The organism is Mycobacterium sp. NGS67, from assembly GCF_059812185.1.
Genome location: NZ_JCALCF010000007.1, coordinates 1 through 55,468, shown reverse-complemented (window position 1 = coordinate 55,468; position 55,468 = coordinate 1). Strand labels below are relative to the sequence as shown.

60 protein-coding genes (1 of these 60 cut by a window edge) are annotated in these 55,468 nt (G+C 67.8%); 20 read left to right on the top strand and 40 right to left on the bottom strand.

Going from position 1 to position 55,468, the window contains the following annotated elements; all coding sequences use genetic code 11:
- Nucleotides 1-348 carry the start of a hypothetical protein gene (locus AC5Y4D_RS08245; RefSeq protein ID WP_499991977.1) on the bottom strand. Its footprint begins 450 nt before the window's first position, so 348 of the gene's 798 nt are visible here — the first part of the coding sequence; the start codon lies at nt 346-348; its stop codon lies off the left edge, out of view.
- A gap of 877 nt (nt 349-1,225) precedes the next feature.
- Here AC5Y4D_RS08245 and AC5Y4D_RS08240 point away from each other — a divergent pair.
- A complete protein-coding gene (locus AC5Y4D_RS08240; RefSeq protein ID WP_036352919.1) occupies nt 1,226-1,534 on the top strand; it encodes a WhiB family transcriptional regulator in 309 nt (102 codons plus the stop codon).
- Between the two features lie 129 nt (nt 1,535-1,663).
- On the opposite strand, the gene AC5Y4D_RS08235 is transcribed toward AC5Y4D_RS08240, so the two are convergent.
- Genes AC5Y4D_RS08235 through AC5Y4D_RS08225 form a run of 3 tightly spaced genes read right to left on the bottom strand, consistent with a single transcriptional unit; the run spans nt 1,664 to nt 4,597 of the window.
- Nucleotides 1,664-2,470: a lysophospholipid acyltransferase family protein gene (locus tag AC5Y4D_RS08235; protein ID WP_499991935.1), complete on the bottom strand. Its 807-nt coding sequence runs from the start codon at nt 2,468-2,470 to the stop codon at nt 1,664-1,666.
- Entirely contained in the window at nt 2,467-3,297 is an 831-nt protein-coding gene (locus AC5Y4D_RS08230) for an SDR family NAD(P)-dependent oxidoreductase (RefSeq protein ID WP_499991933.1), read from the bottom strand. The genes AC5Y4D_RS08235 and AC5Y4D_RS08230 overlap by 4 nt, the downstream gene beginning before the upstream one ends.
- A gap of 25 nt (nt 3,298-3,322) precedes the next feature.
- Complete coding sequence (locus AC5Y4D_RS08225) at nt 3,323-4,597, bottom strand: cytochrome P450 (protein ID WP_500036932.1); 1,275 nt, start codon at nt 4,595-4,597, stop codon at nt 3,323-3,325.
- Between the two features lie 124 nt (nt 4,598-4,721).
- On the opposite strand from AC5Y4D_RS08225, the gene AC5Y4D_RS08220 reads away from it, so the two are divergent.
- Nucleotides 4,722-5,300 carry a TetR/AcrR family transcriptional regulator gene (locus AC5Y4D_RS08220; protein ID WP_499991930.1) on the top strand — a complete coding sequence of 193 codons (579 nt, stop codon included), beginning with the start codon at nt 4,722-4,724 and terminating at the stop codon, nt 5,298-5,300.
- Between the two features lie 7 nt (nt 5,301-5,307).
- Here AC5Y4D_RS08220 and AC5Y4D_RS08215 read toward each other — a convergent pair whose 3' ends face one another.
- The gene (locus tag AC5Y4D_RS08215; protein ID WP_499991928.1) at nt 5,308-6,366 is read right to left on the bottom strand and encodes an alpha/beta hydrolase; all 1,059 of its coding nucleotides are present in this window, start codon (nt 6,364-6,366) and stop codon (nt 5,308-5,310) included.
- Nucleotides 6,367-6,449: 83 nt separating this feature from the next.
- On the opposite strand from AC5Y4D_RS08215, the gene AC5Y4D_RS08210 reads away from it, so the two are divergent.
- Nucleotides 6,450-6,992, top strand: a complete 543-nt coding sequence (locus AC5Y4D_RS08210) for a hypothetical protein (RefSeq protein ID WP_499991926.1) — start codon at nt 6,450-6,452, stop codon at nt 6,990-6,992.
- A 60-nt stretch (nt 6,993-7,052) separates the two neighbouring features.
- Nucleotides 7,053-7,793, top strand: coding sequence for a superoxide dismutase family protein (locus tag AC5Y4D_RS08205; RefSeq protein ID WP_499991924.1), 741 nt, complete (start codon nt 7,053-7,055; stop codon nt 7,791-7,793).
- Here the strand turns inward: AC5Y4D_RS08205 and AC5Y4D_RS08200 are convergent.
- Complete coding sequence (locus tag AC5Y4D_RS08200; protein ID WP_499991923.1) at nt 7,790-8,731, bottom strand: oxygenase MpaB family protein; 942 nt, start codon at nt 8,729-8,731, stop codon at nt 7,790-7,792. The genes AC5Y4D_RS08205 and AC5Y4D_RS08200 overlap by 4 nt on opposite strands.
- A gap of 143 nt (nt 8,732-8,874) precedes the next feature.
- On the opposite strand from AC5Y4D_RS08200, the gene AC5Y4D_RS08195 reads away from it, so the two are divergent.
- A complete protein-coding gene (locus AC5Y4D_RS08195) occupies nt 8,875-9,465 on the top strand; it encodes a TetR/AcrR family transcriptional regulator (protein ID WP_499991975.1) in 591 nt (196 codons plus the stop codon).
- Nucleotides 9,466-9,552: 87 nt separating this feature from the next.
- On the opposite strand, the gene AC5Y4D_RS08190 is transcribed toward AC5Y4D_RS08195, so the two are convergent.
- The 14 genes from AC5Y4D_RS08190 to glmS form a co-directional block, all read right to left on the bottom strand.
- Nucleotides 9,553-10,173 (bottom strand): methyltransferase domain-containing protein, encoded by a 621-nt coding sequence (locus tag AC5Y4D_RS08190; RefSeq protein ID WP_499991974.1) that lies wholly within the window; start codon nt 10,171-10,173, stop codon nt 9,553-9,555.
- A gap of 214 nt (nt 10,174-10,387) precedes the next feature.
- Nucleotides 10,388-12,007 carry a chaperonin GroEL gene (gene groL / locus AC5Y4D_RS08185; protein ID WP_499991921.1) on the bottom strand — a complete coding sequence of 540 codons (1,620 nt, stop codon included), beginning with the start codon at nt 12,005-12,007 and terminating at the stop codon, nt 10,388-10,390.
- An 89-nt stretch (nt 12,008-12,096) separates the two neighbouring features.
- Nucleotides 12,097-12,399: a co-chaperone GroES gene (gene groES / locus AC5Y4D_RS08180; protein ID WP_011739140.1), complete on the bottom strand. Its 303-nt coding sequence runs from the start codon at nt 12,397-12,399 to the stop codon at nt 12,097-12,099.
- Nucleotides 12,400-12,620: 221 nt separating this feature from the next.
- Nucleotides 12,621-13,646 carry a tRNA (adenosine(37)-N6)-threonylcarbamoyltransferase complex transferase subunit TsaD gene (gene tsaD / locus AC5Y4D_RS08175; protein ID WP_500036931.1) on the bottom strand — a complete coding sequence of 342 codons (1,026 nt, stop codon included), beginning with the start codon at nt 13,644-13,646 and terminating at the stop codon, nt 12,621-12,623.
- Nucleotides 13,643-14,101: a ribosomal protein S18-alanine N-acetyltransferase gene (gene rimI, locus AC5Y4D_RS08170; protein ID WP_500036930.1), complete on the bottom strand. Its 459-nt coding sequence runs from the start codon at nt 14,099-14,101 to the stop codon at nt 13,643-13,645. The genes tsaD and rimI overlap by 4 nt, the downstream gene beginning before the upstream one ends.
- On the bottom strand, nt 14,098-14,739 hold the full coding sequence (tsaB, locus tag AC5Y4D_RS08165) for a tRNA (adenosine(37)-N6)-threonylcarbamoyltransferase complex dimerization subunit type 1 TsaB (RefSeq protein WP_500036929.1): 642 nt from the start codon (nt 14,737-14,739) through the stop codon (nt 14,098-14,100). The genes rimI and tsaB overlap by 4 nt, the downstream gene beginning before the upstream one ends.
- Nucleotides 14,724-15,185, bottom strand: a complete 462-nt coding sequence (gene tsaE, locus AC5Y4D_RS08160) for a tRNA (adenosine(37)-N6)-threonylcarbamoyltransferase complex ATPase subunit type 1 TsaE (RefSeq protein WP_500036928.1) — start codon at nt 15,183-15,185, stop codon at nt 14,724-14,726. Before tsaE ends, tsaB begins: the two co-directional genes overlap by 16 nt.
- Nucleotides 15,178-16,239, bottom strand: a complete 1,062-nt coding sequence (locus AC5Y4D_RS08155) for an alpha/beta fold hydrolase (protein WP_500036982.1) — start codon at nt 16,237-16,239, stop codon at nt 15,178-15,180. Before AC5Y4D_RS08155 ends, tsaE begins: the two co-directional genes overlap by 8 nt.
- 50 nt (nt 16,240-16,289) lie before the next feature.
- Nucleotides 16,290-17,447: an alanine racemase gene (gene alr, locus AC5Y4D_RS08150; protein ID WP_500036927.1), complete on the bottom strand. Its 1,158-nt coding sequence runs from the start codon at nt 17,445-17,447 to the stop codon at nt 16,290-16,292.
- Nucleotides 17,448-17,499: 52 nt separating this feature from the next.
- The gene (gene gad, locus AC5Y4D_RS08145; RefSeq protein ID WP_499941526.1) at nt 17,500-18,885 is read right to left on the bottom strand and encodes a glutamate decarboxylase; all 1,386 of its coding nucleotides are present in this window, start codon (nt 18,883-18,885) and stop codon (nt 17,500-17,502) included.
- A 16-nt stretch (nt 18,886-18,901) separates the two neighbouring features.
- On the bottom strand, nt 18,902-20,317 hold the full coding sequence (locus AC5Y4D_RS08140) for an NAD(P)H-hydrate dehydratase (protein WP_500036926.1): 1,416 nt from the start codon (nt 20,315-20,317) through the stop codon (nt 18,902-18,904).
- A gap of 29 nt (nt 20,318-20,346) precedes the next feature.
- Nucleotides 20,347-21,060 carry a rhomboid-like protein gene (locus AC5Y4D_RS08135; protein ID WP_499941522.1) on the bottom strand — a complete coding sequence of 238 codons (714 nt, stop codon included), beginning with the start codon at nt 21,058-21,060 and terminating at the stop codon, nt 20,347-20,349.
- A gap of 19 nt (nt 21,061-21,079) precedes the next feature.
- Entirely contained in the window at nt 21,080-21,940 is an 861-nt protein-coding gene (locus tag AC5Y4D_RS08130; protein ID WP_499941520.1) for a DUF4436 domain-containing protein, read from the bottom strand.
- Nucleotides 21,941-21,956: 16 nt separating this feature from the next.
- Entirely contained in the window at nt 21,957-23,822 is a 1,866-nt protein-coding gene (glmS, locus tag AC5Y4D_RS08125; RefSeq protein WP_499941518.1) for a glutamine--fructose-6-phosphate transaminase (isomerizing), read from the bottom strand.
- A 72-nt stretch (nt 23,823-23,894) separates the two neighbouring features.
- Between glmS and AC5Y4D_RS08120 the strand changes: the two genes are divergently transcribed.
- The 4 genes from AC5Y4D_RS08120 to AC5Y4D_RS08105 are packed head-to-tail and all read left to right on the top strand — an operon-like array spanning nt 23,895 to nt 26,638.
- Nucleotides 23,895-24,371 (top strand): DUF2510 domain-containing protein, encoded by a 477-nt coding sequence (locus tag AC5Y4D_RS08120; protein WP_499941878.1) that lies wholly within the window; start codon nt 23,895-23,897, stop codon nt 24,369-24,371.
- 9 nt (nt 24,372-24,380) lie between these two features.
- Nucleotides 24,381-25,220, top strand: coding sequence for a dienelactone hydrolase family protein (locus AC5Y4D_RS08115; RefSeq protein WP_499941516.1), 840 nt, complete (start codon nt 24,381-24,383; stop codon nt 25,218-25,220).
- Nucleotides 25,217-25,570: a nuclear transport factor 2 family protein gene (locus AC5Y4D_RS08110; protein WP_499941514.1), complete on the top strand. Its 354-nt coding sequence runs from the start codon at nt 25,217-25,219 to the stop codon at nt 25,568-25,570. Before AC5Y4D_RS08115 ends, AC5Y4D_RS08110 begins: the two co-directional genes overlap by 4 nt.
- A gap of 24 nt (nt 25,571-25,594) precedes the next feature.
- A complete protein-coding gene (locus tag AC5Y4D_RS08105; RefSeq protein WP_499941512.1) occupies nt 25,595-26,638 on the top strand; it encodes an LLM class F420-dependent oxidoreductase in 1,044 nt (347 codons plus the stop codon).
- A gap of 3 nt (nt 26,639-26,641) precedes the next feature.
- Here AC5Y4D_RS08105 and AC5Y4D_RS08100 read toward each other — a convergent pair whose 3' ends face one another.
- The 9 genes from AC5Y4D_RS08100 to eccCb all read right to left on the bottom strand — a co-directional run bounded on the left by AC5Y4D_RS08100 (nt 26,642) and on the right by eccCb (nt 36,344).
- Nucleotides 26,642-28,066: a hypothetical protein gene (locus tag AC5Y4D_RS08100; protein ID WP_499991913.1), complete on the bottom strand. Its 1,425-nt coding sequence runs from the start codon at nt 28,064-28,066 to the stop codon at nt 26,642-26,644.
- Nucleotides 28,067-28,068: 2 nt separating this feature from the next.
- Entirely contained in the window at nt 28,069-28,356 is a 288-nt protein-coding gene (locus AC5Y4D_RS08095; protein WP_499991908.1) for a type VII secretion target, read from the bottom strand.
- Nucleotides 28,357-28,400: 44 nt separating this feature from the next.
- Nucleotides 28,401-29,738 (bottom strand): phosphoglucosamine mutase, encoded by a 1,338-nt coding sequence (glmM, locus tag AC5Y4D_RS08090; protein ID WP_499991905.1) that lies wholly within the window; start codon nt 29,736-29,738, stop codon nt 28,401-28,403.
- Nucleotides 29,739-29,868: 130 nt separating this feature from the next.
- Nucleotides 29,869-30,333, bottom strand: a complete 465-nt coding sequence (gene rpsI / locus AC5Y4D_RS08085) for a 30S ribosomal protein S9 (protein WP_499991901.1) — start codon at nt 30,331-30,333, stop codon at nt 29,869-29,871.
- A complete protein-coding gene (rplM, locus tag AC5Y4D_RS08080; protein WP_499991899.1) occupies nt 30,330-30,773 on the bottom strand; it encodes a 50S ribosomal protein L13 in 444 nt (147 codons plus the stop codon). The genes rpsI and rplM overlap by 4 nt, the downstream gene beginning before the upstream one ends.
- 170 nt (nt 30,774-30,943) lie before the next feature.
- The gene (locus tag AC5Y4D_RS08075) at nt 30,944-31,249 is read right to left on the bottom strand and encodes a WXG100 family type VII secretion target (RefSeq protein ID WP_499991896.1); all 306 of its coding nucleotides are present in this window, start codon (nt 31,247-31,249) and stop codon (nt 30,944-30,946) included.
- A complete protein-coding gene (locus tag AC5Y4D_RS08070; protein WP_499991894.1) occupies nt 31,249-31,566 on the bottom strand; it encodes a WXG100 family type VII secretion target in 318 nt (105 codons plus the stop codon). Before AC5Y4D_RS08070 ends, AC5Y4D_RS08075 begins: the two co-directional genes overlap by 1 nt.
- Before the next feature lie 54 nt (nt 31,567-31,620).
- Nucleotides 31,621-32,829, bottom strand: a complete 1,209-nt coding sequence (locus AC5Y4D_RS08065; RefSeq protein ID WP_499991891.1) for a type VII secretion-associated protein — start codon at nt 32,827-32,829, stop codon at nt 31,621-31,623.
- Nucleotides 32,826-36,344, bottom strand: coding sequence for a type VII secretion protein EccCb (gene eccCb, locus AC5Y4D_RS08060; protein ID WP_499991889.1), 3,519 nt, complete (start codon nt 36,342-36,344; stop codon nt 32,826-32,828). The genes AC5Y4D_RS08065 and eccCb overlap by 4 nt, the downstream gene beginning before the upstream one ends.
- Nucleotides 36,345-36,393: 49 nt before the next feature.
- On the opposite strand from eccCb, the gene eccD reads away from it, so the two are divergent.
- Both eccD and mycP read left to right on the top strand, forming a co-directional pair.
- Nucleotides 36,394-37,701, top strand: coding sequence for a type VII secretion integral membrane protein EccD (gene eccD, locus AC5Y4D_RS08055; RefSeq protein WP_499991886.1), 1,308 nt, complete (start codon nt 36,394-36,396; stop codon nt 37,699-37,701).
- Nucleotides 37,698-39,023: a type VII secretion-associated serine protease mycosin gene (gene mycP / locus AC5Y4D_RS08050; protein ID WP_499991884.1), complete on the top strand. Its 1,326-nt coding sequence runs from the start codon at nt 37,698-37,700 to the stop codon at nt 39,021-39,023. The genes eccD and mycP overlap by 4 nt, the downstream gene beginning before the upstream one ends.
- On the opposite strand, the gene eccB is transcribed toward mycP, so the two are convergent.
- A complete protein-coding gene (gene eccB / locus AC5Y4D_RS08045) occupies nt 38,985-40,379 on the bottom strand; it encodes a type VII secretion protein EccB (RefSeq protein ID WP_499991882.1) in 1,395 nt (464 codons plus the stop codon). The two genes, mycP and eccB, sit on opposite strands and share 39 nt — an antisense overlap.
- A 135-nt stretch (nt 40,380-40,514) precedes the next feature.
- On the opposite strand from eccB, the gene AC5Y4D_RS08040 reads away from it, so the two are divergent.
- Nucleotides 40,515-41,309, top strand: coding sequence for a cutinase family protein (locus AC5Y4D_RS08040; RefSeq protein WP_499991973.1), 795 nt, complete (start codon nt 40,515-40,517; stop codon nt 41,307-41,309).
- Between the two features lie 8 nt (nt 41,310-41,317).
- Here AC5Y4D_RS08040 and AC5Y4D_RS08035 read toward each other — a convergent pair whose 3' ends face one another.
- Together AC5Y4D_RS08035 and AC5Y4D_RS08030 are read right to left on the bottom strand one after the other, a co-directional pair.
- Nucleotides 41,318-41,521 carry a hypothetical protein gene (locus tag AC5Y4D_RS08035; protein ID WP_500036925.1) on the bottom strand — a complete coding sequence of 68 codons (204 nt, stop codon included), beginning with the start codon at nt 41,519-41,521 and terminating at the stop codon, nt 41,318-41,320.
- A 162-nt stretch (nt 41,522-41,683) separates the two neighbouring features.
- Nucleotides 41,684-42,256, bottom strand: a complete 573-nt coding sequence (locus AC5Y4D_RS08030; RefSeq protein WP_500036924.1) for a hypothetical protein — start codon at nt 42,254-42,256, stop codon at nt 41,684-41,686.
- Nucleotides 42,257-42,912: 656 nt separating this feature from the next.
- Between AC5Y4D_RS08030 and AC5Y4D_RS08025 the strand changes: the two genes are divergently transcribed.
- The gene (locus tag AC5Y4D_RS08025) at nt 42,913-43,506 is read left to right on the top strand and encodes a cutinase family protein (protein ID WP_500036923.1); all 594 of its coding nucleotides are present in this window, start codon (nt 42,913-42,915) and stop codon (nt 43,504-43,506) included.
- Here the strand turns inward: AC5Y4D_RS08025 and truA are convergent.
- The 8 genes from truA to infA all read right to left on the bottom strand — a co-directional run bounded on the left by truA (nt 43,503) and on the right by infA (nt 48,084).
- Nucleotides 43,503-44,372: a tRNA pseudouridine(38-40) synthase TruA gene (gene truA / locus AC5Y4D_RS08020; RefSeq protein WP_500036981.1), complete on the bottom strand. Its 870-nt coding sequence runs from the start codon at nt 44,370-44,372 to the stop codon at nt 43,503-43,505. The two genes, AC5Y4D_RS08025 and truA, sit on opposite strands and share 4 nt — an antisense overlap.
- Complete coding sequence (gene rplQ / locus AC5Y4D_RS08015) at nt 44,350-44,952, bottom strand: 50S ribosomal protein L17 (RefSeq protein ID WP_500036922.1); 603 nt, start codon at nt 44,950-44,952, stop codon at nt 44,350-44,352. The genes truA and rplQ overlap by 23 nt, the downstream gene beginning before the upstream one ends.
- A 65-nt stretch (nt 44,953-45,017) precedes the next feature.
- Nucleotides 45,018-46,061 (bottom strand): DNA-directed RNA polymerase subunit alpha, encoded by a 1,044-nt coding sequence (locus AC5Y4D_RS08010; protein ID WP_065143522.1) that lies wholly within the window; start codon nt 46,059-46,061, stop codon nt 45,018-45,020.
- A 79-nt stretch (nt 46,062-46,140) separates the two neighbouring features.
- Complete coding sequence (gene rpsD, locus AC5Y4D_RS08005; protein WP_500036921.1) at nt 46,141-46,746, bottom strand: 30S ribosomal protein S4; 606 nt, start codon at nt 46,744-46,746, stop codon at nt 46,141-46,143.
- Nucleotides 46,747-46,764: 18 nt separating this feature from the next.
- Complete coding sequence (gene rpsK, locus AC5Y4D_RS08000) at nt 46,765-47,181, bottom strand: 30S ribosomal protein S11 (RefSeq protein WP_499941484.1); 417 nt, start codon at nt 47,179-47,181, stop codon at nt 46,765-46,767.
- 6 nt (nt 47,182-47,187) lie between these two features.
- Complete coding sequence (gene rpsM / locus AC5Y4D_RS07995) at nt 47,188-47,562, bottom strand: 30S ribosomal protein S13 (RefSeq protein ID WP_499941483.1); 375 nt, start codon at nt 47,560-47,562, stop codon at nt 47,188-47,190.
- A 149-nt stretch (nt 47,563-47,711) separates the two neighbouring features.
- Complete coding sequence (gene rpmJ / locus AC5Y4D_RS07990) at nt 47,712-47,825, bottom strand: 50S ribosomal protein L36 (RefSeq protein WP_003879483.1); 114 nt, start codon at nt 47,823-47,825, stop codon at nt 47,712-47,714.
- A 37-nt stretch (nt 47,826-47,862) separates the two neighbouring features.
- Entirely contained in the window at nt 47,863-48,084 is a 222-nt protein-coding gene (gene infA, locus AC5Y4D_RS07985) for a translation initiation factor IF-1 (protein WP_003418601.1), read from the bottom strand.
- A 253-nt stretch (nt 48,085-48,337) separates the two neighbouring features.
- On the opposite strand from infA, the gene AC5Y4D_RS07980 reads away from it, so the two are divergent.
- The 7 genes from AC5Y4D_RS07980 to mmsB form a co-directional block, all read left to right on the top strand.
- Nucleotides 48,338-49,189, top strand: coding sequence for an LLM class F420-dependent oxidoreductase (locus AC5Y4D_RS07980; RefSeq protein ID WP_500036920.1), 852 nt, complete (start codon nt 48,338-48,340; stop codon nt 49,187-49,189).
- 8 nt (nt 49,190-49,197) lie between these two features.
- On the top strand, nt 49,198-50,058 hold the full coding sequence (locus tag AC5Y4D_RS07975) for an LLM class F420-dependent oxidoreductase (RefSeq protein ID WP_499941480.1): 861 nt from the start codon (nt 49,198-49,200) through the stop codon (nt 50,056-50,058).
- A 10-nt stretch (nt 50,059-50,068) separates the two neighbouring features.
- Entirely contained in the window at nt 50,069-51,064 is a 996-nt protein-coding gene (rfbB, locus tag AC5Y4D_RS07970) for a dTDP-glucose 4,6-dehydratase (protein WP_500036919.1), read from the top strand.
- 1 nt (nt 51,065) lies between these two features.
- A complete protein-coding gene (gene rfbC, locus AC5Y4D_RS07965) occupies nt 51,066-51,677 on the top strand; it encodes a dTDP-4-dehydrorhamnose 3,5-epimerase (RefSeq protein ID WP_500036918.1) in 612 nt (203 codons plus the stop codon).
- A gap of 213 nt (nt 51,678-51,890) precedes the next feature.
- On the top strand, nt 51,891-53,411 hold the full coding sequence (locus AC5Y4D_RS07960; protein WP_500036917.1) for a CoA-acylating methylmalonate-semialdehyde dehydrogenase: 1,521 nt from the start codon (nt 51,891-51,893) through the stop codon (nt 53,409-53,411).
- Nucleotides 53,412-53,416: 5 nt separating this feature from the next.
- Nucleotides 53,417-54,580, top strand: coding sequence for an acyl-CoA dehydrogenase family protein (locus tag AC5Y4D_RS07955; protein ID WP_500036916.1), 1,164 nt, complete (start codon nt 53,417-53,419; stop codon nt 54,578-54,580).
- 10 nt (nt 54,581-54,590) lie between these two features.
- The coding region (gene mmsB / locus AC5Y4D_RS07950) for a 3-hydroxyisobutyrate dehydrogenase (RefSeq protein ID WP_500036915.1) at nt 54,591-55,468 on the top strand (878 nt) is incomplete at its 3' end.

The following is a 55,468-nucleotide window of genomic DNA, read 5'->3' as shown; positions in this document are numbered from 1 at the left end:
CGCTGCTGCCGCGAAGCGTCCGATACCCAACGCGTCGGCGGCCAGGCCGACCAGCGCATCGGCGCGGGCTTCGGGATCCGCACCCGCCAATGCGAAGGCTCGACCATCCCAACCCCGGGCCAGGGCGTGCCAGCCGAGCTGGCGCAGAAACGAGCCGTGCGTGCTGAGCGCCAGCGAGGCCAGGGGGCCGGCCTTGACCTGACGGCGCAGCAGTGCGAGATCGGCATAGGCGCTGCTGTACCTGCCCTGTCCACCGGCGGCGACGGCGCGCAGCCACAGTTGTCGCGGGGTGGTAGCCGTCGGCAGCGGCCAGGTCGCGGGGCTGTTCCCGAACGCGGCCTCGGCCAGCGTCGTGTCCTGCGCTGCATCCACGGGGCTATTGTCACCAGCGCTGCGCGGCGGACCGCGGCCGCCCGGCTTCTTGGACTGCAGGCTCGCCGAGCGTCACGCCAGCGTGGCATTCGGCGCCGAGCGTCACGCCAGCGTGACGGGCCGAGCAAGCAAGCGCCCAGCCCGTCGGGTACTGCAGGCTCGCCGAACGTCACGCCAGCGTGGCATTCGACGCCGAGCGTCACGCCAGCGTGACGGGCCGAGCATGCAAGCGCCCAACCCTCGGACTGCAGGCTCGCCGAACGTCACGCCAGCGTGGCATTCGGCGCCGAGCGTCACGCCAGCGTGACGGGCCGAGCAAGCAAGCGCCCAGCCCGTCGGGTACTGCAGGCTCGCCCAGCGTCACGCCAGCGTGGCATTCGGCGCCGAGCGTCACGCCAGCGTGACGGGCCGAGCGGGCAAGCGCCCAGCCGTCGGGTCGCGCACCGGCGGACAACTGCAACCGGTTTCAATCACCGTGATGGCTGCGCGTAAGTCGTAAAAAGTTTGTGCTCTAGGGGTTACCGGAAGATTACTCAGAGTGCGCCATACGCCAATTACGGGTTGCTTACAGCAGGCCTCTGAACTGGGCAAACCGTAAATCGATGGCGTCCGGTTAGCACATCTAGCCTTCAGCTATAGCGCTACAGATGAACGCGGAGTTAATTCTGCTACAAAGAGTCGGTTTTTCGCCACATCCCGTACCTATTGACGGAAATTCGATAGCACACCTAGCGTCTACCGTGTTCGGTGTAGTCATCGGTGACGCCACTGCCAATTCAGTTGCACAACTCGTCTTATTCAGGAGTTTTTGGCCCTCGAGCAGGTGGGCCGGTGCAGAGGAAGGGAATCAGCAATGCCACAGCCGGAACAGCTACCTGGGCCCAACGCCGACATCTGGAACTGGCAGTTGCAGGGGTTGTGCCGCGGCGTCGACTCATCGATGTTCTTCCATCCCGACGGGGAGCGTGGCCGGGCCCGGATGCAGCGCGAGCAGCGCGCAAAAGAGATGTGCCGGCGTTGCCCGGTGATCGACGAGTGCCGCACGCACGCTCTGGACGTCGGTGAACCCTACGGCGTGTGGGGCGGCCTCTCGGAATCCGAGCGGGACATGCTGCTCAAAGGATCCATCGGGCGGGGTCGCGGTATCCGCCGCTCGGCCTGATTGCTGCTGGACGACGCAGGCCCGGGGTGCTTGATGCCCCCGGGCCTGCGTTTGTGTTCTGCATCTTCGTCGACTCAGCGCGGAGAGTGAATCGCGATCGCAGCGCAGATTTCACGCCGCGATCGCCGTTCAGCCCAGGATCGGGAACCGCCGCTGGGCGGCGAGTCCGTCGAGCGCCTGTTGCATCACCGAGCGGATATGGCGGTCGACCTCGTCTACATCGGGATCGCGGCCGAACGCCGCGGGGATGTCGATCGGCTCGAGTACCGCGGTGGTGATCTTGGTCGGCAACGGCAGATTCGGCGGCAGGATCATACTGACCCCGAACGGAAATCCGATGCTGATCGGCAGGATCTTCAGCCGCAGCCGCTTGTCCAGTCCCAGCTTCTTCGCCAGCCCGGTGCCCCGGGTCAAGAACAACTGACTCTCCTGCGCGCCGATCGACACGGTGGGCACAATCGGGACCCCGGCCTCCAGCGCGGCGGTGATGTAACCCGTCCGGCCGTTGAAGTCGACGACGTTCGACTGACTGGTGGGCCGGTAGGAGTCGAAGTCCCCGCCGGGAAACACCAGCACGATCGCACCGGATTGCAGTGCTTCGGAGGCATTTTCGGGGCTGGCGTGGATGACACCGATGCGCAGCATGCTCCTTTCCAGCGGCCCCATCAGCACGGTGTTGTGTGCCAGCGTGTACATCGGGCGGTCGTAGCCGAACATCTCGTAGAACGCCGCGCCGAAGATCAACGGATCGGGAGTGAACATCCCCCCGGAGTGATTGGACACGACCAGGCACGGGCCATCGGGGACCCGTTCCATCCCCCGCACTTGCGGCCGGAACCAGCGTTTGACCCAGGGGTGCAGTTTGTCTTTGAACTGCGCGGTGAACTCCGAATCCCATTGCGCGACTTCGGTTGTCGCGAGCTCGGCGACGCTCATGCGGATCGCGCCGCATCGGCGAGGATGGTAGGCAGCCCATTGCGGGGGTTGCCAGCGGTCATGCCGCCGTCGACCGGCAAGACGACGCCGGTGATGTAACGGGACCGGTCGCTGCCCAGGAAGATCGCGGCGTTGGCGATGTCCTCGGCCGTCCCCGTGCGGTTGAGCGGACGGTCCTGCGCCATGATCGCGCGGATCGCCTGCGTCACCTCGTCGGCACCCTGCTCGGCATAACCGGTCGCAACCGACAGCAGTGGGGTCGGAATACCGCCCGGCGCAATGCAGTTGACGCGCACGCCGTGTTCGGCGAGATCGATGGCCGCGCACTTGGTGAAGTGCACGACGCCCGCCTTGGCGGCGCGGTAGCTCAGCACGGTGCGGCCGGCATCCAGTCCGCCGATCGAGGTCGTGTTGATCACCGAGCCGCCACCGTGATCCTTCATGTGTCGGGCGGCGATCTGGGTGCCGAGCATGACACCGAGCAGGTCGACCCGGACCACTCGGTCGAAGTCCTCGAAGTCCTCGTCGAGCAGGCTGGGCACCATCCGTCCGGAAACGCCGGCGTTGTTGAACATGATGTCGAGGCCGCCGAAGTTGTTGACGGCGAACGCAACCAGGCCCGTCAGGTCTTGAGCGCTGGACACGTCGGCGTACTGGAACGCGCAGTCGGAGCCCCCTTCAGCGGCGATCGCCTCGCCCCGTTCCCGGTCGACGTCGGCGACGACGACCCCGGCGCCTTCGGCAAGGAAGTGCCGCACGGTGGCGGCGCCGATTCCGCGCGCACCGCCGGTGACGATGGCTACTTTGTCGGCAAGTTCGTTGGTCATTTGTCGTACCTTTCGTTGAGCGCCGTCAGGCGGGCGTGAATTCCAGCTGCAGGTGGGTGAGGCCGCGCAGGATGAACGTCGGAATGTATTGATAGCGGCGGTTTTCGGCCGGACCGTGATGAGTTTCGCTGATCCGGATGTGGCCGGTGCGGTCCAGCAGTCGCTCGATCGCGACCCGGGTTTCGGCGCGTGCCAATGGTGCACCCGGGCAGCTGTGAATGCCGCGTCCGAAGGCTAAGTGCTGACGGGCGTTCTTGCGCGCCGGGTCGAACACGTCGGGGTCTTCGAAGCGGCGCGGATCGCGATTGGCGGCGCCGTTGAGCACCATTACCGTGGTGCCGGCCGACAACGCAACTCCGCCAACGGTTGTCGGCACACGCGAGAGCCGGAAGTCGCCTTTGACGGGACTTTCTGTGCGCAACGCCTCTTCGATGAAGTTCGGGATGAGGCAACGGTCGGCCCGCAGAGCGGCCTGGATCTCGGCATTCTCGGCGATTATCTTCAGCGCGCTGCCCAACAGGCGGACGGTGGTCTCCTGACCTGCCGAGAAGACATTGGTCGCCACGCGCGCCACGTCGGCGACGGCGGGCGTGGACCCGTCGGGGAAGGTGGCCGTGGCCAAACCGGTCAGCACGTCGTCCTGCGGGTCGGCCCGGCGCTGTTCGACGTAGCCGGCGAAGCGGTCGTAGAGAAACGCCAACGGACTGTGCGCCAACGCCTGCTCACCGCTGCCACCGAACCCGTCGTCGGCGTTGCGGCGCAGACTTTCGACGAGTGCGGTGCGGTCCTGACTCGGCACGCCCAGCAGGTCGGCGATGACGAGGAAAGTGAACGGGCCGGCGAATCCCTCAATGAAATCGCCATTTTCGGCCGCGAGGTAAGAGTCGAGCACCTGATCGGCCAGCTGCCACATCGCGTCCTCGTTCTCCTTGAGGCGCTTCGGCGTGATCAACCGCATCATCAGCGCGCGGTGGTCGGTGTGCACCGGCGGATCCAGCGTCGGCAGCTGATCGCTGAACGGCAGCTCGTGACGGTGCTGGTCGATGAGCGCGGCGATATCGCCCTTCAGTTCCACGGGGAAACCGGGGAACGGACCGGTCACCGAGATGCAGGACGACCACGTCTCGTCGTCGTTGTAGACGTCAACCGCTTCTTGCCATCCGGTGACCATCGTGACGTCGTGACGGCCTTCGCGAGCCACCGGGCAGGCGGAGCGCAGCGCTTCGAAATAGGGATAGGGGTCTTCGACGAGACGCTCGTCGCTGAAGAAGTCGAGCGACGACAGGCCGTCGATGGTCATGATGATCCTTCCTTGTCGCACGTTTGCAGCTGGACGAACGTATAGGAGATTACTGGACGATCGTATAGAAGACAACTGGACGATCGACCAGGTATTGTGAGGTGGAACACGGACTGGAAGCGACATGACAAGCGAACTGGCACACGACGACAGCGACGCCCGGACCAGCGGACGCCTGATGGCGGTCGCTGTGAGACTCTTTGCCCGCCATAGCTATGCGGGCACCTCGCTACAGATGATCGCCGACGAGCTGGGCTTCACCAAGGGTGCGATCTACCACCACTTCCGCACTCGCGAAGAGTTGCTGTGGGCCATTCTGGAACCCATGCTCGAGCAATTACGCGGCATCGTCGACGAAGCCGAGTCACGTCGTACACCCAACGCGCGTGCCGATCACCTGCTGCAGGGCTACGCCGCTCATCTGGCGGCCAACCGCAAAGTTGCCGCAGTGCTGGCGCTCGACCCAGGGGTGTTGGAGGTGCTTCGCACCAATCTGACCTGGAGTCGGCTGATCGAACGTCAGATCGACCTGCTGGCCGGCGTCGAGCCGGGGCCGGCCGGTCGGGCAAAGGCCTCGATCGTGATGGCGGGTGTCGCCGCGGCGGTCGACCCGCGCGTTGCCGACCTCGACGAGGACACGCTGCGCGATCTACTGGTCGATGCCGGTCGTCGCGTGCTCGGCCTACGCGCGCCGCGCCGGTAGCCGGGTGTTACGACAGATAACCCCAGCTCCCAGGCGGCCGGCGAATGCACTGCGTTTTTGTTCTACATGCACTGGCAAGGTCTAGATGAAGACGCAAGTGCTCGCGCGCTCCGGCATGAAAGTCCTTCAACACCAACGTCTTCGAGGCAAACAGGTCCGCGCCGTGATACATCTGCGGGACGGTGACCAGCGTGCACGGAACCCCGGCCGCCTCGAGTCTTCTTGCGTAGTCGACATTCTCGTCGTGGAACAGATCCAGTTCGCCGACGCCGATCCAGGCCGGCGGCAAACCGGTCAATTCCTCGCGCCGTGCCGGCGCCGCGTACTGCGGCGCATCCGACAGCCGCGGCTCGTGACCGAGGTAGCTGGTCCAGCCGAACCGGTTGGATTCCGGCGTCCACAGGAATCGGCCCCGCCCGGCATGGTCGGCTCGCAGGACGGTGCGGTCGTCGAGCATCGGATACAGCAGCACCTGCGCCCGCAGCGGAATCCCTTCGTCGTGGCTGCGTTGCGCGACGGCGGCGGCCAGGCCGCCACCGGCACTGCCCCCCATGACGGCGATCCGCTGCGGATCGATACCCAGTTCGTCGGCGTTAGCCCGCATCCACCGCAGCGTGGTCATACAGTCGTCGAGCGCGGCCGGGAAGGGATGTTCGGGGGCCAGCCGGTAGTCGGGTGATGCGGCGACGACGCCGAGTTCCCTTGCCAGTTGCCCGGTTCCGAACGCTTCCATTTGCGGTGAGCCCACCACGTATCCGCCGCCGTGGATGTACAGCACGCCCGGCCGTGGTGTCGAGCCGTCCGTCGGAGTGGTGATCAGCACCCGCAGGGAAGATTCCCCGATGCGGCACTCGGTCACCGTCACGCCGGGCCCGGACGGCGTGCGTATCCGCGAGTTGAAGCGAAAGACGGGAAGCAACCAGGCGCGCGTGGTGGCAGGCAGAAACGGCAGTACCGGACTGCGGAAATCGGGCGCCACCGCGGCCATGGCCTCGCGCATGGCCGCATACCGTCGCGCCGCCAAAGCGGCCATGCCCAAGGCGGCGATCAGTGCAAGTCGCGTCACCCGCGGAGCCTAACCCTGATCAGCGAACTGAGGCCGCGACAGCGCGGATGTTTCCGGGAGGGCTGCGAGGGTATCGCGCGAAGATGCTGCGAGATTCTCTGCGTGAAGGCCTGATTGCCGGCACTGCTGGGGCGGTCGTCATGACGCTCGGCGAAAAGGTCGAGCAACGTCTCACCGATCGGCCGAACTCCTACGTGCCCGCAGCGGTGCTGGAGCGCCTCACCGGCCGCCAATTCTCCTCTCCCGGAAGTAGATTGGTCGCCAACTGGGCGATGCACTACGGACAGGCCGCGCTGTTAGGGGTGCTGCGCTCGGCGATGGCTGAGGTCGGGCTTCGCGGACCGGGGGCTTCGGCCAAGTTCACGGTGGTGCGGCTGACCAATGACCAAATTCTCGAGAACGCGACGGGTGTCGGGGCACCGCCGCAGACCTGGCCGCGCCACGAGCTGATTCTCGATGTGCTGCACAAGGCGGTGTATGCGTTCGCCACCGGCGCCGTCGCCGACGCCCTCGCCGCCCGGCGTGGCCCGGGCCCGGGGCAGCGGCACGCGGCGCGATTGCCGGGCCGCCACTCCGATGTGGGACCTGTTCCCGCTGAGCAAGCTTTTGGCCGGACGCCACGTTAGGGGTGCTCAACCGCCATTCCCACGAGTTTCGGTGGCGGCCGCGGAGGGTAGGCACCATCCATGAAAATGGGCGTGTTATTCGCGGTCGCGGCGCTGACCGCGGCCGCACCGTTAGCAGCGTGCGCCAACGACCGGGGCGGCCAATCCGCAACGTCGTCTAGCTCTTCGCCTGGTGCGGAGAGGATGACCACTCAGTTGAAGGGCACCGACGGCAGTCAGGTCGGTAACGCCACTTTTGAATTCGCGAACGGCTACGCGACCGTGACGGTGGAGGCCGGCCCCAACCAGGTCCTCAGCCCCGGCTTCCACGGCCTGCAGGTCCACTCGGTGGGCACCTGCGATGCGTCCGGAAGCTTCAGCTCCGCCGGCGAGGTCTACCAGGCGCCGAATCACACGGGTAATCCCGCCAGCGGCGATCTCACGTCTCTGCAAGTGCGCCCCGACGGCTCGGCGAAGCTTGTCACGACCACCAGCGCATTCACGGCGGCGGACCTGAGGAATGGCTCGGGTACTGCTCTGGTCGTCCACCAGACTCCGGGGACCTTCAGCGGCGAGGGCGAGGAGTCCGGCAAGCGGATCGCCTGCGGTGTGATTGCCGCGCCAGCTGCAACCTCGTCCACCACAACCACCACGACGACAACGACGACGACAACCAGCGTCAGCACGGTCACGACCACCGTCGTCGTGCCACCACCATTGACCAGCACGAGTACCAGCACCGTGACGGTCAGCAGCACCCCGAGCAGCAGCATCTCGCCGACCACCACGCTGACGACTTCCAGCCAGCCCGGCGGCGGTTAAGGGCGAGGCAGGTTGTAGGCGAACGACTTCTGTTGGCGCTCTTTCATCTTCGCCAGGCACTGGTGATGTTTGCGGGCGTGGTAGGCCAACGGGAAATAGGTGAGCCGGTCGGGCAGCAATCGGTAGGCGGTGCGGATCACGAAGTAGCGCCTGGTGAGCTGCCGTTCCTCTTTGGCGCTCCATGTGACACCGAGCTTTTCGCGAAGACGTGGATCCAGCAACCCGACGATCGACAGATAGTTCAGTCGCAGTGCGGGCAGCACCAACGCTCTCGCCAGCGGGGCCAGCGGCTTCGGGAATGAGGGCGGCAGATCGACCTTGCCGATCTGCAGATCGTGGATCAGTTGCAGCGCTTGGGGCGTGCCCTGCAGCGTGTCCAGCATCGACTCGAAATACTCGGCCATCTCCTGCTGTGACTCGGGGTAACCGCGCATCGGCACATGCAGCAGTCGAGCCAGTCGCCGGTTGTCGCGCAGCAGCTCCTGCTTCTCGACGTCGGTGAACTCCCGCCCGATCAGTAATTTGCCGGCCTGTGCGTTGACGATGTAGCCGGTGGCGATCACCCACTGGTAGGCCTCGGGGTTCAGGGCGCTGATCTGCTTACCGGTTTCGGCGCTTTTCATGGTGATCGGCTGGTGCATCGCGCGCACTCGGTCACCCTCGGCCTTGGCTTCGGTGCCGCCGTAAGTCCAGCGAAGCACCGAGTCGACGGAACGTATCGCGCGGCCGCCCGCGTCGCCGTGGAAGGCTGCGGAGTATTTACCGGTGATCTCGGCGATGACCGGATGCATCGCCTGCATCATGAACGCCGCACCTTCGAGGATGAGGAACGTCCAACGTCCGGTGTGCTCGGCGGTCAGGGAATCCGGCGGAACGAGTTCGATCGCTTCGGAGTCCGCATGGTCCTGTCGGATATCGAGCCTTCTGCTGGCGGTCACCGGTGTCCCCCTCCGGTCGATCTGATGCTTCGAGGCTAATATGACCGTCAGGTCGCATTCAAGTCGCGTCAGGGGTTCTGATGAGCACAGCAAAGTCCAGGTCAGAGCGTCGGAAGGTGCCACAGCAGGCACGTTCCCGGGAGATGGTCGCAAAAATCGTGTCGACGACGGTGTCGTTGCTGCACCGACACGCGCCGGAGCAGATCACCACCAATCTGATCGCCGAGCAGGCCGGCATCAGCAAGGGATCGATCTATCAGTACTTCGCCAACAAGGAGCAGATGATCAACGCCGCCATCGAGCAACTGGCCGCCGAACAGGCGCCCGCCATCGAGGAGATGCTGCGGGCAATCACGCTGGACCGCCCGGAATCGGCCATGGAGTCGTCGATCGACATCCTGATCGAGTTCACCATCGCCAACCGCCGGTTGATCCGCTACCTCGCCGAACGCCCCGACCACGTCCGCACCTTCGAGAAGATCTCCGGACTCAACGCCACCCTGCTGGCGATGACCACGCTGCACATAAACCATTACCGCAGCGAGTATCGCGACGAGTTGAGCCCGAAGGCGTTGGCTTGGCTGTTCTTCAATATGGCCGTGGCGACGACCCTGCGTTACATCGAATCCGACGACCCGATTCGGCTGGAGGAACTACGCACCGGGCTGAAGTTTGCCTCCACCGGTCTGCTGGCAGGGCGGCGCCCTGATCGACTCGGGGACGAACGCCGATGAGCATCCGCTGACGCGCCGCGGCACCTCCGAAAGGACCTCAGCGCGCTCGACGGCCTCGACAAGGGCGATGCCGCACGTTGCCGCCGTCTAGGACCTGATCGCGACAACAAGGTGATGAGTGATCGCGGCCTCGTCGAGGCGGCGCTGCGTGACTTCGCCAAATCCCGCCTTTTTCAAGGCAACGACGATCTCGTCGATCGGGCGTAGCTCGAAACCATAAGCAGTGAAAGGCAAACGGGCCATCGCGTCAGGGTCACCGATACCCAACACTGCTCGGCCGCCGGGACGTACCACCCGCGCGAGTTCAGCACACGCGACGTCGAGGTCTGGCACGAAGTACATGGTGTTGACGGAGATCGCCGCATCGAGCGAGCGATCGTCGAGCGGCAATGCGGTCAGCGACCCGGTGAGCAGACTGATCCGGCCGGCAGCGATCTGGGTCTCGAAGCGCGCCCGGGCGCGCGTGAGCATGTCCTCGGCGACCTCCACACCGAAGACGGTGCCCTGCGGGCCAACCCGCTGCAAAAACAGGTCGAGCCCTAGTCCACCACCAAAACCGATGTCGGCCACCGTGTTTCCGGCCGACGCAGCCGTCGCATCGACAGCGCCGACCATCGCCCGTCGATTGCCGCGGTTGAGCAGTAGCGCGACGCCACGGCCCACCAGACCGTGCGGCCGGCCGAGTTGCCCGGCGATCGTCGCCAACATTCGCTGGCGTAAACCCATGATCGTTACCTCAGAACTGATTCATTGAAGACGTGCCGCCCCGCCCAATAATGCTTGATCCGCGCAGCGACTATTCAGGGGCGGTCGTGAAACTTGAAGCCGTTGAGTTTCGCCGAGGCTGAACTGATGCACGCGGCACTCCGAGGCGACGAAGCGCCCCGGCCGCAGGGACCGGGGCGCTCCGTCGGAAATGTTCTCAGTGGTGGTGATGGCCGTGGCCGTGACCATCGTCGGCGGCCTCGGCGGGCTTCTCGACGACCGCCGTCTCCGTGGTCAGCACCATCCGCGCCACCGACGACGCGTTGAGCACCGCCGAACGGGTCACCTTGACCGGGTCGACGATGCCGTCAGCCGCCAGGTCCCCGTAGGTCCGGCTCGCGGCGTTCAGACCCTGCCCGTTGGGCAGCTCGCCGACCTTGTTGACCGCGACCGCGCCGTCAAGCCCGGCGTTGGTGGCAATCCAGTACAGCGGCGCGGCGAGCGCATCGGCGAACACGTCGACGCCGACCCGCTCGTCACCGCTGAGCGCGTTGCGCAGCGACTCCAGAACGTGGCGGGCCTGGATCAGCGCCGAACCGCCGCCGGCGACGATGCCTTCCTCGACCGCGGCCTTGGCCGCCGCGACCGCGTCCTCCACGCTCTCTTTGCGCTCCTTCAACGCCGTCTCGGTGGCGGCACCGACCTTGATCACGGCCACCCCGCCGGCCAGCTTGGCCAGCCGTTCCTGCAGCTTCTCCCGATCCCAGTCGGAGTCGCTGGCTTCGATCTCGGCGCGCAGGTGCTTGATCCGGTTGGCGACCGCATCCTTGGAGCCGCCGCCGTCGACGATGATCGTGTCGTCCTTGTTGACCACCACCCGCCGGGCGGTGCCCAGCACGTCGAGGCCGACCTCGCGCAGCAGCAGACCGGTGTCGGGGTTGACCACCTCGCCGCCGGTCACGATCGCCAGGTCCTGCAGGAACGCCTTGCGCCGGTCGCCGAAGTACGGCGCCTTGACCGCAACAGCCTTGAGCGTCTTGCGGATCGAGTTGACCACCAGCGTGGCCAGCGCCTCACCCTCGACGTCCTCAGCGACGATCACCAGCGGCTTGCCGGCCTCGGCGACCTTCTCCAAAAGCGGAAGCAGGTCGGGCAACGAGCTGATCTTGTCCTGGTGCAGCAGGATCAGCGGGTCGTCGAGCACGGCTTCCTGGGAGTCGAAGTCGGTGACGAAGTAGGCCGACAGGAACCCTTTGTCGAAGCCGACGCCCTCGGTGAACTCCAGTTCGGTGTTCAGCGTGGAGGATTCCTCGACGCTGACCACGCCGTCGGCGCCGACCTTGGTCATCGCCTCGCCGACCAGCCCGCCGATCAGCTCGTCCCGCGAGGACACGGTCGCCACCTGGGCGATGGCGTCCTTGCCGGAGACCGGGGTGGCCGCGGCCAGCAGCGCCTCCGACACCGCATCGGCGGCCTTGGAGATACCCGAACCCAGCGCGATCGGGTTGGCCCCGGCTGCCACGAGGCGAAGGCCGCCCTTGACCAGCGCCTGGGCCAGCACGGTGGCCGTGGTGGTGCCGTCACCGGCGACGTCGTTGGTCTTGGTGGCCACCGACTTCACCAGTTGGGCGCCCAGGTTCTCGAACGGGTCTTCCAGGTCGATCTCACGTGCGACGGTCACCCCGTCGTTGGTGACCTGCGGTCCGCCGAAGGCCTTGGCCAGCACCACGTGTCGGCCGCCGGGCCCCAACGTCACCTTGACCGCGTCGGCGAGCTTGTTCACGCCCGCTTCCATGGCGCGACGCGCGGTCGCGTCGTACTCGATAATTTTGCTCATCAGGTCCTTAACCCCAGCTTCTAACGCATCCCGCCCCGGAAACCGCCCGTGCGCACAGCACGGGGATCGCCGGGGCGGAACACGGTGTCTTACTTGGAAACGACAGCCAGCACGTCGCGTGCCGACAGGATCAGGTACTCCTCGCCGCCGTACTTGATTTCGGTGCCGCCGTACTTGCTGTAGATGACGGTGTCACCCTCGGCGACGTCGAGCGGAATCCGCTTTTCGCCGTCCTCGTCCCAACGGCCGGGGCCGACTGCGACGACGGTGCCCTCTTGGGGCTTCTCTTTGGCGGTGTCAGGAATGACCAGACCGGAAGCGGTCGTGGTCTCGGCCTCGTTGGCCTGCACGAGAATCTTGTCCTCGAGTGGCTTGATGTTCACCTTCGCCACGATTGGAGCCCTCCACTATTTGGATCGGGTCCGGGGTTCCCGGACCGGAGTTGACAGCCGGTCGCAGGCGTGCCCTCGAACCGGCCGGATTACCAGGTGTTTCGGCAGTCTTCGGGTGCCCTCGCGCCGTCGTCGCGGGTGCCGGAACAGGGGGTCGTCCGACTGCCACCTAGCACTCTATACATGAGAGTGCTAGCACTCAAGGGCGCCCCGGTGCTTCGTCAGCTGACCTGTCCCTTCACCACCGGCAGACCCGGGTCGCTGGCCGCATCCAGCGGCGACGGCGGCGCGCCCGCGGCCACCAGATGCGCGGCGAACGAGGCGATCATCGCCCCGTTGTCGGTGCACAGCCGCGGCCGCGGGATCCGCAACGTCAGGCCGGCCTCGGCGCAACGCTCGGTGGCCAGCTCGCGCAGCCGCGAGTTGGCCGCCACTCCCCCGGCGATCAGCAGCGTCGACACCCCCAGCTCGGTGGCGGCCCGCACCGCCTTGCGGGTCAGCACGTCGGCGACCGATTCCTGGAATCCGGCCGCGACATCTGCGTCGCGGAAGTCGGGATGGCCCTCCACATACCGCGCAACGGCGGTCTTGAGCCCGGAGAAGCTGAACGCGTACGGGTCGTCGCGGGGACCGGTCATGCCGCGCGGGAACACCACCGCCTGTGGGTCGCCGGTGCGCGCCAACTCGTCGAGCACCCGCCCGCCCGGATAGCCCAACCCCAGCAGGCGGGCGACTTTGTCATAGGCCTCGCCCGCGGCGTCGTCGACGGTGCTGCCCAGCTCGACGATCGGCTCGCCGAGCGAGCGGACGTGCAACAGGTGCGTGTGCCCACCGGACACCAGCAACGCCACGCACTCGGGCAACGGCCCGTGCTCGTACACGTCGGCGGCCAGGTGCCCGCCGAGGTGATTGACGGCGTAGAACGGAACCCCCCACGCGGCCGAATACGCTTTGGCCGCAGCCACTCCCACCAGCAGAGCGCCGGCCAGTCCCGGTCCGATCGTCGCGGCGACGACGTCGGGCTTGTCCAACCCCGCCGTCACCAGCGCCCGGCGCATCGCGGGACCGAGGGCCTCCAAGTGCGCACGCGAGGCGATCTCGGGGACCACCCCGCCGAAGCGCACATGCTCGTCGACGCTGGACGCGACCTCGTCCGCCAACAGTGCCACGGTGCCGTCATCCGCCAGTCGAGCGATCCCGACTCCCGTTTCGTCACAAGAGGTTTCGATGGCCAAGATGGTCGTCATCGGGCGTCCCTTCGCATCGTGTAGGCATCGGCGCCGCTGACCCGGTAGTACCGCTTGCGCAGGCCGATCTGTTCGAATCCCACACTGCGATACAACCCGAGGGCCGCTTCGTTGTCGGTGCGCACCTCCAGATAGACGGCGCCGCCGTCGGCGAAATCCAGTAAGGCTTCCAGCAATTGGCGCCCGATCCCCCGGCCCTGAAACGAAGGGTCCACCCCGATGGTGTGCACCTCGTACTCGAACGGCGCCACCCGGCCCAGCCGGGAGATGCCCGCATAGCCCACCAGCGTGTCGCCGCAGCGCGCGGCCACGTAATGATTTGTCTTGCTGGCCAATTCGCGTTCGAACGCCACGGCCGGCCAGGGGTCGTCACCGTCGAACAACAGCGCCTCCAACTCGGCGCACCGGCGGGCGTCGGCGCGGGTCAGCCCGCCCAGCGCGATGTCGACGGTCACGGCCGGGCCGCCAACGGCTTGGCGTCCGGGCGGCGCAGGTACAGCGCGACCAGCGGTGCCGGCTCGGCCGACCAATCCGGTACTGCGCGCGCCAGACCTTCGGGGGTCGGGTGGACCGGTCCGCAGACCGGTAGCCCGAACAGCGCCGCATGCTCGGGCGAGCCGGCGACGGAACGAGCCGGACCGGCGTCGACGTCGGCCGGGGCGCTGACGGCCGGACCCTCGGTGCGCGACCCGTCGCGGTAACGGGCCCAATAGATTTCGCGGCGGCGGGCGTCGGTGACGACCAGTGTCTCGCCGGTGGTCAGCCGGCCGACCGTGTCCAGGCTGCACACGCCGTGCACGGGGATATCCAACGCGTGGCCGAAGGCGGCGGCGGTAGCTATGCCGGCCCGCAACCCGGTGAACGGCCCGGGGCCGCAGCCCACCACCACCGCGTCCAGGTCGGTCATCGACAGGTCCGCATCCGCCAGTGCGGCAACGACATTCGGGGTCAGCAGCTCAGCGTGCGCGCGGGGATCGACGGTGATGCGCTCGCTCAGGGTGAGGAAGTCGCCGCGCTCGACGCGCACCACGCCCGCGGTGACGGCCGGGGTGGCGGTGTCCAACGCCAAGACGATGCTCACTTGCCGACCCATTCCCAGGTGGCGATCCGAACGTCGGAGTGGGTGACGCGCTCCAACCGGATGTCCAGATGGCGCTCTGCCAGCCGTTCCACCAATCCCTCACCCCACTCCACGACGACGACAGCGTCCTCGAGTTCGGTGTCGAGGTCCAGCGAGTCCAGCTCGCCGAGCAGGTCGGCGCCGGGGGCGTCCAGCAGGCGGTAGACGTCGACGTGGATCATCGCCGGCCGACCGGTCACCCGCGCCGGGTGCACCCGGGCCAGCACGAACGTCGGAGAGGTGACCGTGCCGTCGACGTCCATGGCCGCAGCGATTCCCTTGGCCAGCACCGTTTTTCCGGCCCCGAGCGGACCGGTCAGCACCACCACGTCCCCGGCGCGCAGCGGCTCGCCGAGCCGGGATCCCAGCGCGATGGTGTCCTCGACGCGTTCGCACGTCGCCGTCCCGGAATCAACCACGCCGCAACCGCTTCCGCAAACGTTGCTGCCACCGCCGGTAACGCAGTGCGTGCTTGCCCGGCAGCGACCGCTCGATCAGCCGGACCAGCCCGTCGTTGATGGCGTCGGGTTTGTCCAGCAACGCCAGATGACTGGCCCCTTCCACGATCACCAGTTCGGATCGCGGCAGCGAGGCGGCCATCAGCCTCGAGTATTCGTCCGGGGTGAGCAGGTCGTGGTCGCCGCACGCGATCAGGGTGGGGACCTTCAACAGCGTCCACAATCCGGCGGTCTCGTCGTGGGTTTCCAGCGCGCGAAGGAAACCGACCAGGGTGGCGATCGGGGTGCCGTTCATCATCCGCTGCGAGAACGCGTCCAGGCTGCGGCTGACTTGCAGGTCGCTGTAGGACGCTGCCCGCAGGATCGGCCCGATGAGTGAGCGCGACACGTTGCGTCCCCGGTGCACCAAGTTGGGCGCGGACTTGGCGGCGAACCGGACCGCTTCCAGCGCAGGGTTTTTCAGGAACTCGCCGAGCGGGGAGCGGGTGACACCTTCGGCCGCCGAGGAGAGCAGCGCCGCACCCACGATCCGGCGGCCGTATTCGTCGGGGAATTGCCGGGCATGCGACAGCACGGTCATGCCGCCCATCGAGTGGCCGACCAACACGATCAACCCCTCCGGCGCCATCACCCGCAGCACGGCCTCCAGGTCCCGGCCTAGCTGGGTCAGTGTGTAGGAGTCGGGTTCGCCTTCGCCGGACTGGCCGTGTCCGCGCTGGTCGTAGAAGACCATCCGCACCTGCGGACCGTACAGCTCGCCGAGTCGCATGCGTTGAAAGTGGAAGGCGCCCATGCGAAGACAGAATCCGTGTGCGAAGACGACGGTCAGCGGGGCGTCCTTCGGCCCGGCTTCGCGCACCGCGAGCGGCACTCCGTCGTCGGTGGTGACGACTTCGGCGCGGTCGCTGTCCAGCCGCTCGAAATCCTCGTCCGCCCAAGGGTCGTCGGCCGTCAGAGCGCGTCCGACGATCGTCTTGCGGGCCGAGGCGCCGACGAGCGTGGCGACGGCGGTCAGCCCGGCGCCGCCCGCAAGCCAGGTCTTCTGCTTCCGGGTCTCTTCAGAACTCAAGCTGTGGCCTCGCGGTAGCTCCTGGTGATACGTCCCCGGATGCCGGTGACCACCTCGTAGTGGATGGTGCCGACGAGATCGGCCCAGTCCTGCGCGGTGGGCTCGCCCTGGGTGCCTGGTCCGAAAAGGATCGCCTCGTCGCCCTCGGTCACGTCGGGCTGTCCCGGCCCGAGGTCGACGACGAACTGGTCCATGCAGATCCGGCCCACCCCGGACCGTCGCCGCCCGTTGATCCACACTTCCAGGCGGTTGCCCAGCGCGCGGATCACCCCGTCGGCGTAGCCGATCGGCAGCAGCGCCACATACGTGTCGCGGGGCGCGATATAGGTGTGCCCGTAGGAAACCCCTTCCCCTGCCTTGACCGACTTGACAAGCGCCACACAGCTTTTCACCGTCATCGCCGGGACCAGACCCATGTCACCCAGCGTAGGAACCGGGCTCAGGCCGTACACGGCGATGCCCGGGCGAACGAGGTCGAACGTCAGGTCGGGACGGACCATGGTGGCCGACGAGTTCGACAGGTGCGCCACCTCGAAATCCACCTGCTGCTCACGGGCGTAGCTCAACATGTCGCGAAACCGTTGCGCCTGAACGTCGTTGATCTCCTCGTCGGGGGCGTCGGCATACACCAGGTGCGACATCAGACCCCGCAGCCGGATCTCCTCGTCGGCCACGGCGCGGCGCAGCGCGGCCAGCATGTCCGGATACTGAGCCGGGGCAACCCCGTTGCGGTTCAGCCCGGTGTCCACTTTCACCGTGACGGTGGCCTGCGTACCGGTCCGGCGCACCGCGTCCAGCAGCTCGGAGAGTTGGCGCAGCGAGGAGACCGCGATCTCGACGTCGGCGGCCAGCGCCGGCGCGAAGTCGAAACCGGGTGGGTGCAGCCAGGCCAGGATCGGGTCGGCGATGCCGTCGGCGCGCAGGGCCAGCGCCTCGTCGACGGTGGCCACACCGAGTTCGGTGGCGCCGGCGGCCAGTGCGGCGTAGGCGACCCGGGTGGCGCCGTGACCGTAGCCGTCGGCCTTGACCACGGCCATCACCTGCGCCTTGCCCGCGTGTTCGCGCAGCACCCGCACGTTGTGGGCGATGGCGCCGAGGTCGACGACGGCCTCGGCGAGCACACCGGGGGTCAGGGAGATCGGCGTGACGGACACGCCGACCATTGTCCCAGAGCCGCGCGCCGGGGTTTCGCGCGTGCGCCCGGTCTCAGTGCGCGAAGTGCGCGGCGTCGAAGTGCCCGCCCGGCTTGAGCTTGTCCAACGTGGCCAGCGACTTGACGGCGTCGTCGTGCAGCGCCCGGGCCAGATCGGCGGACAGGCCTTCGCGCACCACGATGCGCAGCACCGAAATGTCGGTAGCGTTGTCGGGCATCGTGTAGGCCGGCACCTGCCAGCCGTAGGTCCGCAGCTCGTGGGAGACGTCGAACTCGGTGTAGCCGCGGTCCCGGGACAGCCGGAAGCTGACCACCGGGATCGCCGAACCGTCGGAGATCAGTTCGCAGTGCTCGCCGGTGCGCAACTGCTCGCCGAGCCAGCGCGCGGTCGACGACAGCGCCTGCATCACCCTGGTGTAGCCGTCGCGGCCCAGTCGCAGGAAGTTGTAGTACTGCCCGACCACCTGGTTGCCCGGACGGGAGAAGTTCAGCGTGAAGGTCGGCATGTCGCCGCCCAAGTAGTTCACGTGAAACACCAGGTCCTCGGGCAGATACTCCTTGCCGCGCCACACCACGAACCCGACACCGGGATAGGTCAGCCCGTACTTGTGGCCGCTGACGTTGATCGACACCACCCGGGGCAGCCGGAAATCCCACTGCAACTCCGGATGCAGAAACGGCACCACGAAACCGCCGCTGGCCGCGTCGACGTGCACCGGGACGTCCACGCCCCCGTCTGAGGCGAGTTTGTCCAGCGCCGCGCAGATCTCGGCGATCGGCTCCAGCTCACCGGTGTAGGTGGTGCCCAGGATCGCCACCACCCCGATGGTGTCCTCGTCGACGGCGTCGACGACCTGTTCGGGGGTGATGACGTAGCGGCCCGGCTCCATCGGCAGGTAGCGCGGCTCGACGTCGAAGTAGCGGCAGAACTTCTCCCAGACCACCTGCACGTTGGAACCCATCACCAGGTTCGGGGTGCGTTTCTTCCAGTCCTTCCCGACTTTCTCGCGCCACCGCCACTTCATCGCCAGCCCGCCCAGCATCACCGCCTCGCTGGAGCCGATGGTGGACACGCCGGTCGCGCTGGCCGGGTCGTTGTCGCTGAGGTGCTCGGCGTGGAACAGGTCGGCGACCATACAGACGCAGCGCTGCTCGATCGCGGCGGTGGCCGGGTATTCGTCCTTGTCGATCATGTTCTTGTCGAAGGTCTCGGCCATCAGCTTGCCGGCCTCGGGGTCCATCCAGGTGGTGACGAAGGTGGCCAGGTTCAGCCGCGAACTGCCGTCGAGCATCAGCTCGTCGTGGATGAAGCGGTAGGCGGCGTCGGGGTCCATGGACTCCTCCGGCATCCGCAGCGCGGGCACCGGCGCGGTGAACAAGCGGCCGGTGTAGGCGGGAGCGATCGAATGCGTGGCCATGGACGGGTGGCTCTTGGACATGACAGGCCTTTCGTTGCTAGAGGGCGGCCAGGGCCGCCCGGATGTGACGCAGAATCCTTGAGGCCGACGTCGGTGCGTCGCCCGGGCCGGGGTCAGCGGCCGACAACGCCGCCGCCCGCACGTGCACGAACGCCGCCGTCGCGGCGGCCTCGCCGGGCGGCAGCCCCGACGCCAGCAGCGCGCCGATCATGCCCGACAACACGTCACCCGAGCCTGCGGTGGCCGCCCAGGACTCCCCGGCCGGGTTGAGGTAGACCGGTCCACCGGGTTCGGCGATGACGGTGACGTTGCCCTTGAGCAGCACGGTGGCGCCGAACGCTTCGGCCAATCTGCGCACCGCGCCCACCCGGTCCTCACCCCGCGGCGACCCGGCCAGCCGGGCGAATTCGCCGGCGTGCGGTGTCAGCACGGTCGGTGCCTTGCGGTCGGTCAGCAGGTCGGGGTGGGCGGCCAATATCGTCAGGCCGTCGGCGTCCACCAACACCGGCAGGTCGGTCTCCAGCGCGAACCACAGTGCGGCGGCACCACTTTCGTCGGTACCCAGGCCCGGCCCGACCACCCATGCCTGCACCCGCCCGGCCGCCGCCGCGGTGGGTGAGGCGATGACTTCCGGCCACTGCGCGAGCACCTCGCGATGCGCGCTGCCGGCATAGCGGACCATGCCCGACGTCGCCGCGACCGCGGCGCCGGTGCACAGCACCGCGGCGCCGGGATAGGTCGAGGATCCGGCCAGCACGCCGGTGACGCCCTGGGTGTACTTGTCGTCGCGGGCACCCGGTACCGGCCAGCGCGCCAGGACGTCGTCGGCCTCCAATCCCAGGACGTCGGTCTCGGGCAGGTCGAGCCCGATGTCGACGAGCTCGACGCGGCCGCAGTCGGCCAGCGCGTGTACCGGTTTGAGGCCGCCGAAGGTCACGGTCAGCGTGGCCTGCACGGCGGGCCCGGTGATCGCCCCGGTGGACCCGTCGATGCCGCTGGGGATGTCGACGGCGACTACCGGGATGCCCTCGGCCGCGTCGAACACGTGCGCCGCGTTCGGCCGCAACGGACCCGAGCCGGAGATGCCCACCACCCCGTCGATGACGAGATCGGTCTCCGCGGAGACGGTTTCGACGACGCGGCCACCGGCCTTGCGGAAGGCCGCCAGCCCCGTGCGGTGGGTGCGTTCGGGGTTGAGCAGTATCGCGTCGGCGGCGGCGCCGCGACGGCGCAGAAAGGTCGCCGCCCACAGGGCATCCCCGCCGTTGTCACCGGAGCCGACGACCGCGCACACCCGGCGGCCGGCCACCCCGCCGGTGCGGGTGCGCAACTCGCCGAGGATCGCGGTGGCCAGCCCGTAGGCGGCCCGTCGCATCAGCACACCGTCGGGCAGGCTGGCCAGCAGCGGCGCTTCGGCGTCGCGGATCGCGTCCGCTGAGTAGTAGTGCCGCATCTACCCGCCCACTCCTTCGGTCGCCGTATTCAGGTCGAGGCCTCCGGCGACCGGGGCCGGCGGAATCGCTCCCTGAGTTGCGCCGGATTCCACGGGGCGCGTTTGCGTTCCCGGGCCATCGGATAGAACGCCAAGCCGACCAGCAGCGCCGCGAAGTGGCCGATGGCGGTGAAGCTGAGTTCGATGCGGTCCATCAGCAGCACCGGGAAACCGAAGATGAGCAGCAGCACGCCGAGATAGCCCCAGCGCCAGGGTCGGGCGATGCGATAGGTCAGGATGCCCATCACACCGACCAGAAAGTAGCTCACCCCGATGTCGTGGGCGCGCACCGAGCGCTGCGAGGCTTCGTTCAATCGGATCGCCAGATACAGCAGACCTTCGCTGAAATAGGTGGCCACGATGTGTGAGGTCAATCCCACCGTCAGCCAACGGAATTGGCCCAGCCAACGCTCGGCGGGCGCGAGGAAGATGCTGAACAAGATCAGATAGGGTTCCAGGCTCTTGCCGTCGATCCAGAACAGGCTGGAGAACAGCACGCCCAGCGGATCGGTGGCCAGGGCGTGGATGTTGGTGTAGCGGTGCAGCAGTATCGAATGCAGCTGATGGCCGGTGACCAGGTGTTGCACGATGGTCGTCACAGACAGCGCCACCAGCCAGCCGTAGGTCAGCGGTGCGCTGATCACGTAGTGCCAGACCGCGCGCACCAATGCCCGCAGCCGCACCGTCACCGATCGTTCCGCCACGGTTCAATCTTTCCACGCCTCAGCTGTTCGACCGCTCCGCAGGCAATTCGAAGTCCGGCGCCAGGTGACGCCACCAGCACGAGATGTACAGCACCATCGAGACCACCAACACGACGATCACCCAGAGGGTCACGGTGGCGTCGATCCAGGCGCCGAACGGCGGCGCATCGGGCAGCGCGTTGCGCAGCGGTATCACCGCGAACAGCATCGCCGCGAACCAGGTGGTCATCGGCGGCTGGAATCTGCGCCGGTCCCGCATGGTCTGGACGGCGACGAACAAGCCCACGCCGGCGATCGCGATCAACACACCGAGCAGTCCGACCGCGACCGCGATGGTGCTCGGTGACCGCTGCACCTCCACGCGATACGGCGCCGGGGTCGGACCGTTGCCGGGTTGAGCCACCGATACCTGCCAGCCCGGAAGCCGGTCGACGAACGTCGCCGTCGTCCGCTCCGGTGTCTGCGCGCCGCCGTGGAAGAGTTCGACCGAGACCGGCCCCGAGCGGTAACCGTCGAACGGCCAGTCCGACACGTCGCCGTTGATGTTCAGCGACGCCGGGAAGACACCGGGCAGGGTGCCTTTCGGCCACGTGTGCTTGGTGGGCGTGGTCGCGGATGTGACTGCGACACTGAGGTCTTCGGTGAGATTGCCCGTCGCCGGATCCAGCAAGCCGGGGTCGGGCGAAACGGTGACGTTGACCACCAGCGCGCTCTTGTAGGGCTGCACGGCCTCGATGTCGATGGTCACCGTGGTCCCCCCGCGCGCCGGCTGACCTTGGGAGACCGTGTGCGGTGGACCCATCCCGGTGAGGGCGTAGAGCACGATCAACCCGACGTAGGCGGCAACGAAGACGACGACTCCACCGATGGCCAGCCTCATGGCGCCTCCCCGACGACTATTCGACGGTCACCGATTTTGCCAGGTTTCGGGGCTTGTCTACGTCATAGCCACGCGCCTGCGCCACCGAGGCGGCGAACACCTGCAGCGGGATCGTCGACAATAATGGCTGCAAAAGCGTTGAGACGGAGGGGATTTCGATCAGGTGGTCGGCGTAGGGACGCACCGTCTCGTCGCCTTCCTCGGCGATCACGATGGTCACCGCCCCGCGGGCCTGGATCTCGCGGATGTTCGACAATAGCTTGGCGTGCAGCATGGCCGAGCCCTTCGGCGACGGCATCACCACGATGACCGGCAGGTCGTCTTCGATCAGCGCGATCGGGCCGTGCTTGAGCTCGCCGGCGGCGAACCCCTCGGCGTGCATGTAGGCCAGTTCCTTGAGTTTGAGCGCACCTTCCAGCGCGACCGGGTAGCCGACGTGGCGGCCCAGGAACAGCACCGTCGAGGATCGGGCGAACCGGTAGGCCAACTGGGCCACCGGCTCGGTGTCGGCAATCACCCGCTCCACCAGATCGGGCATCGCCTCCAGCTCGCGGTACTCGCGCTCGACCTCGTCGGGGTATTTCGTGCCGCGGGCCTGCGCCAGCGCCAGGCCGACCAGGTAGTTGGCGGCCACCTGCGCCAGGAAGGTCTTGGTCGACGCGACCCCGATCTCCGGGCCGGCGCGGGTGTAGAGCACCGCGTCGCATTCACGCGGGATCTGCGAGCCGTTGGTGTTGCAGACCGCCAGCACCTTGGCTTTCTGCTCCTTGGCGTGCCGGACGGCTTCGAGCGTGTCGGCGGTCTCGCCGGACTGCGAGATCGCGACCACCAGCGTGCTGCGGTCCAAAACCGGGTCCCGGTAACGGAATTCGCTGGCCAACTCCACCTCGACCGGCAACCTCGTCCAGTGCTCGATCGCGTATTTGGCCAGCAGCCCGGAGTGGTACGCGGTGCCGCAGGCGACCACGAACACCTTGTCGATCTCGCGCAGCTCCTGGTCGGAAAGCCGCTGTTCGTCGAGCACGATCCGGTTGTCCACGAAATGCCCCAGCAGCGTGTCGGCGACCGCGGTGGGCTGCTCGGCGATCTCTTTGAGCATGAAGTACTCGTAGCCACCCTTTTCGGCGGCGGCCAGGTCCCAGTCGATATGGAATTCCCGGTACTCCACGTCCTTATTGCCGTGAAAATCGGTGATCTGGTAACCGTCGGCGGTGATGACCACGGCCTGGTCCTGGCCCAGTTCGACGGCTTGGCGGGTGTGTTCGATGAACGCCGCCACGTCCGACCCGACGAACATCTCGCCGTCGCCGATGCCCACTACCAGCGGGGTGGAGCGGCGCGCGGCGACGATGGTCCCGGGGTCGTCGGCGTTGGCGAACACCAGGGTGAAGTGGCCCTCAAGGCGTTGCAGCACCGACAGCACCGAGGCGACGAAATCACCCGCCGTCGCACCGTGGTGGAAGGCGTGCGCCACCAGGTGCACCGCCACCTCGGAGTCGGTGTCGCTGGCGAACTCGACACCTTGCGCCTCCAGTTCGTGGCGCAGCGAGGCGAAGTTCTCGATGATGCCGTTGTGGACGACGGCGATGCGGCCCGCGGCGTCGCGGTGCGGGTGCGCGTTGCGGTCGGTGGGACGGCCATGGGTGGCCCATCGGGTGTGCCCCAGGCCAGCGGTGCCGGCCAGGTCGGCCGGCGTCATCTCGGCGATCGCGGCTTCCAGATTGGCCAGCTGACCAGCCCGGCGACGAACGGTAAGCCTGCCCGTCCCGTCCACGAGCGCGACACCCGACGAGTCGTAGCCGCGGTACTCCATCCGGCGCAGTGCGTTCATCACGACATCGCAGGCAGGACGCTGCCCGACGTAGCCGACGATTCCGCACATTCTGAACAGGGTAGTGCAGGGGTTGCCGCACGGCCGCCCGCACGCAGCTGACCAGGGCCGATTTCGCCGGGGATTTATGGCCCGGGGCGACGGTATCGTTTGAACCCCGTACTGCGCGAAAGGTTCGTGTTGTCCCACCCGTCTCAGCAACTGACGCCGAATCCTGCTTACCAATCGGGAGATCTTTTCCAGCTACGGCTGGTCGAGCACATCGGTGCGCTGATCTTCTGGCAGCAGCGCAGCTACGTGTTCACCGGGACGCTCGAGCAGTGTGAGGCCGCCTATCGCCGCGCCCAGACCCAGAACCTGCTGGCGGGTTGGTGGAGCATCGCTTCGCTGCTGCTGTTCAACTGGATCGCGCTGTTTTCCAACCTGAGCGCGATGCGCCGGGTGCGAGCCATGGCGCGAGGTGAGATTGCCCACTCTCAGCCCGTCGTTCCGGCAGCCACACCGCCGGGCTGGTATCCCGACCCGTCCGGACAGGCCGGACAGCGTTATTGGGACGGCGCAGCCTGGACCCACTGGACCCATCCGCCGGCGCACCGCTAACGTCGACGGGTGGCCCGCACCCGCAAGCTCTTCGCCGCCCTCCGTCGCCGAGGTCCGCACCACGTTTTGCGGGGTGACCTGGCCTTTGCCGGACTGCCGGGGGTGGTGTACACCCCGGAGTCCGGGCTGAACCTGCCCGCCATCGCCTTCGGCCATGACTGGATCACCGGCAGTGCCAACTACGCGGGTCTGCTGGAGCATCTGGCGTCGTGGGGCATCGTGGCCGGCGCGCCGGACACCCAGCGCGGGGTGGCGCCGTCGGTGCTGAACCTCGCGTTCGATCTGGGCGTCGCCCTCGACATCGTGGCGGGCGTGCGGCTCGGGCCCGGCAAGATCAGCGTGCACCCCACCAAGCTCGGCGTGGTCGGCCACGGGTTCGGTGGGTCGGCGGCGGTGTTCGCCGCGGCCGGAATGCCGGACAAACCCGCCGCGGTGGCGGCGCTCTTCCCCTCGGTGACAGCGCCCCCCGCCGAGCAGCCGGCGGCGACGCTCGACGTGCCGGGTCTGATTCTGACCGCGCCGGGCGACTCCACGACGCTGAACTCCAATGCGCTGGGGTTGTCCCGGACGTGGGACAAGGCGACATTGCGCATCGTCAGCAAAGCCGACCCCGGCGGTGTGGTGGAGGGCCGGCGCCTGGCGAAGGCGGTCGGCCTGGCCGGGTCGGACCGCAAGACGCAGCGCACGGTGCGCGCGCTGTTGACCGGCTATCTGCTCTACACCCTGGCCGGGGACAAGACCTACCGCGACTTCGCCGACCCCGACGTGGCGCTGCCCAAGACCGATTCGCCGGACCCCGACGCCGAACCGGTGACGGCCGAAGAGAAGATCGCGGCGCTGCTGAAATGAGCTCCGTGCCCAACGCGCTTTACCGGCGGTGGATCACCGAGCTGTGGGCCGGCCGGCCGATCGCCGGCGAGATCGTCACCGACGACTTCGTCGGCCACTGGCCCGACCGCGACGTCCACGGACCGGCCGAGTTGCAGCAGATCATCGAAGAAACCCGAAACATGTTGCAGGATCTGACCTTTTCCGTGGTGCTGGGTCCCTTTCAGGACGGGGATCTGGTTGCGGGCCGCTGGGTGGGCTCCGGGCGCGGCCCGGACGGGCCGGTCGAGTTCACCGGTAATGACATCCTGCGGCTCGCCGCAGACGGGCAGCGCTTCGCCGAATACTGGACGGGTACGTCGTCGGGCTGAGCCGGGCAGTGGTAAGCATCGAGGATGCGAATCGGAGTCGCGCTGGACTACACGGGCGGATTTCACGACAGCGTCGACCGGGTCGTCGAACTCGAGAAAGCCGGCATCGACATCGCGATGGTCGCCGAGGCGTATTCCTTCGACGCCATCAGCCAGCTTGGGTATCTGGCCGCCAAGACGAACACCGTCGAACTGGCGTCGGGGGTGTTGCCCATTTTCATCCGTACCCCCACGCTGCTGGCGATGACGGCGGCGGGCCTGGACTACGTTTCCGACGGCCGGTTCCACCTCGGCATCGGCACCTCCGGACCCCAGGTGATCGAGGGATTCCACGGGGTGGAGTTCGACGCACCGTTGGGCCGGACCCGCGAGGTTGTGGAGATCTGCCGACAGGTGTGGCGCCGCGAACGAGTGCAGCATGACGGCAAGCACTACCAGATCCCGCTGCCGGCCGACCGCGGGACGGGGTTGGGCAAGGCGCTACATCTGATCAATCATCCTGTGCGCGAACGTATTCCGATATCCATCGCAGCTCTGGGTCCCAAGAACGTCGAACTCACCGCCGAGATCGCCGACGGCTGGCAGCCGGTGTTCTTCTATCCGGACAAAGCCGGGACGGTCTGGGGTGAGGCGCTGTCGGCGGGGGCCGCTAAGCGTGATCCGGGCTTGGGTCCGCTGGACGTGATGGTCAGTACCTCACTGGCGATCGGCGACGACGTCGACGACCGACTCGCGTGGACCAAACCGCAGCTGGCCCTCTACATCGGCGGCATGGGAGCCAAAGGCCGCAACTTCTACCACAACCTGGCCACGCGATACGGGTTCGGCGACGTCGCGGACCGGATCCAAGAGCTGTACCTGGCCGGCCGCAAGCGGGAGGCCATCGACGCGGTGCCCGACGAACTCGTCCGCGGGATTTCGCTGATCGGCCCACGTGGTTTCATCGCCGAGCGACTGGCTGTCTTCGCCGATGCCGGGGTGACCACCTTGCTGGTGCGCCCGGTGACCGCCGACGCGGACGAAGCATTGCGTTTCGTCGGGGAACTGTTGCAGTTGCGTCCATCCTGACCGTCACTGGCCGGCCTGCGGAAGTTCGTTCGCGGCGATTTCGCAGGGAGTCGAACCTGGCGGTGGTGACGCCGGCGGGTTCGCCGGGGGCGCGGCGACCGGCGGCGCACCACTCGACGGCGCACCACCCGACGGCGCTGCGACCGGCGGCGCACCCGACGGCGCGGCGACCGGCGGGGCGGTCGTCGCGGCATCAGCGAGCGGCGGGTTGCCGGCCGCCGGTGAGTTGCCGGCCGGCGGTGAGTTGCCGGCCGGCGGTGAGTCGCCGGCCGGCGCGGCACCGTCGGCGGATCGCGGCGTCTTCGGATCAACCATCTCGTCCCGATCGTGCTTGCGGTGCGCCTCGTCGAACCGGTCCTCGAGATCAGCCGAGCCGGCGTGCGTCGGGGAGTCGCCTGCCGATCCCAGCAGGCCGCCCATCTCCTGAATGATCCGGCTGGCCAGGGCACCGAGCGTGCCCAGACCGCCACCGCCACCGAACGCGCCGCCGCCCGGGAGACCGCCGCCCAGACCGGCGCCGCCGCTCCCTAGACCGGTGGTGCCGCTGGAGGGCCCGGCGGCATTTCCCGGCGCCGGTCCCCAATCAGGTTGCCCGACAGGAGGATTCGACAACAAGGGCGCGGCCGCCGCCGGCGCGTTCCCACCGGCCGTCGCGGCCCGGAACGGGGCGATCGAGGCAGCGGCCAGCGGCGCGCTCGGCGCGACCGCGCTCGGCGGGACCGCGCCCCGCGATGGAACTGCCGGGCCGAGATCACCGGGAACCTCGAACTGGGGCGGCGCCGCGGCGGCCAACCGGTCGGTGGTCGTGTCGTAGGACGCGGCCACAGCGGCGCGCGTCGCCCGCATTGCAGCCAGCCAGTCGGTGCCGATCACGTCGGCCACGTAGGGCGCCACCTGTTGTTCGACCACCTCCCGGGCCGTCGGCTCACCGGCCGTGAGCGCCGTGGCCGCGGCCAGCCACGTGGTCCGCTGCGCCAGCGCGCGGTCGTCGATCGCGATGGCCGTGGCGACCTTGGCGTCCACCAGCTGCCACAGGTGGTCCCGCAGCGACTCGCACCGCTGGGCCGCGGCGCGGACTTCGGCGACGACCGCGGTGGCGGTGTCGCAGTGACGTTGCACGAAGTCGACCGCGGCGTCGGCACCCGGGCCCGCCCATGCCGTCGCCAGCGCCAAGAACTGGGTGCGTTGCAGCCGCAGCGCCTCGGTGACCAGGTTCTCCGCGGCACGTAGCTGTGCGCAGTCGGCGTCCAGCGCGTGCAGGTCGAGCCCGTCCTCGCCGTCGTACCAGTCGGGGACCTGGGTGGTGTGCGCGGTCAAGTCCGGATGCTGGTAGCCGACCAACTGGCTGGCGCGCACATAGCTTCGCGTGTGTTGGACCGCGGGCAGACCTTCGGCGAGGCGCCCGGCGACGTCGAGTCGGTCGGCCATGGTCACCCGATCCGCGCCGCGGCGTACCGGTCGGCATCGGCGTACCGCTCGGCCCCGCGACGCAGGGCGACGGCGATCTCCGAAGCTGCCCGCGACCACTGCGACAGCTGCGTGGCCAACCGGTCCAGCCCGGCCCGCAACGCGTCGCCGCGCGCCGCATGGTCCCGGCCGGCGTGCATACCGTCGAATGCCAACCGCGACAAATGGTTTCGCACCGCGTCGTCGAGGAGTTCGGCCGCGTCGGTGAACCGGTCCGCGACGCCACGAACCTCGGCACTATCAAGTCTCATACCTGATTCGACGCCGTCACCGGCGCCGCGGTTCCGCCCGGATTTCAGCGTGCGGAGCTGACCGCCTCGGCCACACTGGTGGCCAGCCGCTGGGCGATTTCCTCGTCGGCCGCCTCCACCATCACGCGGATCATGGGCTCGGTTCCCGAGGGGCGCAACAGGATTCGGCCCGTGTCGCCGAGTTCGGCCTCGGCTTGCCGCACCGCGGTCTGCACCGACGGCGCCACCGCGGCCGTGGCCTTGTCGGCGACCTCGACGTTGACCAGCACCTGCGGCAGCGTCTGCATCGCCGAGGCCAGGGCGGCCAGTGACGAGCCGGTCTGCACCATGCGGGTCATCAGTCGCAGCCCGGTGACGATGCCGTCGCCGGTGGAGCCCAGTGCGGGCATCACGATGTGGCCGGACTGCTCGCCGCCCAGGCTGTAGTCGCCGGCCCGCAGTTCTTCCAGCACGTAGCGGTCACCGACGCCGGTGGTGCGCACCGTCACGCCGGCCTCGCGCATCGCCAGATGCAGTCCGAGGTTGCTCATCACCGTCGCCACCAACGTGTCGGAGGCCAGTTCGCCGGCGTCCTTCATCGCCAGGGCCAGCACCACCATGATGGTGTCGCCGTCGACGAGTTCACCGCTGGCGTCCACGGCCAGGCAGCGGTCGGCGTCGCCATCGTGCGCCAATCCGAGGTCGGCGCCGTGTGCGGTGACGGCCGCCCGCAGCGCTTCCAAGTGAGTGGACCCGCAGCGGTCGTTGATGTTCAGGCCGTCGGGCTCGGCGTTGATCGCAATGACCCGCGCGCCGGCCGACCGGTAGGCGCTGGGCGCGGCCGCGGCGGCGGCACCGTGCGCGCAGTCGACCACGACGGTCAGACCGTCGAGCCGGCTGGTGCTGGCCTTGCCCACGTGGCGCAGGTAGCGGTCGGCGGCGTCCTCGGCGTCGATGACCCGGCCGATCCCGGCGCCGACCGGCCGCAGCCCGGGACCGGCGGCGACCAGGTCCTCGATCTGGTCCTCGGTGTCGTCGTCGAGCTTGTGGCCGCCGGGGCCGAAGATCTTGATGCCGTTGTCGGGCATCGGGTTGTGCGACGCGGAGATCATCACACCGAAGTCGGCGTCATAAGCGCCGGTCAGGTAGGCCACCGCGGGAGTCGGGAGTACCCCGACCCGTAGCGCATCCACACCCTCGCTGGTCACCCCGGCGATGACGGCGGCTTCGAGCATCTCGCCGCTGGCCCGCGGATCGCGTCCGATCACGGCGACGCGCCGGCCCGAACCCGACGAACTGGTCAGGTGCCGCGCCGCGGCGGCGCCCAGTGCCAGCGCCAGTTCGGCGGTGAGCTCGCGATTGGCCACCCCGCGGACGCCGTCAGTGCCGAATAGTCGACCCATGCGGTCAAACCTCTCACAGTTGGCTCACAGATAGCGAATGTGCACGGAACCACTGTTGGCTGCGAGCGGGCGTCCGCCATCAGCGACACGCCGAGCGGCACCCGCTCGCAGCCCAAAAAGTGATTACCGATCAGCGCTTGCTGTACTGAGGCGCCTTGCGGGCCTTCTTCAGTCCGTACTTTTTGCGCTCGGTGGCACGCGGGTCACGGGTGAGGAAGCCGGCCTTCTTCAGCGCCGGCCGGTCCTCGGGCGTGGCCAGGATCAGTGCGCGGGCAATGCCCAACCGCAGCGCGCCGGCCTGACCCGATGGGCCCCCGCCGTGCAGCAGCGCGTAGATGTCGTAGCTGTCCACCCGCTCCACGGTGACCAGCGGCGCCTTGATGAGCTGCTGGTGCACCTTGTTGGGGAAGTAGTCCTCCAGGCTGCGCCCGTTGAGGTCGAACTTGCCGGTGCCGGGCACCAGGCGCACCCGCACCACGGCCTCCTTGCGGCGGCCGACGGTCTGGATGGGACGTTCGAACACGAACGAATCGGCGACCGGCGCGATGTCGGCCGCGGTCTCGGTGACCTCGGCGGTCTCCACAGTCTCGGTCATTGCGCCACCTGCTTGATCTCGTACGGAAGGGGCTGCTGGGCGGTGTGCGGATGCTCCGGGCCGGCGTAAACACGCAGCTTCTTCTGGACCTGGCGGCTCAGCTTGTTCTTGGGCAGCATGCCGACGATCGCCTTCTCCACCACGCGGTCGGGGTGCTTCTGCAGCAGCTCACCGATGCTCCGCTTGCGTAGACCGCCGGGATACCCCGAGTGGCGGTAGGCCATCTTGCTCTGCAGTTTGTCGCCGCTGAGGGCGACCTTCTCGGCGTTGATGACGATGACGAAGTCACCGCCGTCGACGTTGGGCGCGAACGTCGGCTTGTGCTTGCCGCGCAGCAGATTGGCAGCTGCGACGGCAAGGCGGCCAAGCACCACGTCCGTGGCGTCGATGACGTACCACGACCTCGTGGTGTCACCCGCCTTGGGCGCGTATGTGGGCACAGCGCTTACCACTCTTTCTCTTCGAGCCGATTTCTCGGCTAGGGATCCCGGTGCGACCGGGGGCCGGTCAGGCGTGTGCGGTGGGTTTGGTCTCGGCGACCGACATTGACCCGAGGACCCTGCATACCCGCACGCCAACGGTGCAGCTTACCGATGCGTATCCCCGCAGGTCAAAAGCGCCCCCAGCGGCCGGCTGTTCGGCGGTCCGCGGTTGCCACCTCATCGGCGCCGTCCCGGACCGCGTTTCCCAACTCGACCAGGATCTGGTTGAGCGCGGTGGCGGCCTGGTGCCACTTGAGTTGTTCGACCTGGTAGGCGGCCGCCGCCTCCCGGGTCCACAGCTGCTGCAGCGGCGCGATCTGCGACCTGAGCTCCTCCAGCGCGGCGTTGAGACGCGTCGAGGTGGTGTGAATCTCCTGTCGGACCGCGTGTTCGATCGCGGGGAAATCGTAGGCCAGCACCGACTCCCCGGCCATCACAGATTGCCTCCGGTCGCAGCGATGCGCTCGGCGTGGTGCTGACCGGCTTCCCGCAGTGCGGCCTCGCTGTACCGGATGGTTTCGGCGATCTCGTGCAACACGCGGTAGAGCCGGGTCGACTCGGCGTTCCAGCGGTCCACCACGTCCTTGAACCGCGCGGCGGCAAACCCTCCCCACGTCGACGCGGGCACACTGCCTACCCGCCCGATGAAGGCGTGCAGCATTGACCGGATTTCCTCGTTGCGGGCATCGGTGGTGGCCGCAACCGAGCGCATCAGCTCGAAGTCGGTGTTGAGTGTGTTGGCATCCGTCACTCGCTTCTCCTTTCGCTATGAGGTTCGACCCCGGCCGGGCCGGTTCGGTTCCAATCAGTCAACGGCGTGCGCCGACCGCACAGCCTGCTCGCAGGCATCGCGGACCGTCTCCGGGGTGGCGGTGCGGTTCTGACATCCGATGCTGATCCGCACCGGCCCGTCGACCAGCACCGTCCACCGCACGTCGTGACCGGCTCGGACCTCGCGATAGGTCACCGCCGCCCGGCCGGCGCTGCTGCCGGCGGGATCGAAGTCGACGAATACGCCCACCGGCTCGGCGTCGATCGCTCGTCTCAATCGCTGGGCAGCACCGCTCAGGGTCTCACCGGGTGTCGGCGTTTGCGTGACGTGCAGTGCCACCTCGGGATCTGTCGGCGAGGTGACCTGGACGCGCGCCGAACCGGGTCCGGAGACCACCCGCTGCGCGACCCAATCCGCGGGGATCGTGACCGCCACCCTCCCCTCGACCAGCACTCTCGTCGGCTCCGAGCGGGCGACGGGCACCGGACGCGGCTTTTCGGCCGCCAACGGCGGCACCGCGAAACCCAACCCCGTCACCGCCGCGACCGCGAGCGCGACCCGCGCGGTCGACCGGACCCGCGTCCGCCGGACGACGGCCGCTGCCGGCGCAACGTCTATCGCGCCGGCCGCCGCGGCCAGCCGCGCCAACCGCGCTTCGCCGATCACCGTCACCGACTGCTCGGGGCACCTGCGCCGGACTGCCTCGGCGATCGCCCCGGCGAGCTGCGCTAACCCCGGGACCGGGCCGGCAGCATCGATCAGCACCGGCTCGGTGCCGGCCGGCGACGCGACGGCGCGGGCGACGTTGTCGGCGACGGCACCGGGTTCCCCCAGGCGCGGCACCGCGACGGTCTCGGGGCCCGCGACCGCCACCAACCCGTCGGCGATCTCCACCGCGACCGCCCGGGTCTGGTCTCCGACCGCGGTCGCGAGCAGCCACGACCGCGGTCGGACCGCGACGCTGCCAACCGACGTCGCCGCGGCGGTCACCACGGCTACTCGCGCCACCGACCACCACGACGGATGCACGACGATCGCACCGTCGTCGTGTCCGTCGGTAAGCCTCCGCAATACGGTGGACCACAACACGTCGACGGGTACCGGCTCCTCGTCCAACAATGCCACTGGGTCGTCGATCGCTTCGCACGCAACCACGGCCGCATCACCTATACCGACTGCGGCACAACACAATCGACGAGCAACGCACGGGCCCGCGGCGATGACGGCACGGTGGGCTCTCATCCGGGTGGACTCCACGCAACCTGAATCAGCTGCTCGACGCCGGGACGGGTGACGAGCGTCCCGCGACCCGGCGGCAACGGAATCGGCGGACTCGTCCCGAGCAACGGGCCGTCGTCGGGACGCCCACTCATCATCAACTCCATACCGCCCAGGTCGCGCAGTCCGGCCAGCAGCGGCTCGAACAGGGCGCGGGCGGCGCCGCCGCTGCGCCGCGCCACGATGACGTGCAGCCCGAGATCCGTTGCGAATGGCAGATATTCGAGCAACTCCAGCAACGGGTTTCCGCTGCCGATGCTCGCGACCAGGTCGTAGTCGTCGACGACGAGGTAGAGGTCCGGTCCGGTCCACCAGGACCTGGTCCGCAGTTGCGTCTGGCTGACGTCCGCGCCCGGCATCCGCGCACGCAGTATCCCGATCAAAGCCGGCAGCGCCGCACTCAGCGAGGCGGGTGACATGGCATAGCCGCCAAGGTGTTCGGACTCGACGACGCCGAGCAGGGTACGCCGGAAGTCGACCACGAACAGCCTCGCCTGCTCGGTGGTGTTGGTCCGGACGATCTCCCGGCACAACAGCCGCAGTGCCGCGGTCTTTCCGCAGCCGTTGTCCCCCAGGATCAACAGATGCCCGCGGGACTCGAATTCGGCTGTGACCGGCGACAATCCACCTTCCCCGATACCCAGCACGGCGCCACTGGGACAATCCGCCACGAGCGCCAGATGGTCCACCTCGTCGGGCAGCAGCGGAATCGGAGGCGCCCCGAATGCCCCGGCTCGCAACGCGACACCGCCCAGCTCGGGCTTCGCGATCATCATCTGCAGACCGTCCCGGGACAGGCCACGGCCGGGTCGGTCGGTGGGCACGTGCCGGGCCCGCGCCCGATCCAGTTCGGAGTCCGCGGGGTCGCCGAGCCGAAGCTCGATCCGGGTGCCGATCTGGTCCTTGAGCGACGGCCGGATCTCCGGCCAGCGCGACGCCGACAACACCACGTGCACACCGGAGGAAAGCCCTTGCTTGGCAATCGCGGTGATCGTCTCTTCGATCCCCGCGAACTCATGGCACAGGGCGGCCCATCCGTCGATGACGAGGAAGACATCGGCGGACGGTTCCACGGTCGATTCGCGACGGCCGTGGTCGGCCTCGCGGCTCCTGGACGTCGATTTCATCTCCGCGACCATCCGCCAGACCAGATCCGGGGTGCTGCGGTCGGCCACGTCCCCAACGTGTGCCAGCTCGCGCAGGGACGAAAGCACGCCGCCACCGAAATCCAGGCAGTAGAACTGCACCTGCCCCGGATCGTGGGTCGCGGCCAGCGCGGTGACCAACGTGCACAGCGCGGTCGACTTACCCGATCGTGGCGCTCCGACGACGGCGACGTTGCCTGCGGCGCCGGACAGATCGACGACGAGCGGGCTGCGGGACTGCTCGTACGGGCGGTCCACGATCCCGACCGGGGCGGTCAATCGTGTTGGGGGATGGTCGGATAACAGCGACCCGAGGCTCGGCGCCTCGTCCATCGGCGGCAGCCACACCCGATGTGCCGGCGGCCCGTGGCCGGCCAACCGGTCCAATACGGTATGCATGACCGACACACCGATGGACCCGGCGGAGCGCAACGCCTGGTCGGCGGCGGAGGTGAAGCGGCGCACCCGCGGCGGTCCCGCCGGCGGCTCGATTCGAAGCGGGCCAGAAACGTATGCAGCCTGGAAGCGGATCGGTTCCCCGCTGGAGGTCCGCAGGAAACCGGCGCCGGGTGTGCCCGGCAGCTCGTAGGCGTCGAGAGTACCGAGCACGGTGCGTGATTCACTGGCGGACAACGTCTTCAGGCAGATGCGGTAGGACAGGTGCGCTTCCAGACCTCGTAACCTTCCCTCGTCGAGTCGTTGACTGGCCAGCAACAGGTGCATCCCCAGCGAGCGGCCGAGTCGCCCGATCGCGACGAAAGTGTCCACAAAGTCCGGATGTTGACTGAGCAGTTCGGAGAACTCGTCGACGATGACGAACAAAGCGGGCAACGCAGCCGATCCGGGGCCCCGCGCTTGGTTGTAAGTCGCCACACTGACCGCGCGAGCCTGCCGCAGCAGTTGTTGACGACGGTTGATCTCGCCTGCCAGCGCGTCGTGCATCCTGGCCACCAGCGGTGCTTCGTCGGCCAGATTGGTGACCACCGCCGCCACGTGCGGCGCGCGGGCGAAGTCGAGAAACGTTGCCCCGCCTTTGAAGTCGATCAGCAGCAGGTTGAGCGCCTCGGGCGAGTTGCGCGCCATCATGCCCAACGCCACGGTGCGCAGCAGCTCCGACTTTCCCGAACCAGTGGCTCCCACACACAGCCCGTGTGGACCCATGCCCCGCTCCGCGGCCTCCTTGATATCCAGCTGCACGGGTTGACCGGAAACGGTGGTGCCGATCGGAACGCTCAACATGGCACCTCGGCTGCCGTTGCACCACAACAGGTTCGGATCCAGGCTGCGGACGTCACCGATCCCCAGCATGCCGGCCCAACCCTCGTCGCCCTTCGGTGCCGATCCCCCGTACGCCGCCAGAAGGCGCGCACACGCCAACGCGTCAGCCTCTTCCAGATGATCGGGCGACTCGGGCACGTCGACCCCGTCGCAATGACGCACCCGCACCGACGGCGCGTCACTGCCCACTTCCAGGACGGTGACGCCGGCAGGGGCGGCTTCGGCGGGACGGCGGGAATCGACGACGAGCACCCGACGCGTGGACACACCGTCGGCGACAGGTCGGTTGTGCGGCAACCACTTCAACCATTCCCAGTGCCGCTGGTCGCCGGCAACCGCGGTGATCGACAGTTGCTCAGGCGAATGCGCCACGGCCAGCTGGCAGATGAGCGCGCGGAGCAGACCGCGCACGAGGGCCGGCTCACCGTCGACCGTCACTACGCCGTCCACTCGGATCACCACGGGCGCCTCGATGGTCGAATGACTGTGCAGAAACCGTTGCTGCGCAGCGACGCTGAGCGGATCGCACCGTTGCGGGTTCTGCCCGGCTATCAGTCGGGCGGCCAGCGGCACGGGCCCGATCCCGACCCGCGCCCGGCAGAAGTCCGGATCGCCGCGCTGCCGCGCCCACATGCGCGGGCCACCGACCAGAGTCCACAGCATCTGCGGATCGGGGAACGCAGCAAGTGAATTGTGCTGCGCGGCGGCGACTTCGGTGACCTCGGCGCGTAGCCCGCTCAAGTACCCGAAGTAGTGGGTCCGGTCGGCGTTGACCGAGGCGGCTCGCCTGCGGCCACGGCCGGTGACCGCCGTCACCAGCAACGAGACGGACATCATCGCCGGAAGCGCGACGAAGCTGGGGTTGTGCGCCGCGGGTGTTCCGCGGAAGAAGGCTGTCGCTGTGACGGCCAGCATCCCGACCGACATGACGACCGGAAGCAGCACCGCCAGCATGCTCGACGACGCCGGGCGCGGCACCTCCGGCGGGCCGGCGACTTCGATGACGGCGGTCACGGTCGGCGACGTTAAGCGCCACCGGGAGCCCCGGCAACTCATTGTGGATGGCCGAGGACCGGGCGCACGGAATGCGACTAACGTGCCGACGATGGCTGTCTCGATGTGCCGTGTCACCGTTCATTCCGCGGGCGTCAGTACCGATCTGACGCTGCCTGCCGACGTGCCGGTGGGAGAACTCATCCCGTCGATCGTCGACCTGGCCGGCTGCACCCGTCAGGCGCCACACCGGCTCTCCCCGGTCGGGCGCGCGGCGATCCCGAGTTCGACGACGTTGGCGCAGAACGGGATTCGGGACGGTTCCGTGCTGGTCCTGAGTAGTCATGACCCGCGGCCGCCGGTGCGCCGCTGTGACGACGACGCCGAACTGGTGGCAAGCACGCTGGACAGCGCGATCTGGTCCGGTCGAACACGCCGGATGACCGCCGCACTGGCAGCGGTGTTATTCACCGTCGTCGGCGCGATTGTGCTGGCCAAAAACGCCGTTCGGCTTCCGGCGGATACGGCCACGACTGCCGCCCTGGCCGCGGCGGCCGCCCTCGGCGCACTGACAGCGGCCGCCGTCGCGCAACGCGTGTTCGGCGACCCGACTGCCGGACTCGCGCTGTCCGTCGTCGCCACCATATTCGCCACGGTTGCCGGCCTGCTTGTGGTGCCGGGCGCACTGGGCGCCCCGCACGTGCTGCTGGCGGCGATGACGGCGTCCGTCACGGCGGTGCTGGCAACGCGCATAACTGAGTGCGGTTCAACCACATTGACCGCCGCTACCTGCGTCGCGGTCATCGCCGCGCTGGCCGCTCTGACCGCTGTGGTCACCGCGGCGCCGGCGCGCACCGTCGCATCGCTGGCCACGCCGGTCTGCCTCGGACTCATCGAGGTCGCGCCGCGGTTGTCGATCTGGCTGGGCGGTCTGTCCCCCACGCGGATACGAAGCGCAGACGAGGTGGCCGCCGGGACGCGCCGGGCGGACGCGTGGCTGACCAGCCTGCGTGCCGCCTTCGCCGTGGCCGCTGCCGTCGGTGCCCTCGTCGCCGTGCTCATCACCGCCCGCGCCATCGCGCTGGCCGTTGTCACCGGCGTCGTCCTGCTGCTGCACGCGCGGGCGGACAGGAGAAGAGCGCTCGTCTTCGCCGCAACCGGGATCGCCACAGTCGCAACCACATTCACTCTCGCCGGTACCGCCGCCGCGGCGCACAACCGGTGGATTGCGGCCCTGACGGTGACGTTGGCGGCCGCAGCGATATACCTGGGTTTTGTCGCACCCGAGATATCCCTGTCACCCGTCGCGCGTCGCGGGATCGACGTGCTGAGTTGTGTGGCGCTGACTGCGGTGGTGCCGCTGGCCTGCTGGACCTGCGGTGCCTTCGGCGCCGTCCGCGGCGCGAACCTGCAGATGTGACTCGCTTGCGCGCGGTGCGTCTGTTGGTCGCGGCCGCCCTGGCCGGTCAGTGTGCGACGGCGCCGGCCCACGCGGTGTCACCGCCGCCGGTCGACGAAAAGTGGCTTCCCGCCGCCGCGGTGCCGGCTCCCCCGCAGCGCACCGTCCAGCGGGAGGTGTGCGCGGCGGCCGTGGCACGCGCCCCCGGGCCCACTCAGCTGTCCGGCCTCGACCTGCCGCAACTCTGGCAACTCACCCGCGGCGCCGGGCAGCGGGTCGCGGTGATCGACACCGGGGTCCGGCGACACCCACGCCTGAAGGATCTGGTGGGCGGCGGCGACTACGTGTCCACCGGCGACGGCACTCGAGACTGCGACGCCCACGGCACGCTGGTAGCCGGAATCATCGCCGCTACCGCGGATCCCAAGCCGGACGAATTCAGCGGTATCGCTCCCGACGTCACGCTGATCAGCATCCGCCAATCCAGCGTCAAGTTCGGTCCGGCCGGCGACCGGTCCACTACGGGTGTGGGTGACGTCCAGACTCTGGCCAAGGCCGTCCGCACCGCCGCCGACCTCGGTGCCTCGGTCATCAACATTTCGTCGGTCGCGTGCGTCGCCGCCACCGACCAACTGGACGACCGGGCGTTAGGCGCCGCACTCGCCTACGCGGTCGACGTCAAGAACGCGGTCGTGGTCACGGCGGCCGGAAACACCGGCGGTTCGGCCCGGTGCCCACCGCAGCCGTCCGGCGCCACCCACGACACCGTGGCGGTCGTGGTCAGCCCGGCCTGGTACGACGACTACGTCTTGACGGTCGGCTCGGTCAATTCACAGGGCACCCCGTCTCCGTTCACCTTGGCCGGGCCGTGGGTGGATGTCGCGGCGACGGGCGAGAACGTCACCTCGCTCAGCCCGGTCACCGACGGGACTGTCGACAGCACCGGCGAAGCGCCGATCTCCGGAACCAGCTACGCCGCGCCCGTCGTCAGCGGGTTGGCCGCACTGATCCGGGCCCGGTTTCCCGCTCTGACCGCGCGTCAGGTGATGCAACGGATCGAGTCGACCGCACACCCTCCCGCCGCCGGATGGGATCCGCTGGTCGGACACGGCACCATCGACGCCCTGGCCGCCCTCAGCACCGAGGCCACTACCCCAACGACCCCCGGCAACCCGGCTCCGGCCCGGCTGGACCTGCCGCCGGCGAATTACCGCGCACCCTCGGACAGCCGCCCGCGGCACACCGCGTTCGGCGGTGCGGCGATCTGCCTGGTGACGCTGCTGACGGCAGTGGTGACCGGCCGGCTACGGCGAACTCGCGGGAATGGTGTCGCGCGCGACTGATGCCTGCTCCCGGCTCAGTTCCGGTCCGCACGGCAACGCAGCCAGCACCGGCCACGGAGCCGGCGCGGCCGTCGACGGCAGACCCAGGGCGTGCGCTGCGGCGTCGTCGTGAATCGGGAACCGCACCCCGGTCTCGGTCACCAGATAGCGGGCGCCGGTCGGGGGCCCGCTCCCGCTGAGGCTCTGCGCCACCACGTAGACGCTGCGTGCCGGCCGGAGCGCGACGGCGTCCAGCGCCGGACCGGGACCGTCGGCTTGCGCCAGGATCGTCCCCGACGGCACGCCCTCCCCGGCCAGCAGGGCGATGTCGGCCGGGCCTGGTTGTCTGGGTGCCCACGCCGCGCACACGGTCGCGGCCCCGGAGACGGGGTTGGGCGGTTCGTCGGGGAAACCGGCAACCGGCAGGGTGTCCAGCAGCGGAGCCGCGCGGATCGCGTCGGGAGCCACTGCGACCACAGCCGCGGCGCCCTGCGAGTCACCGAACCGCAGCAGATCGGCGGTGAACCGGCCGACTCGCTGCACTCCGGCGTCGAGCACGACGTAATACTCGTCACTCGGCGTTCGCTGGATGCGCAGCACGCTGCCGACCGTGAACCCCGGTAGCCACGCCCCGGCCGGTGCGCCCGCCGCGCGGATGTGGGGGGTCGCGATGGGCGGTGCTTCCGGAATCCCGTTGAGCAAAGACTGCGCAACGCGCCGTGGGGTCTGCCCCGTCAGCCCGAGGGCACGCAGCACGGCGGTGTCGGCGACGTCCACCACCGCCCGGCGGCCGCGGTACAACAGATACGCCGGCGGACCCGAACCCGATGCCACCAGGATGGCGCGGTCGGGTTCTACCCGGCGGACGGACGGTTCCCCGCTGGACCCGACGAGCACCGTAGTCGTCTCGCCGCGCGGGCCGTCACATATCGTCCAGGTCGACTCGGCCACCGGCAGTGCCTGGGCCAGAACCTGCGGCGCACCCGGAATACCCAGCAGCGCACCGTGTTTGGCCCGAGCGAGAGCGGACTCGGGTATCGGCGTCGGGTTGTCGTCCCGCGCCGCGATCAACCGCGCGGAGGCCAGGTTCAGCACCGGATGCCAGGTTTCCCCGACCCGCACATACAGCGCTCCGGACGCCTTGCCCATCACGATCTGGAAGTCCGCAAGCCCGGGTTGCGGCCGCAGCAAAGCCAAGAAGGCACAACCGAGCACCGCGACCAGGGTCAGCGCGCATCCAGCGGCCAACGACGCCGCGGGGGCGCGCAGAGATCCGCCAACCGACCGCAGGTCCCCGCCCAGCAATGCGCATTCCAGACGCCGCAGCAGGAAGCGGTAGCCGCTGGCATGCAGCCAGGTCGGCGTCTGAAGCGGCACGGAATCTCCCGAGAAGTGGGTCAGATCGGCTTCAACGGTAAGCCGCCCGCCGGTCCGCCCGCCGCGTTCATCCACAGCCGCGGAGGTTTTGCTGCGTGGCGCGCCGGGTAAAATTTCGGCGTGTTTCAGCAATTCATGCGCCTGACCGGCCGGGCCGGGATCGGCTCACTGGCTGTGCTGGCCGCGACGGTCCTCAGCCCGGGTGCGGCGGTGCCGCTGGCATCGGCGGCGGAGTGCCCGGACGCCGAGGTGATCTTCGCCCGGGGGACCAACGAGCCGGTAGGCATGGGCAGAGTCGGCGACGCCTTCGTGGAGTCGCTGCGTCAGCAGACCAGCGGGTTGACCATCCGGACCTACGGCGTGAACTACGCCGCCAGCAAGCTGCAGCTGCACGGCGGCGACGGTGCCAACGACGTGATTTCGCGCGTCAAGTCGACGGTGTCGTCGTGCCCCAGCACCAAGATCGTGCTGGGTGGTTACTCGCAGGGCGCATCGGTGATGGACATCGTCGCCGGCGTGCCGATCGGCGGCATCAGCTGGGGCAGTTCGCTGCCGCCGGAATACGCCGGCAACATCGCGGCCGTCGTCACATTTGGCGACATCGCCGACCGCGCCGGCGGGGACCTGCCGACCAAGAGCCCGCTGCTGGGCGCCAAGGCAGTCGATTACTGCAACCCGATGGACCCGATCTGCCATGCCGGTGCCGGCAACGAGTGGACTGGCCACACCGAGGGCTACGTCCCGACCTACACGACGCTCGGCGCGACCTTCGCGGCCGGCAAGTTGATGGCGGGGATGACGCCGCACCTGCCGGGACAGCTGCCCGGCGGCACTCCGCTGCTGCCCGCGTCGCCGGCACCCTTGGTACCCGGGACACCCAGCACGACGCCGCTACCCGCGTCCAATCTGCCTGTCGTGCAGGTCCGTTGAGTAGCGGATCAGGGTTTGCGTAGCTCGATGCGGTTGCCGTTGCCCTCGCAGTAGCTGAGGATGCCCGTCTCGCTGAAGGCTCCGGCGGGGTTTCCGACACACTCGTATCCATCGACCAGCACCGCATTGCGTGCGATCGGTGTGCCGGCGCCGGCGAAGTTGTGATCGAATACGCTGCGCGCCTCCTGGCAGGTCGCACTGCCGGTGAACAACGAGCGCGAAGTCTCCCTGGGTGGTGGTGTAGAAACCGCAGGAACCCGGAGCCGCATTAGCCGACGGGATTTGAACAGCGGCAGACAGCACAACCACTGATGCGGCTAGTCGCCTGAGACTATCGACCATGATGCCGTCGCCTGGCCGTCCAGGTGCGCAACTCAACAGCCCTCCAAAGCCTCGGGCCGGCCAACGGCCGGAGAACCGGATCGACCACTGTCAGCGATCGGAAAGCTCAGCAGGCGATGGTTCGTGGTGAAGTCCTTCGGACCCTCGAACACGTTGATCGCGAGCGTTCCCTGTCCGCCGACATTACCCTCGTCGATGGTGTACTGCGCACCGGAGTACGCCGCCCGGATGTCAGCGGCACTTGATCCGTCACCGACACCTCGGTCGGTCATCACACCTGGGGGCGTCTCAATGCCCGTCACCCGACCGCTGCTATCCGCAATCCATACCTTGAGCACGTTGACCGCGTTCTCGCCCAACACGGTGCAGTGATAGAAGTGGTTGGCCGGAGCAGGCCCCATTGCAGCTGCTGCCTCGGCCTGCGTCATCCCGATGCGCAGTTGACCGTAACCTTCGAATGTCGCGACGGGTGCAGATGGCGCGACCGACGTCGTGGAATGGTTTGCTTCGTGGTCGGCTGGCCTACTCGGGTCAGTTTGTGACCTCGACGTTGATTCGGTGCCACACGCGCCGACGGTCAGCATCACAGCGACCAGCGCAAGCACCGTGCGCGACGCCACGCCGTCGACCCCGGTTCGAGATTGCATCGCTTCGCCATCCAGCACGCGCCGAAACCTCAGTTCCCCATCCTGAATCCATTGCTGCCGAGGTCGCACGTCGCATACGAGTCGGCGTGCACGCGGCCGGGCAGCACCGGAACCAGACAATGCCACCCTTCAACGGATGCTTCCGCGCTGGACCCATCGCCCCTCGGTATCGACGGGCCGAAGTCGTGGAAATAACGGTTCGCGATGCGTAGCGCAGTCGCACAGTCGACATCCCCACTCATGACAACCACCGGCTGGGTACGGCCGGGAACATCGAGAACCGTTCCGCAGGTGGTACCCGGCGGTGCAGCGACGGCAGCAGCGGGGAAGGCGATAGCTGCGCATCCGAGCCCAACGACACCCGCGCACACAGCAGACAGCGACACGAGCCGGGCTCGGCGCCAGATGTGCGCGGAAAGCTTCGATGATGTGCGTGTCATATCGACTGATGCCTCCCGCTCAAACGGCTCGCGAATTCATCGGATCCTCGCATATGAGCCGATCCAAGAAACGATTGAGCCCTACGGCCACGCCATAACGACATCACCACCGGCAACGAACACGAGAATGTGCGGCCGCTGACCCCAGTCGAAATCAGTCCGTAGCATCGGACCATGAGGCTTGTGTCCGTCGGCCGATTGGCCGTTTTGCTGGCTACCGTGTTGCTCGCGTCCGGGTCGGTGATCGCCGCGTCACCGGCAGTCGCGGCGGAGTGCCCGGATGCCGAGGTCGTATTCGCCCGGGGCCGCGAGGAGCCACCCGGGGTCGGTCAGATCGGCGACGCGCTCGTCAGTGCGCTGCGCTCGAAGACGAGTAAGTCGATCGGGGTCTACGGGGTCAACTATCCCGCCAACATCAGCGTCGACAGCGGCGCCAAAGACATGGCCGGCCACGTCGGGTCCATGGCGAAGAGTTGCCCGAACACCCGCGAGGTGCTCGGCGGCTATTCGCTGGGTGCCGAGGTGGTTGACCTCGCGGCCTGCTGCCGGCTGGCTCCCGGCATGGACCAACACGTGGCGGCCATCGCGTTGTTCGGCAACGGCACCCGCGGAATCGCACCCGCCTACGCCAGCAGGACGATCGACCAGTGCGCACCGGGTGATCCGATCTGTGGCAGAGGCACGAACTGGCCGTCGCACCTGCAGCCGTCGTATCTCGGATCGGGACTGATCGAGCAGGCCGCCGACTTCGTCGCGGGCAAACTCTAGCTGCGATCCTGCGTTCGCATATCCCGCGTGATCAGCGTCCGCGCCGCGAGTTCGTCGTCGGGCGGATAGTCCACTCGGACCAGCGTCAACCCCTGTGGCGGCGCGGCCGCGAAATCACTGGATCTGCTTGTCGCGTGCAGCAATTCAGCGCACCATTGCGCACTGCGACGACGTTCGCCCACTGCCAGCAGTGCACCCACCAGAGACCGGACCATCGACCAGCAGAAAGCGTCGGCGCTGACGCGCGCCGTCACCAGATCCCCCTCTCGCGACCAGTCCAGCTGCTGCAGTTCCCGGATGGTCGTGGCGCCCTCGCGGTGTCGGCAGAACGCGGCGAAGTCGTGCAACCCCAACAGTTCTCGTGACGCCACGGCCATCGCCTCGACGTCCAGCTCGCGCGGCCAGGCGGTGACGAAACGAGCCTGCTGCGGCACCACGCCGTAGGGGGCCGTCGAGAGCCGGTAGACATAGTGGCGCCGCAGAGCCGAAAACCGGGCGTCGAAACCCGTTGGTGCGCGGGTGATATCGAGCACCCGGACGTCGGCGGGCAGGAACCTGCCCAGCCGCCGCACCAATGGCAGGAACTCCGGCCCCTCGACCCCGGCCGAGCGCGAATAGGCGTTCACCACCGCCTCGACCGGCACGTCCACATGCGCAACCTGCCCGGTCGCGTGCACTCCGGTGTCGGTGCGCCCGGCAGCGCGCAGCCGCACCGGCGTGCGAAACACGGTCGTCAGCGCCTCGTCGAGAACACCGGCTACCGTGCGCTGACCAACCTGTGCCGCCCAGCCCGCGAAATCGGTTCCGTCGTAGGCGATGTCGAGCCGCAGACGGACGTCCCCACTAATTCTCGGGGGCCTCGTCAGGTGCGTCGTCGCTGGCGGCCTCTGCGGACTCGTCGAGCCCGCCCTGCGGCGCTACGGCCGCGGTCTCAGGCGCATCTTCGGTGTCGGCTCCGTCGTCAGCCGCGGAGTCGTCGACCGCATCCGGTTCGACGGATGCCTGCGGTGCGGCCGCGGCGGTCTCAGGCTTCTCCGATTTCTTGGACGCCTTCACCCGGCGCGCCCGGTCGGCCTCCGACGTCACCGTCTTCTCCCGCACCAGCTCGATCACCGCCATCGGGGCGTTGTCACCCTTGCGTGGCTCGACCTTGATGATGCGGGTGTAGCCGCCGTCGCGGTCGGCGAAGAACGGCCCGATCTCGGCGAACAAGGTATGCACCACATCCTTGTCGCGGATCTTCTTGAGCACCTCACGCCGGTTGTGCAGCGTGCCCTTCTTGGCGTGGGTGACCAGCTTCTCCGCGTAGGGTCGCAATGCCCGCGCCTTGGCCTCGGTGGTCTTGATCCGGCCGTGCTCGAACAACGACGTGGCCAGGTTGGCCAGGATCGCCTTCTGGTGCGAAGACGACCCGCCGAGGCGAGGTCCCTTGGTGGGCTTGGGCATTGCGACTATCTCCTATTCGGGGCCGGTCCCCGTATCAGGTAGGACCGGGACGGAATTCTGTTGAGTTAGAGCTGTTCGGTTTCGGCGTAGTCCTGGTCGTCGTAGGCGCCCTCGGTGGACCAGGTGCCGGTGGCGACGTCGTAGCCGGCGACCTCGGACGGGTCGAAGCTGGGCGGGCTGTCCTTGAGCGACAGACCCAGCTGGTGCAGCTTGACCTTCACCTCGTCGATCGACTTCTGACCGAAGTTGCGGATGTCGAGCAGGTCGGACTCGGTGCGCGAGACCAACTCGCCGACGGTGTGCACGCCCTCACGCTTGAGGCAGTTGTACGACCGCACAGTCAGGTCCAGGTCGTCGATCGGCAGTGCGAACGAGGCGATGTGGTCGGCCTCGGCCGGCGACGGCCCGATCTCGATGCCCTCGGCTTCGACGTTGAGTTCGCGTGCCAGACCGAACAATTCGACCAGCGTCTTACCGGCGGAGGCCAGCGCGTCACGCGGGGTGATCGAGCTCTTGGTCTCCACGTCCAGGATCAGCTTGTCGAAGTCGGTGCGCTGCTCGACACGCGTGGCGTCCACCTTGTAGGTGACCTTGAGCACCGGCGAGTAGATGGAATCGACTGGGATACGGCCGATCTCGGCACCGGAAGCCCGGTTCTGCACCGCCGGGACGTAGCCGCGGCCCCGCTCGACGACGAGCTCGACCTCGAGCTTGCCCTTGTCGTTCAGGGTGGCGATGTGCATGGACGGGTTGTGCACGGTGACCCCGGCCGGCGGCACGATGTCGCCCGCGGTGACCTCACCGGGACCCTGCTTGCGCAGGTACATGGTGACCGGCTCGTCCTCCTCGGAGGACACGACCAGGCTCTTGAGGTTCAGGATGATGTCGGTGACGTCTTCCTTGACCCCGGGCACGGTGGTGAACTCGTGCAGGACGCCGTCGATGCGGATGCTGGTCACCGCCGCGCCGGGAATCGACGACAGCAGCGTGCGACGCAGCGAATTACCAAGGGTGTAACCGAATCCCGGCTCCAGCGGCTCGATGACGAACTGGGACCGGTTGTCGGTGAGGATGTCCTCGGACAGGGTGGGGCGCTGAGAAATCAGCATGGTGTTTCTTCTTCTCCTTCTCGGCACCCGCTATTTGATGCCGCTCAGGTTGTCTGCACCGGTTGATGCAGAACGTCTATTACTTCGAGTAGAACTCGACGATCAGCTGCTCGGCGAGCGGGACGTCAATCTGCGCGCGCTCAGGCAACTGGTGGATCAGGATGCGCTGCCGCTCACCCACCACCTGCAGCCAGCTCGGGATCGGACGGTCGCCCGCGGTTTCCCGAGCGATCTGGAACGGCACGGTGTTCACCGACTGGTCCCGTACGTCGATGATGTCGTACTGCGACACCCGGTAGCTGGGGACGTCGACGCGAACGCCGTTGACGGTGAAGTGCCCGTGGGTGACCAACTGACGGGCCATCCGGCGGGTCCGGGCCAGTCCAGCCCGGTACACGACGTTGTCGAGCCGGCTCTCCAGGATGCGCAGCAATTCCTCACCGGTCTTGCCCGAGTGGCGCACGGCCTCTTCGTAGTAGCGACGGAACTGCTTTTCCATCACGCCGTAGGTGAAACGCGCCTTCTGCTTCTCCTGCAGCTGCAGGCGGTACTCACTTTCCTTGACCCGGGCGCGGCCGTGCTGGCCGGGCGGGTAAGGGCGCTTCTCATACGACTGGTCGCCACCGACGAGGTCGGTGCCCAGCCGTCGGGACTTGCGGGTGACGGGTCCGGTGTAACGAGCCATGGGTATGTCCTCCTAGACCTAGACGCGCCGACGCTTCGGCGGGCGGACACCGTTGTGCGGCTGCGGCGTGACGTCGGAGATCGCGCCGACCTCCAGGCCGGCGGCCTGCAACGAGCGGATCGCGGTCTCGCGGCCCGAGCCCGGGCCCTTGACGAACACGTCGACCTTGCGCACCCCGTGCTCCTGGGCTTTGCGCGCGGCGTTCTCCGCGGCCAACTGCGCGGCGAACGGCGTCGACTTGCGGGAGCCCTTGAAGCCGACGTGCCCCGATGACGCCCAGGCGATGACGTTGCCCTGCGGGTCGGTGATGGTCACGATCGTGTTGTTGAAGGTGCTCTTGATGTGCGCGGCACCGTGCGGGACGTTCTTCTTTTCCCGACGACGGGTCTTCTGACCCTTCTTCGGGCCTGCGGCTGCCTTCTTTGCTGGTGGCATTCGGGGTTACCTGGCCTTCTTCTTGCCGGCGATGGTGCGCTTGGGTCCCTTGCGGGTGCGCGCGTTGGTCTTGGTCCGCTGGCCGCGCACCGGCAGGCCGCGGCGGTGCCGCAGACCCTGGTAGCAGCCGATCTCGATCTTGCGACGAATGTCGGCCTGCACCTCGCGGCGCAGGTCACCCTCGACCTTCAGGTTCGCTTCGATGTAGTCACGCAGCTGGGTCAGCTGATCGTCGCTCAGGTCTTTGGTGCGCAGGTCCTTGTCGATGCCGGTGGCCGCCAGAATCTCGTTCGAGCGGGTACGGCCGACGCCGAAGATATAGGTCAGCGCGATCTCCATCCGCTTGTCGCGCGGCAGATCGACGCCTACTAGTCGAGCCATAGGTGGCGTTTCCTCTTTCTCAGCGGAGGTCTTTTCCCAGTCCGTTCCCGCTCAGTTGCGGGGCCCGGCCTCCGTCCGGGCGTGGTAGGCGGCCAATCCGCCTAGTGGTGCTGGGAGGTCTGCATTCAGTTGTTAAGCGAAAGCCCCGACTAACCCTGTCTCTGTTTGTGACGGGGATCGGAGCAGATCACCATGACCCGTCCATGCCGACGGATCACCCTGCACTTGTCACAGATCGGCTTGACGCTCGGGTTCACCTTCACGGCAGTCTCGGTCCTGTTCTTCTCTGGGTGTTAATCGCTACTTGTACCGGTACACAATGCGGCCGCGGGACAGGTCGTAGGGAGACAGCTCCACCACGACGCGGTCCTCGGGCAGGATGCGGATGTAGTGCTGCCGCATCTTGCCGCTGATGTGGGCGAGCACCTTGTGACCGTTCTCCAACTCGATGCGAAACATCGCATTCGGCAGGGGTTCGACCACGCGGCCCTCGACCTCGATGGCGCCGTCCTTCTTGGCCATTACTTTTAAGCGATCCTCTACTTTTCGTTCATGCTCCTGGCTCGGCGCAGCACGCGTCGGCGACTACAACAACGTGAGCCGGTGATGGAAATTCCGCGAAAGTCCGCGAATTTCAGGACTGGGCACGCCAAGAGCCGGCACGAACGCCGCACCGTCGGGCCACGATACCCGCTTGGCCGTCCCCGACGCAAAACGCCGCAGATCAGCGTGCGGACCCGGAATACGCAAGGTCAGGGCGCAGGTTAGAGCAACCATGACGCATTCAGCTGAGAGCAAACCCGACCTCGGTCGGTTCGGATCGTTCGGACGCGGCGTCACGCCGCAGCAAGCCAAGGAAATAGAAGCTCTCGGCTACGGCGCGGTCTGGGTGGGCGGCTCCCCGCCGGCCGAGTTGTCCTGGGTGGAACCCATCCTGGAAGCGACGACGACATTGCAGGTGGCCACCGGCATCGTCAACATCTGGACGGCGCCCGCCCAACCCGTCGCCGAGTCGTTCCACCGCATCGACAAGGCGTACCCCGGCCGGTTCCTGCTCGGCATCGGCGTCGGCCACCCCGAGGCGCACACCGAATACCGCAAGCCCTACGAAGCTCTGGTCGAGTACCTCGACCAGCTCGACGAACACGGCGTGCCCGCCAACCGCAGGGTGGTCGCCGCGTTGGGTCCGCGAGTCCTCAAGCTGTCCGCGGACCGCAGCGCCGGCGCGCACCCCTACCTCACCACTCCCGAGCACACCGTCCGGGCGCGCGAACTGATGGGTCCGTCGGCGTTCCTGGCACCCGAGCACAAGGTGGTCCTCACTACCGACGCCGACAAGGCGCGTGCCGTGGGACGCAAGGCCCTCGAGATCTATCTGAACCTCGCGAACTACCTGAACAGCTGGAAGCGACTCGGCTTCACCGACGACGACGTCGCCAAGCCGGGCAGCGACCGGTTGGTCGACGCCGTCGTCGCCTACGGATCCATCGACGCGATCGCGGCCCGCCTGCGTGAGCACCTCGACGCCGGCGCCGACCACGTCCCGGTCCAGGTCCTGACGCGAAGTGAGAACCTTGTCCCGGCGCTGGCCGAATTGGCCGGGGCTCTTGGGCTCGAACGGGTATAGGGGGCTAAATGACTGGCTCGGTTTCACTCAAACCTGACCTGGGGCGGTTCGGCGTCTGGCTGGGCACCCGCTCCCTCGACCCGGAGTTGGCCGCGCAGATCGAGTCGCTCGGCTACGGGGGCGCGTGGATCGGTGCGTCGCCGGACGCCGACTTGGCTTGGGTCGAACCCGCCCTGGAGCAGACTGAGCACCTGCAGTTGGCTACCGGGATCGTCAACGTCTGGACGGCCCCGGCCGACGACGTCGCCGCCTCGTATCAGCGCATCGAAGATGCCTATCCGGGCCGGTTCCTGCTCGGTGTCGGGGTCGGGCATCCCGAACACACCGAGCAGTACCAGAAGCCCTACGACGCGCTGGTGTCCTACCTCGACGTGCTCGACAACGCGCTGGTGCCGACCAGCCGGCGGGTGCTCGCGGCGCTGGGTCCCCGGGTGCTCCAGCTCTCGGCGCAGCGCAGCGCGGGCGCGCACCCTTATCTGACGACGCCCGAACACACCGGCAAGGCGCGACACCTGCTCGGTAACACCGTGTTTCTGGCTCCCGAACACAAGGTCGTGCTGACCACCGACGCGGAAGAAGCCCGCGCCGTCGGCCGCAAGTTCGTCGACTTCTACCTGGGTCTGAGCAACTACGTGAACAACTGGCTGCGGCTGGGTTTCACCGAGGACGACGTCCGCAAGCCCGGTAGCGACCGGCTGATCGACGCGCTGGTCGCCTACGGCACCGCCGACGCGATCGCCGCCCGCCTCAACGAGCACCTCGACGCCGGCGCCGACCACGTGGCCATCCAGGTTCTGGGTGCCTCGAAACCCGAAAAGCTGATACCGGTACTTCGTGAACTGGCGGGACCGCTGGGCCTCACCGGTTAGGGTTGGCCCCATGCGACTGCTGGTCACCGGAGGGGCGGGCTTCATCGGCGCGAACTTCGTGCACAGCACCGTGCGCGAGCATCCCGAGGACTCGGTGACCGTCATCGACTCGCTGACCTACGCCGGGCGGCGGGAGTCGCTGGCCGACGTCGAGGACGCCATCCGGTTCGTCGAAGGCGACATCTGCGACACCGAGCTGGTCTCGGCGTTGGTGGCCGAGTCGGACGCGGTCGTGCATTTCGCCGCCGAATCCCATGTGGACAACGCCCTGGCCAATCCGGAACCCTTCCTGCACACCAACGTGGTCGGGACGTTCACCATCCTGGAAGCGGTGCGGCGGCACGGGGTTCGGCTGCATCACATCTCGACCGACGAGGTCTACGGGGATTTGGAACTCGGTGATCCGCAACGGTTCACCGAGTCCACGCCGTACAACCCGTCGAGTCCCTACTCGGCGACCAAGGCCGGCAGCGACATGCTGGTGCGGGCCTGGGTGCGGTCGTACGGCGTACGCGCGACCCTGTCCAACTGTTCCAACAACTACGGCCCCTACCAGCACATCGAGAAGTTCATTCCGCGCCAGATCACCAATGTGCTCACCGGTCGGCGATGCAAGCTCTACGGCGCGGGTGCCAACGTCCGCGACTGGATCCACGTCGACGACCACAACAGCGCGGTGCGCCGCATCCTGGAGAAGGGACAACTCGGCCGGACCTATCTGATCAGTTCGGAGGGCGAGCGCGACAACTTGAGCGTGCTGCGCACGATCCTGCGGCTGATGGGCCGCGACTCGGACGACTTCGACCACGTCACCGACCGCGTCGGCCACGACCTGCGATACGCCATCGACCCGACCCTGCTCAACACCGAATTGTGCTGGGCGCCAAAGCACACCGACTTCGAGGAAGGCTTGCAGGCCACCATCGACTGGTACCGGGACAACGAATCGTGGTGGCGCCCACTCAAAGACGCCGCCGAGGCGCGCTACACAGAACGCGGCCAATGAGATGAAAGTACGCGAACTCGCAGTCCCGGGCGCCTGGGAAATCACACCGGCCATCCACGGCGACCCGCGCGGGATGTTCTTCGAGTGGCTGACCGACCGCGGCTTCACCGGGTTCGCCGGCCACCACCTGGATGTCCGGCAGGCGAATTGCTCGGTGTCCTCGGCCGGTGTGCTGCGCGGCCTGCACTTCGCGCAGTTGCCGCCGAGCCAGGCCAAATACGTGACCTGCGTGCGGGGTGCGGTGTTCGACGTCGTCGTCGACATCCGGGTGGGCTCACCGACATTCGGCAAGTGGGATTCGGTGTTACTCGACGACCAGGACCACCGAACCGTCTACATCTCCGAGGGCCTCGCGCACGGTTTCCTTGCCCTGCAGGACAATTCAACGGTCATGTATCTGTGCTCGGCGGAATACAACCCGGAGCGCGAACACACCATCGCCGCGACCGATCCGACGCTCGGTGTGGAATGGCCGCTGGTCGACGGCAACCCGCCCAGCCTGTCCGAGCGCGACGCGGTGGCTCCCAGTTTCGAGGAGGTGCGCGAGTCCGGTCTGCTGCCCACCTGGGAGGAGACGCAGGACTTCGTCAACGGCCTGCGCGACGCGCGGTAGGTCCGATTCCGTTCGAGTGTGCGGCCAGCCGCACGGTCGGCACCCGAGTGCATACATGCTGCTGTCAACATTCGGTTGGCCAAAGGAAACACTGGTGAACCCCACCGATCCGGACCCGCCACCCCGGCCACCTACCCGGGTTGCCTACCCGGATCTGCATTTACTAGGATATGCAAGTATCGCATACTTCCCACGACCGTTAACGGGACAACCATGACTACGCAAATACCGCATTTCATCGACGGCCAGCGCACCACCGGCCAGTCCGGTCGCACCGCCGACGTCTTCAACCCGAGCACCGGCGAGGTCCAGGCCACGGTGCCGATGGCTTCCCAAGCCGACATCGACGCTGCCGTGGCTTCCGCGGCAACCGCCCAAAAGGCCTGGGCCGCTTGGAATCCGCAACGCCGTGCTCGCGTGTTGATGCGTTTCGTCGACCTGGTGAACCAGAACATCGACGAACTGGCCGAGTTGCTCTCGCTCGAGCACGGCAAGACGGTGCAAGACGCCAGGGGTGACATCCAGCGCGGCATCGAGGTCATCGAGTTCTGCATCGGCATCCCGCACCTGCTCAAGGGCGACTACACCGAGGGCGCCGGTCCCGGCATCGACGTCTATTCACTGCGGCAACCGCTGGGCGTCGTCGCCGGCATCACCCCGTTCAACTTCCCGGCCATGATCCCGCTGTGGAAGGCCGGTCCGGCCCTGGCGTGCGGGAATGCGTTCGTACTCAAGCCAAGTGAGCGCGACCCGTCGGTCCCGCTGCGACTGGCCGAGCTGTTCACCGAGGCCGGCCTGCCGCCCGGGGTGTTCCAGGTGGTGCACGGCGACAAGGAAGCCGTCGACGCCATCCTGAACCACCCCGACATCAAGGCCGTGGGTTTTGTAGGCAGCTCCGACATCGCGCAGTACATCTACAGCCAGTCGGCGGCGACCGGCAAGCGTTCGCAATGCTTCGGCGGCGCCAAGAACCACATGATCGTGATGCCCGACGCCGACCTCGACCAGGCCGTCGACGCCCTGATCGGCGCCGGTTACGGCAGTGCCGGCGAGCGCTGCATGGCGATCAGCGTCGCTGTCCCGGTCGGCGACCAGACCGCAGACCGGTTGCGCGCCAGGCTGATCGAGCGGATCAACAACCTGCGCGTCGGGCACAGCCTGGACCCCAAGGCCGACTACGGTCCGCTGGTCACCGAGGCCGCGCTGCAGCGGGTGCGCGACTACATCGGCCAGGGTGCCGACGCCGGCGCCGAACTCGTCATCGACGGCCGCGAACGGGCCAGCGATGACCTGACTTTCGGGGATGCGAACCTCGAGGGCGGCTTCTTCATCGGACCCACGCTGTTCGACCACGTCACCACCGACATGTCGATCTACACCGACGAGATCTTCGGTCCGGTGTTGTGCATCGTGCGCGCTCACGACTACGAAGAGGCGTTGCGGTTGCCCACCGAACACGAGTACGGCAACGGCGTGGCCATCTTCACCCGTGACGGGGATTCCGCCCGTGACTTCACCTCGCGGGTCGAGGTGGGCATGGTCGGTGTCAACGTGCCGATCCCGGTTCCGGTGGCCTACCACACGTTCGGCGGTTGGAAGCGGTCCGGTTTCGGCGACCTCAATCAGCACGGGCCGGCGTCGATCCAGTTCTACACCAAGGTCAAGACCGTGACCTCGCGGTGGCCGTCGGGCATCAAGGACGGCGCCGAATTCTCCATCCCCACCATGGATTAACGCCAATGTTCACTCTCGACGACGAAGAACGGGTGATCACCGAGACGGCGGCAGCCTTCGCCGACAAGCGTCTGGCCCCCTACGCCCTGGAATGGGATGCGACCAACCACTTCCCGACCGACGTGCTGCGCGAAGCCGCCGAACTCGGCATGGCAGCGATCTACTGTCGGGAGGACGTGGGCGGTAGCGGACTGCGGCGCCTCGACGGCGTGCGCATCTTCGAACAACTCGCCATGGCCGACCCGGTCACCGCCGCGTTCCTGTCGATCCACAACATGTGCTCCTGGATGATCGACCGCTACGGCACCGAAGAGCAGCGCAAGGCGTGGGTCCCGCGACTGGCGTCGATGGACGTCATCGCCAGCTATTGCCTGACCGAGCCGGGCGCCGGTTCCGACGCCAGCGCGCTGAGCACCCGTGCGGTCAAACAGGGTTCGGATTACGTGCTCGACGGCGTCAAGCAGTTCATCTCCGGCGCCGGCACCTCCGATGTGTACGTCATCATGGCCCGCACCGGAAGCGAAGGGCCGCGCGGCATTTCGGCGTTTATCGTCGAAAAGGACACGCCCGGGCTGAGTTTCGGGGCGATGGAACAGAAGATGGGCTGGCACGCTCAACCCACCGCCCAAGTGATACTCGACGGAGTGCGGGTGCCGGCCGACGCCATGCTGGGCGGCACCGAAGGCGAAGGCACCGGGTTCGGGATTGCGATGAACGGCCTCAACGGTGGCCGGCTCAACATCGCCGCATGCTCGTTGGGCGGCGCGCAGGCCGCCTTCGACAAGGCCGGCGCCTACGTCCGCGACCGGCAGGCATTCGGGGGTTCCTTGCTCGACGAACCCACCATCCGGTTCGCCTTGGCCGACATGGCCACCGGACTGGAGACATCACGAATGATGTTGTGGCGGGCGGCAACTGCGCTGGACGACGACGACGCCGGCAAGGTGGAGCTGTGCGCGATGGCCAAGCGCTACGTCACCGACACCTGCTTCGACGTCGCCGACCAGGCGTTGCAACTGCACGGCGGCTACGGCTACCTGCGCGAGTACGGGCTGGAGAAGATCGTGCGTGACCTGCGGGTGCACCGCATCCTGGAAGGCACCAACGAGATCATGCGGGTGGTGATCGGCCGCGCCGAGGCCACGCGTTTCAAAGCGGCGACAGCCTAGAAAGGCACGCATGACTGAGGTTTTCGACGTCGCGGTCCTCGGTTTGGGTCACATGGGTGCGCCGATGGCGGCCAACCTGGTTGCGGCCGGGCACAACGTATTCGGGTTCGACCCCGTCGCGGGAGCCGCGGCGGCCGAAACGGGAGCCAACCTGTGCGCCACCGCCGCCGAGGCGGTGGCCGAGGCCGAGGTGGTCCTCACCATGCTGCCCAACGGCCATGTGGTGAAAAGCTGCTACGACGAAGTGCTGCGCGCCGCGCAGTCCGGTGCGCTGTTCATCGACAGCTCCACAATCTCGGTCGACGACGCCCGGGCGGTGCACGCGCTCGCCGAAACTCACGGCCTGGCCCAGCTCGACGCCCCGGTTTCCGGTGGCGTCAAGGGAGCGGTGGCCGGCACGCTGGCATTCATGGTCGGAGGCGACGAGGCGGTGCTGGACCGGGCCCGCCCCGTGCTGGAACCCATGGCGGGCAAGATCATTCATTGCGGCGCGGCCGGCGCCGGGCAGGCGGCCAAGTTGTGCAACAACATGGTGCTGGCGGTGCAGCAGATCGCGATCGGCGAGGCGTTCGTGCTCGCCGAGAAACTGGGCCTCGCGGCGCAGTCGCTGTTCGACGTCATCACCGGCGCCACCGGTAACTGCTGGGCCGTGAGCACGAATTGCCCTGTACCAGGCCCGGTTCCGACATCGCCGGCCAACAACGACTTCAAGCCCGGCTTCGCCACCGCGCTGATGAACAAAGACCTGGGCCTGGCGATGGACGCGGTGGCCTCGACGGGCGCGGCCGCTCCGCTGGGCACCCACGCGGCAAAGATCTACGCCGAGTTCGCAACCGAGCACTCCGACAAGGATTTCAGCGCGATCATCGAGTTGCTGCGGGCCACCTG

Bases quoted from the DNA above. Each gene is read 5' to 3' on its own strand.
- AC5Y4D_RS07980 (WP_500036920.1), top strand. From the start codon at position 48,338: ATGACGCATTCAGCTGAGAGCAAACCCGACCTCGGTCGGTTCGGATCG.
- AC5Y4D_RS08130 (WP_499941520.1), bottom strand. From the start codon at position 21,940: ATGAGGCTGGCCATCGGTGGAGTCGTCGTCTTCGTTGCCGCCTACGTC.
- AC5Y4D_RS08240 (WP_036352919.1), top strand. From the start codon at position 1,226: ATGCCACAGCCGGAACAGCTACCTGGGCCCAACGCCGACATCTGGAAC.
- eccD (WP_499991886.1), top strand. From the start codon at position 36,394: ATGGCTGTCTCGATGTGCCGTGTCACCGTTCATTCCGCGGGCGTCAGT.
- rfbC (WP_500036918.1), top strand. From the start codon at position 51,066: ATGAAAGTACGCGAACTCGCAGTCCCGGGCGCCTGGGAAATCACACCG.
- AC5Y4D_RS08065 (WP_499991891.1), bottom strand. From the start codon at position 32,829: ATGAGAGCCCACCGTGCCGTCATCGCCGCGGGCCCGTGCGTTGCTCGT.
- groL (WP_499991921.1), bottom strand. From the start codon at position 12,007: ATGAGCAAAATTATCGAGTACGACGCGACCGCGCGTCGCGCCATGGAA.
- AC5Y4D_RS08100 (WP_499991913.1), bottom strand. From the start codon at position 28,066: ATGGCCGACCGACTCGACGTCGCCGGGCGCCTCGCCGAAGGTCTGCCC.
- AC5Y4D_RS07960 (WP_500036917.1), top strand. From the start codon at position 51,891: ATGACTACGCAAATACCGCATTTCATCGACGGCCAGCGCACCACCGGC.
- infA (WP_003418601.1), bottom strand. From the start codon at position 48,084: ATGGCCAAGAAGGACGGCGCCATCGAGGTCGAGGGCCGCGTGGTCGAA.
- tsaD (WP_500036931.1), bottom strand. From the start codon at position 13,646: ATGACGACCATCTTGGCCATCGAAACCTCTTGTGACGAAACGGGAGTC.
- AC5Y4D_RS08195 (WP_499991975.1), top strand. From the start codon at position 8,875: ATGGTCGCAAAAATCGTGTCGACGACGGTGTCGTTGCTGCACCGACAC.
- tsaB (WP_500036929.1), bottom strand. From the start codon at position 14,739: ATGGGTCGGCAAGTGAGCATCGTCTTGGCGTTGGACACCGCCACCCCG.
- rpsI (WP_499991901.1), bottom strand. From the start codon at position 30,333: ATGACCGAGACTGTGGAGACCGCCGAGGTCACCGAGACCGCGGCCGAC.
- AC5Y4D_RS08010 (WP_065143522.1), bottom strand. From the start codon at position 46,061: ATGCTGATTTCTCAGCGCCCCACCCTGTCCGAGGACATCCTCACCGAC.
- glmM (WP_499991905.1), bottom strand. From the start codon at position 29,738: ATGGGTCGACTATTCGGCACTGACGGCGTCCGCGGGGTGGCCAATCGC.
- AC5Y4D_RS08140 (WP_500036926.1), bottom strand. From the start codon at position 20,317: ATGCGGCACTACTACTCAGCGGACGCGATCCGCGACGCCGAAGCGCCG.
- AC5Y4D_RS08105 (WP_499941512.1), top strand. From the start codon at position 25,595: ATGCGAATCGGAGTCGCGCTGGACTACACGGGCGGATTTCACGACAGC.
- gad (WP_499941526.1), bottom strand. From the start codon at position 18,885: ATGTCCAAGAGCCACCCGTCCATGGCCACGCATTCGATCGCTCCCGCC.
- AC5Y4D_RS07975 (WP_499941480.1), top strand. From the start codon at position 49,198: ATGACTGGCTCGGTTTCACTCAAACCTGACCTGGGGCGGTTCGGCGTC.
- AC5Y4D_RS08235 (WP_499991935.1), bottom strand. From the start codon at position 2,470: ATGAGCGTCGCCGAGCTCGCGACAACCGAAGTCGCGCAATGGGATTCG.
- rfbB (WP_500036919.1), top strand. From the start codon at position 50,069: ATGCGACTGCTGGTCACCGGAGGGGCGGGCTTCATCGGCGCGAACTTC.
- AC5Y4D_RS08190 (WP_499991974.1), bottom strand. From the start codon at position 10,173: ATGTTGGCGACGATCGCCGGGCAACTCGGCCGGCCGCACGGTCTGGTG.
- rplQ (WP_500036922.1), bottom strand. From the start codon at position 44,952: ATGCCCAAGCCCACCAAGGGACCTCGCCTCGGCGGGTCGTCTTCGCAC.
- rpsD (WP_500036921.1), bottom strand. From the start codon at position 46,746: ATGGCTCGTTACACCGGACCCGTCACCCGCAAGTCCCGACGGCTGGGC.
- AC5Y4D_RS08210 (WP_499991926.1), top strand. From the start codon at position 6,450: ATGCTGCGAGATTCTCTGCGTGAAGGCCTGATTGCCGGCACTGCTGGG.
- AC5Y4D_RS07955 (WP_500036916.1), top strand. From the start codon at position 53,417: ATGTTCACTCTCGACGACGAAGAACGGGTGATCACCGAGACGGCGGCA.
- rpsM (WP_499941483.1), bottom strand. From the start codon at position 47,562: ATGGCTCGACTAGTAGGCGTCGATCTGCCGCGCGACAAGCGGATGGAG.
- glmS (WP_499941518.1), bottom strand. From the start codon at position 23,822: ATGTGCGGAATCGTCGGCTACGTCGGGCAGCGTCCTGCCTGCGATGTC.
- AC5Y4D_RS08110 (WP_499941514.1), top strand. From the start codon at position 25,217: ATGAGCTCCGTGCCCAACGCGCTTTACCGGCGGTGGATCACCGAGCTG.
- AC5Y4D_RS08230 (WP_499991933.1), bottom strand. From the start codon at position 3,297: ATGACCAACGAACTTGCCGACAAAGTAGCCATCGTCACCGGCGGTGCG.
- eccCb (WP_499991889.1), bottom strand. From the start codon at position 36,344: ATGAGTTGCCGGGGCTCCCGGTGGCGCTTAACGTCGCCGACCGTGACC.
- AC5Y4D_RS08095 (WP_499991908.1), bottom strand. From the start codon at position 28,356: ATGAGACTTGATAGTGCCGAGGTTCGTGGCGTCGCGGACCGGTTCACC.
- rpsK (WP_499941484.1), bottom strand. From the start codon at position 47,181: ATGCCACCAGCAAAGAAGGCAGCCGCAGGCCCGAAGAAGGGTCAGAAG.
- AC5Y4D_RS08225 (WP_500036932.1), bottom strand. From the start codon at position 4,597: ATGACCATCGACGGCCTGTCGTCGCTCGACTTCTTCAGCGACGAGCGT.
- AC5Y4D_RS08220 (WP_499991930.1), top strand. From the start codon at position 4,722: ATGACAAGCGAACTGGCACACGACGACAGCGACGCCCGGACCAGCGGA.
- AC5Y4D_RS08040 (WP_499991973.1), top strand. From the start codon at position 40,515: ATGCGCCTGACCGGCCGGGCCGGGATCGGCTCACTGGCTGTGCTGGCC.
- AC5Y4D_RS08075 (WP_499991896.1), bottom strand. From the start codon at position 31,249: ATGGCCGGGGAGTCGGTGCTGGCCTACGATTTCCCCGCGATCGAACAC.
- AC5Y4D_RS08205 (WP_499991924.1), top strand. From the start codon at position 7,053: ATGAAAATGGGCGTGTTATTCGCGGTCGCGGCGCTGACCGCGGCCGCA.
- AC5Y4D_RS08025 (WP_500036923.1), top strand. From the start codon at position 42,913: ATGAGGCTTGTGTCCGTCGGCCGATTGGCCGTTTTGCTGGCTACCGTG.